Source organism: Tenuifilum sp. 4138str, from assembly GCF_041102575.1.
GTDB lineage: Bacteria > Bacteroidota > Bacteroidia > Bacteroidales > Tenuifilaceae > Tenuifilum > Tenuifilum osseticum.
The window spans coordinates 1-57671 of sequence record NZ_JBGCUE010000001.1 but is presented as its reverse complement, the minus strand read 5'-3'; the positions used below and the strand labels follow the sequence as shown (position 1 = coordinate 57671).

Below are 57671 nucleotides of genomic sequence, written 5' to 3'. Positions count from 1 at the left end.
TGTGCTGAACGCAAACGAGGTGCAAATTTGGACCGATATAGATGGGGTACACAACAACGACCCACGCTTTGTTACAAATACTTTCCCATTGCGACAGCTATCGTACGACGAGGCTGCCGAACTTGCCTACTTTGGCGCAAAAATACTTCACCCCCAAACCATTCAACCCTGCAAGGTAAAGAATATCCCTGTTGTGTTGAAGAACACTTTGAACCCTATAGACGAAGGAACGGTAATATCATCCATGAAGAACCGGAAAGGGATAAAGGCAGTGGCAGCAAAGGATGGTATTACAGCAATAAACATCAAGTCGTCGCGGATGCTTTTAGCCTACGGCTTCCTGCACAGGGTTTTTGAGGTTTTTGACACTTACAAAACCCCAGTCGATATGATTACTACATCGGAGGTATCCATATCGCTTACCATTGATAGCACTATTAACCTTGAAAAGATTGTAAATGTTTTAAGCCAATTTGCGCAGGTGGAAGTGGAACGGAACCAAACCATTGTTTGCGTAGTTGGCGATTTCCCAGCATCGCATAAGGGCTATGCAGCCATGGTTTTCGATTGCCTGCGCGAGATACCTATACGGATGATCTCCTACGGAGGAAGCGTAAACAATATCTCGTTTCTGATTGATTCGCACTACAAGGTTCAGGCCTTAAGGTTGCTACAGCAGCTTTTCCCGGCGGTGAGTGTAAGTGATTCAACCCACCAGAACATTGAAGCAAACCCCTTTTAGCCATGCAAACTCCATTCTACCAGTATGATTTAGCGCTACTGAACGATACACTGAACGCAGCAGTTGCGCAAGCAACAAGGTATGGGTACACTATTCATTACGCACTTAAAGCTAATGCCAACCCTGCCCTTTTGAAGATCATTTCGGGTGCGGGTTTTGGCGCCGATTGTGTTAGCGGAAACGAGATTAAAGTTGCCTTGAAAAATGGATTTAAGCCCCAAGGCATTGTGTTTGCCGGAGTTGGTAAAACCGATTGGGAAATAGAGTATGCCATTGAGCAGAATATTCAATGCATCCATTGCGAGTCGGTTCAGGAATTTCAGGTAATTGAACAGATTGCACAAAAGTTGAACAAAACTGCCAGTATAGCGCTTCGCATCAACCCTAATGTGGACGCCAACACCCACAAGTCAATTACCACCGGACTAAAAGAGAATAAGTTTGGAATGAGTGCGGAAGAGGCAAGTTTGATATTAAACTCTGCAAATAAGTATAAGAATATCAACCTGGTTGGACTACACTTTCATATTGGTTCACAGATAATGAACATGGAAGTGTTCAAGAACCTAGCCCTTGAGGTAAACCGTATTCAGGAAAGGTTACAAAGCAAAGCACTTCCTTACCTAAACCTGGGTGGAGGTTTGGGAATTGACTATATCAATCCCTCGATTAATAGGATAGCTGACTTTGAAGGGTATTTCAAAACCATCAACCAGTGGCTCAACCCCGGAAAGGAGCAAACTATCCATTTTGAGCTTGGCCGCTCATTGGTTGGCCAATGTGGCCAGCTATACACCCGAGTGCTGTATACCAAAACTACTAAATCGCGAAACTTTGCCATTGTAGATGCTGGAATGAATGCCCTAATCCGTCCGGCACTCTATGGCGCCATACACCGCATTGAGAACATAAGTAAAATTGAATACCCTACTATTGCCACCTACGATGTGGTTGGGCCAATTTGCGAAACAACCGATTGTTTTGGCGAGCAGGTAAACCTCCCCAATACAGAACGTGGCGATTTGCTTGTTGTCCATTCTTGTGGTGCCTATGCCGAATCCATGGCCTCGGATTACAACCTAAGGGAACGGCCAAAATCTGTTTTTAACCATTCAGGTTTAGCCTTATTGCCTAAACACTAGTAAGCTTAGGTGACGCACATTAACCCATTTTGAACATCAAAGGCTGCCACTGGCAGCCTTTGACTTTTACTTCAAGAGTGAATTCTACTCCTTGTAAAGGAATCGTTTAATTTTTTGTGTAGGGGTCTTTACAAAGGGTTCCTGTTGCTCAACAATATGATTCAAACGGGAAAACTTTGAAACCTTAGCATTTACGTAGTTCATTATTTCGTCTAACACCTTTCGGGTATGCTCCTCAGCATTGTGTTGCCAATCCTTGGCAGAGTGTTTAAGATTCTCGTAATATTTCTCAAGTGCTTCCTTGTTCAGGTGGACACGAGCCACAAGTTTTCCACGAAGTTCGTAAACCAGCGATTCAAGCACAAACTCATGCTTGTTGATTACGTCTTCAATCTCTTCGGGATAAATGTTTTCGCCGGAAGCGGTAAGGATCATATTCTTTGAGCGTCCACGAATTTCAACGTATCCATCGCTGTCAATATACCCTAAGTCGCCGGTACGGAGCCAACCGTCAATAAACATGGTTTGGGTAAGTTCAGGATCCTTGTAGTAGCCAACCATAACATTGGCACCCCTTACAATTATCTCGCCTTCCCCTGTATGTGGGTTAGGGTTTAGCAACTTAAGTTCCTGTCCGGGAATGGAAAAACCTGCTGTACGGAACCTAACCAGCTTTGGTGAACTTCCCGTTAAAAGTGGCGATGTTTCGGTCATACCGTAACCAATGGAATACGGGAAACGACCCTCGTTCAGAAAGCGTTCCGCCTCAAACGACAGCTTTGCACCACCAATGCCAAAAAAGTGAAGCTCCCCACCAAATGTTTTATGGAGTTTTTTTGCTGCAATCCGGTGAAGCAGCTTGCGGGTAGGGGTAAAGCTGTAAAGTTTTCGCTTGAGAGAGCTTGATGTAAGTTCAGGCTTGATCTTATTCTTGTAAATCTTTTCAATTACTAAGGGTACTGAAAGCAACATGGTAGGCTTAACAGCCTGCATGGCGGGAATAAGTACGGCTGGTGTAGGCGGCTTATCCAGATAGTAAACCGATGCCCCGGTTGCCATGGGTATTAAGAAGCCTATCGTACACTCGTAGGTATGCGAAAGCGGAAGGATGGATAACAACCTGTCGTTTTCGTTTACCTCCTGTATCATCAGGGTTGATAGTACGTTTGACACCAGGTTTTTATGGGTGAGCATTACACCCTTGGGGCGACCAGTAGTACCCGATGTGTAAATAATTGCTGCAAGGTCATCCTCATCGGGGCGAGGTAGTTCGCAATCGCAGTAATCAACATTCACAATAGCCTTTGGCGTTTCGTAAGGCATACCAGCCGTAGGCGTGGTAACGCTCTCGTCAAAGGGCTGCAGGTTATTGATTAGTATGTAAGCAATTACACCCGGAATGTTCTTTCTATCGAGTTGGCCATATAGCTTGGCTGAGACAAAAACAACCTTAGCTTCGCTATGGTTAATAATACTTTCCATCTCGTGCCCCGAAAAGTCAGGAAGAATTGGCACCACTACAGCACCCATTGATGTAATGGCAAGGTAGGCCATTCCCCAGTTGGGGCTATTCTCGCCAATTAGTGCCACCTTATCGCCTTTGCCTATACCAAGGGTGTTTAGCATGCCCGAAACATTTCGGACTATTACTGCCATATCGGCATAGGTTACAGGCTCCTGACCAACAAATGCTAATGATGGCCTGTTGTAATATGCCATTCGCGAACGGAACAGTATATCCCTGATTGTTAACTTCTTAAATGAAACCATAAATGTGTGTTACGTGAAACTCTAAAGGCAATGCATCGATATCCAAGATGCAAATATATACCTATTAACGACAATATCTAACTAAATGTTCGTTTTTTACATGTGATAAATGACAAAGCGATTGGAACAATCGTTTGAAATATGGGTTTTTCAATGGTTAATAATTGTTACCAGAAATTGGCAAGCTATAAAATTTACGACGACGGAGTATGAAAAAATCAACTAGAATTAATCCCCTGTAGCGGGTAGCCTGATTGAAAGGTTTAAGGAGTTTCCGTTTCTTATTTAAAGTAGAGATGTTGGCTAAATACTGTTTGTGAGCCTTAAACACAGCTTTAGTAAACGAAAGGCGACCATTAACAAGGTAAACAAAAGCCGAAAGAATATCAAGCACCATTCTTATAGGGATAACCACAAGGAGCGCCCTAAGTGAAAGGTTTTTATGCAACATGGAGAGGTTATTCCTGTAGTTCAGGAAAAGCTTGAAGGGGTTATTGTTAGGCAGTGTTCCCCCTCCAACATGGTAAACCACCGAGCTGGGAATGGAGTAAATTATGTAGCCCCTATTCTGCAAGCGCCAGCACAAATCAATTTCCTCCATGTGGGCAAAAAAATCGTCATCGAAACCTCCAGCCTCCCAGAAACATGATGAGCGAACCATCATGCAAGCTCCGCTTGCCCAGAATATTGGCATGGGATCGTCGTACTGGCCATTGTCGGCCTCAATCTCGGAAAGGATACGTCCCCGGCAGAATGGATAACCAAACAGATCGATAAAACCTCCTGCTGCCCCAGCGTACTCAAAGTATTCCTTGTGGTTAAAATCAATTAGCTTAGGAGCGCACGCGGCCACTTGGGGGTTTTTATCCATAAATGTAACCATGGGCTCCAACCATCCACTGGGTACTTCTATATCGGAGTTCAGGAGCACGTAATACTGAGCCTCTACCTGGCTAAGGGCACGGTTGTATCCACCGGTGTAACCAAAGTTTTTATCGAGCAGAATTGTCCGAACCGTTGGGTAATCATTAAGTATCAAAAGCGAGCCATCGGTTGAACCATTGTCGGCAACCACTATTTCAACCTGAGACCTTGGAGTGTTCTCAATAAGCGTAGGAAGGAACTTTTTCAGGAAATGTTCCCCATTCCAGTTCAGAATAACCACCGCAACTTTACTACTGCTCATTGGGAGTTTGAGTTAAGTTACGGGAGTGTTTCCAGCGTCGGTGCGACCAAAGCCAGTATTCAGGAGCCTCGTTAATCAATCGCTCTAATGCTCTTACGTGCATTTCGGTTATTTCGTAGGGCTTGGTTTCAGCAGGTTTATCGGTTAAGAGTTCAAGTTCAACCTCATAGAAACCCCTTTTAAGCTTTCGCATGTTGCAGAAGAAAACCGGCTGGTTGAGTTTCTTGGCAATCTTCTCGGTACCCAGGAAAACAGGTGTATCCTGGTTTAAAAAGGTTGTCCAGTACCTTATTTCGCCCTTAGCTGGGGTTTGATCGGCGATTAATCCCAGAAAGAATAGTTTCCCTTCCCTGGCAAATTGCATTGCGGTTCTGGGAGTGTCTCTCATGGGAACAGCCAGCGCACCAAATCGCTCTCGCGAAGCATTTACAAAACTCTCAAAGTACTTATTAGCTAATGGTTTATATGCACCAAAAACTTGATGCTTTAAAAAAAGCCCAAACAAACCATACAATTCCCAATTCCCATAATGTCCGCCAGCCACAACAATGCTTTTGTTTTCATTGTAATACCGGTCAAGTTGCTCTAAATTTTTAAAACTACATAACCGTTTGGCTTTTTTAGCATTGGCATGCAGAATGTAAAACTGCTCCACAAACAAATCGCAGAAGTGGCGGTAAAACTTCCTTTCAATTTCCAGCAACTCACTTTCTGTTTTTTGAGGGAAAGAATTTTTCAGGTTTTTTTTCACAACATCAACCCTATACCCTATAATTTTATAAATGATAAGGTACATGATATCCGATATCCCATAAAGCCAGCGCAAGGGCATGAATTTGAAAGGGAATGTTAGTATACTAAAAGTGTAGAACGATATGGCATGAATCACTTTTCTCATAGGCTAGCCAAACATAATACCGCGAATTACGGATGTAAACTCTTGATGAATGTTTAAATTAGTTGCAATTATTTCACCTCCAAAAATGTAACTATTTCCGCCCTTAAAATCGCACACCTTACCACCAGCCCTTTCAACAATAAAAGCACCAGCAGCAACATCCCAGGGGCTGAGGCCATACTCGTAAAACGCATCGAAACGGCCACAAGCAACGTAAACCAGGTCGGTAGCAGCTGAACCCAGACGGCGTAAGCCGTGCGAGTTGCGCATGAAGTAATCCATGGTTTGGAAAAAGGGGCTGATGCGGGAGTAATCGTAGTACGGGAAACCAGTTGCAATAAGCGAATCGTTTACCTTTTGTGTAGTTGTTACCTTAATGGGGTTTCCGTTAAGGTAAGCACCACCACTTTCGGTTGCCCAAAAGCATTCCCTTAGGCTTGCCTCATGCACTACACCAAGAACAACCCTATCATTGTCCATCAATGCAATGCTTACAGCAAAAGGCGATAGCCCATGAATGTAGTTTGTGGTGCCATCGAGCGGATCGATTATCCAGTTTAAACCGCTGGAATTTTTGCTACCGGTTCCCTCCTCGGCAATAAAACCGGCTTGCGGAAGCGCTTTGCCCAATGTTTCAACCAGCATGGCCTCGCAATGCTTATCGACATACGAAACAAAGTTGTGCTTTCCCTTCACCTCAACCATTTCGGCTGTAAACTTTTCCCTTTCGGACAAAGCCCACTCACCTGCCCTTTGGGCAGCATCAATTACCAGAGGAAGTACTAAATCAATATTCATTATCGAACCATTAAAAACCTAAAGTTGGCGCAATTGGTATTAAAGCGTTTAGGGAGAGCTGAACAAACTCATCCAGGCTAAGCCCAATCCTTTCGCACTCCATTATTGTATCGCGGTTTACAGAGGCTGCAAACTGTTTTTCCTTCATACGTTTTACCACTGACTTTGGCTTAACGCTTGCAATTTTTTTATCGGGATAAACTAAGGCCGTGGCAAATATTAGGCCGGTTATGGTTTCGCCGGCGGCCAGGGCATGCTGGAAACGAGTTGTACGAGGCATGCCTGTTGCCTCCTCGTTGTGCATTTTAATGGCATCAACAGCCTCGGCTGGCAATACATTTTGAAGCATTTCAGCAGCAACCAGCGCATGGCTTTTAGGATCGGCGTTGGTTATTTCAACATCCAAGTCGTGAAGCAAACCGGCTATACCCCAAACATCCTCATCCTCACCAAACTTCCGGGCCAGCTCGCGCAACACGGCTTCCGAAGCCAGGCAATGGGCTATCATTTTAGGATTTGAAACGTGCTTGTTTAGCAGCTCAACGTAAAATTCGCGCTGTTCCATATTTGCAATAAAAAATTAAGCAAAAGTAAAAAAATGATTGTAAAACTAAGATTTTTTTTAATGACCAGGGAGTTGCTTAACGTTTATTAAACCGAATCCTAAAAAACCAACCGTAAATAGCGTTTAATCTTTTATTTCGACCTAAAAGAGGAATTAGCACGCTAGTAAGTATGATTGTAATTAGGATGATAGAGTAAGTTAAGTCCTGGATGACCTGTCCTCCCGGAATCCCTTTTTGCAACGGTATTCCCGCCAGTACAGCAGCGGCTAACCCTTTTGGAATCATTACCGACATGGTAACCTTATCAGCAACCTGAATTCCATTATGGGCAGTAAGCCTTACCACCGGAATTCTGAGTATGTAAAGCGATATTGCAACCAACAAACCTAGCCCCAGAATCATCAGATTATCGAACCGAATTGATATGCCTATATATACGAAGAAGAAGGTTTTAAGCAGAAAAACTATCTCCGAGAAGAAGATCTTTTCGGTTTCGTTGAGCGAAACAGGATTTTGTGGCAAATACTTGTTTAGAAACGTGCCCCTAAGCTGCTCGGTATTAACAAGGGTTATTCCAAAAACCAACGATGATATAGCCCCGCTATATCCTAATATCTCAGCCAATCCGTAAACTATAAAAACAAAAGCCGGCGTAGTAAAAATGGAGTTTTTGATTGAGCGCATCCGGTTTAGCAGAACAGCCCAAACCACGGCTGAAGCAAAACCAACAAACGATGCAAGAACAAACGATGAAATTATTTTACCAACTATTAATCCTGGCTGAACCTCTCCACCACTAATTCCCTCGATAATAGCAAGTGCAAACACAATGCAAAGCACGTCGCTTAATGCCGACTCTAATACCAGATAGGTTCTGGATATCTCCTGCATCGATATCTGCCTTACCATGGGAATAACCACTGCCGATGAGGTTCCACCCAGAGTTGCACCAAGTGTTAGCGATTCTAATACGGAAAGATGAAACAGCATGTATGATAGAATTGATACAGCAATGGTAGTTACAACAAAGTTTATTGCCGTAAGCGTTAGCGAACCTCCCAACGATTTCCTTAACTCGCTTATATTCAAACCAATTCCACCCTCAAAAAGTATGATTACCAGCGTTAACGATGTGAACATGGGCCCGGCAATTCCAAAATCATCGTGTTTTACCAATTTTAGGATAGGGCCAAATAGGATACCCACAAGCATCAAAAGTAGTACATCGGGAATCCCTTTCCGGTCAAAAATCCCGGAAAACCAGTGGGCCAAAAAAATAATTATCCCTAAAAACAATATGGTTAACGATGAGTTCATTTAGAACACTTTGATAAACTAACTGTATCAGTAAAAGAACTTAAAAACTAATGGATTAAAAGTTAAACCACTTGGTTTGCGAATATATAACAAATCATTCTTTTCCCACATTTTCTCAATAATTGAATTTAGCGAACATTCCCTCGAACGTAAAAAACAGCTTACCTGAGATGACTATTCAATTATCTTATTTATTGATGAGTTAACAAACAACACATTCCCCAAATTATCATAGCCTTCAAATATTGATTTGCCTTGATTTTTAATACTCTCACGGTTAAAACCCACAATTACTAATCCTGCATCTACTGAGTATTGGTTGATAACATCCTTATTCGACTTATCTTGCTCTTCAACGATAATTTTAACATTTTGAGGAGTGATGGGTAGTCGTCCTTTATCTATCAGCTCCTTCATTTGTCTTCGGGTTTCAGCCACATCGCTTTTCTTGCATAAATCAAAGATTTTAATGTCGGCCCCATGCCAATCGGGGTGGCCAAGCAGAATAAATCCCAAAATTATCATTAAGTTAGCGTTATCAGCATCGGTTGTTTTTATCCAGATATGAATCCCATTCTTATAAATTATAGGTTTATTGCTGGAAGTTAAAATCGCTATATCAAAATTGCCTGCGTTAATCAAATTAAGATTTTCAATTATCTTATCCATCTCGTCAGCATCATCCTTCAGGCATTCAAGAATGACCATATTGTTTTCCATTCCTGAAATGCTTGGCATTTGAATGGAATTGGCAATAGCAGATGTGTACGATGGTGAGATTAGCGTATCAATGTAAACGTGGCTATTGTCGCCATAGTTATGGATGAGCCGTTTAAGCTCTTCCTGGGATTTTAGATATGAGGCTTTTGAGAAATAGTCATCTATAAGATGCAAGTATGTACCAAAACCATACTTGTATGATATCCAGTTAGTTAACAAAAATGCATTATTACGAACAAACGAATCCTTTGAAATGCAAATAACGCTTGGTCGCCAGTCAGATATGGAACGAACCAAATTGCTCTTCTGTAAATAAATCTGTAAGCGTCTATTTATCTGAAAAATGGTATTTGCAAAAATTGAAGAAAGCCCTTTACGATTCTTATGAACATTGTCAATATAAATGTACAGTAATACTATAATACCTAAGGCCAGAAGGGTGTACACCATGCTTATTTTTAACATTACCCAAACCGAGGTAACAAATCCAACAAGTGAAATATACCACTTTGACCTAAAGGAAGGACGATACGATGGAGATGAACCGAAATGATGCAAAAAGGAGATTAAGCATAAAGTGCCATAAGTTATTAAGAAAAACATCGAAATAATTTGGGCAACCATATTAACATCGCCAATTGCAACAAAAAACAATGCAATAATACAAGTGATTAAAGATGCATTGTATGGCTCATTATCTTCGTCGCGGGACTTACCTAACCAGGAGTTAACCTGCTTTACAGGAAAAGTTTTATCCAAAGCCAAGGCTTGCAAGGTTCTTGGAGCAACCATCACAGATCCCAAAGCCGACGAAAGCGTTGATGCAGCCAAACCTAATGGTATAAATAACCATCCCAACAGGGCAATATCGCTCATCACAAACTGATTACCAATCAATGCTTCGGGTGAAGCTGAGCTTGCCAGCTTATATGAAATGAAAAAGTAAACTATCATTCCCCCAATGGTAGCAGAAATGGTCCCTATTGGAATTGACTTTGCAGGGTTTCTAAGGTCGCCTGACAATCCAACTCCTGCAGTCATTCCTGTAAAGGCAGGAAATATGATTGCAAACACCACAAAAAATTGGTCAACATTCCTAAGCGGTTCATTAAAAATATTTAGATCAACTCCTGAAACGGTTTCACCTTTACCTAGAAAAAACAAGATAAGTGATAGGGTTAATATTCCTACTACAACGTATAGCGCTTTTACTCCAAGGTTTGCTCCTTTTTTAAGTATTACATAACTCAACAGCAACATTAACGGCAAACTTACTGCCTGTCTGGGTAGCGAAAAGCCATATGTTTTTTCGATAAAATCAAATAAAAACTGAAATGATTCAGTAAAAGCAATCACATAGAAGGCAACACTAATGGCCTGAGAGAGGTATAGCGCAATTCCAATGGTTGCACCTATATTTAAACCGAATGACCTTGATATAATGAAATATTCCCCTCCCCCTTCTACACGTTTGTTAGTGGCTAATTCCGATATGGCAAACGAGGTGGGAATAGTAACCATATGTCCAAGCAAAATGATTAAAATCACACCAAAAAAACCCAGTGTACCTACTGCAAAACCAAATCGCAAGAAAAGTATTGCGCCAAGAATAGTGGAAAAAGCAGTGAAGAACACTGGCGCTGTTCCAAACTTTTTAATATTTTCGCTCATATACTTAGGTTAATAAGCAAAATTAATTTTTTTTTCATTAGATTTAAAATGCCCTAAGTTTTTAACACAACACTTACCCTATAAAATAATTCAGGCACACCTCTGCCTTGGATTTACCCTCAAGGTATCCTCATAAACTTATGCGCCTGAAGCGAAACTCGCCACTTGGGATGGAGCATAATGTAGTCAACAATGGCCGGAATAATTTGATTGTAAACGCTCCACTCAGGCTGGAGAAAAAGCTGGCAGGTTGCTTTTACCTTGGCGGCATTCTCCTCAGCCCATTCAAAGTCGGCAGGAGTGGATACTATTACTTTTAGCTCATCGGCCATCATGTGAATGCCCTCAGTGGGTGGCTGCTGCCTTTTAGGCGATAGGCAAATCCAATCCCATTGGCCGGTAAGGGTATAGGCCCCGGAAGTTTCAATAAAGGTTTGAACACCCCGCTTCTTGAGTTCAGTGCATAGATAATCGAGCGGGTAAAGGGTTGGCTCACCTCCGGTAACCACAACTGCTTTTGCAGGAAAACTTGCTGCCCGCTCAACTATTTCATCAACCCTAACGGGAGGGAATACCTCCGGGTTCCACGACAGCTTGGAATCGCACCAGGAACAACCCACATCGCAACCACCAATGCGAATGAAGTATGCAGCCCTACCAGTCTGATAGCCCTCACCCTGTAGGGTATAAAACTCCTCCACAAGCGGGAGCATCCGGCCATCGTCAAACTGTTTAACGGTATCGTAAAAGTTCATGGGAATTAGTCGTTTGGCCTGTTACTGAAAAGAATTTTCTTGTCGCGCTCCATGGCTGCCTTTACCCAGGGTTCAGGAACAATAGTCCAGTAGTTATGGCACTGCGGGCTAATTTTGCCTTGACCCTCAATATACTTCATCATGTAAAGCCTTAAATCCTTGTCGGTTGATTTCGCAACACGCTGTTGAAGCTTATTGTGAGGTATGCCAGCGCCCTCAGTTAAATGGCCACCTCCACCATTCCCTCGGTACGAGTTTATGGCCACCCGGTAGGTTTTATTCTCATCAAAGGGCAAGCCATTGGCCATTCCAGTAATGGTAACCCTATCACCAGCAGGCTTACTAACGTCGATGGTGTAGTAGATACCCGCTGCAGAATCGAAGTTGTAGTAGTTGGCATATAGACGTTTCCTGCCATTCTCTTCCTTGAATCGTAGCAAATTGTCATCAGCACCTGTCATGGTATTAAACCAAAGCGATGCCGCGTGCTCCAGGAATCCATCAATCTCCTTACCGGTTAGCTCCATGGTGTAAAGGAAATTCTCAAAACGGTACAGCTTAAACATATCGCTAACGGTAATTGTACCCGAGTCGACTTTTGAAACGAATGAGAGTGGTGCGGCAAACGATATATCGGCACCGGAAATGTTGAGCTGAACATCGTGAATCAAGTCCATGAATGCGGTTGGCCCAAAATAGGCATTTGCGCTCGATATAGTCTCTGTAATTGTTCCAATGGGCCTGCTCACAAAGTCGTTCACCCGCTTGTAAAAATCTGAGAACTGGTTCATAAAATCAGGGTCGGGTTCATAGTTTTTCATCTCAACCAACCTACCGGTAACGGATTTTGACTCAACCCTACCCCGCTTATTCAGGTTCAGGGTAATGGTAGCCTCAGAGAGTAAGCGTGCCGAGGCGCCGGGGTCAAGTATAAGCACCGAGTCGCCATTTGCGTTAATAACCTTACGGGCAACCCGGTCGTGATCGTGCCCAATGAGCACCATGTCAAATCCGGGTACCTGCTGCGCAACTAGCTGCGATGAGTTCTCGTTATGGCTCTCGGCTGCATCGGCTCCACCATACGAAGTGTCGTGCCCGGAATGGAACAAGCCAATGATTACCTGTGGCTTCTCCTTTTTCTGAATGTATTTCACCCAATACCTGGCCGACTCAACCATATCGTTGAACTGCATGTTGGGCCAAAGAATTTTTGGGAGCCACTTGGGGATGCCCGGCGTTATGAGGCCAAGCACTGCAATCCTAATACCATTGCGTTCCAACACCACGTATGGCTTAAAGGTGGGCTTGCCGGTGGTTGTGCTAACCGCATTGGCCGCCAGCCAAGGGAAATTCGATTCCCGTTCCACCTTTCGGTAAACCCCAGGGCCAGTCTCAATATCGTGGTTTCCAACCGTAGCGGCATCGTAACCCATGTAGTTCAACATCTGCGAAACAATATTCGGATTTGTACTATCGATAAAGTTGGAGTAGTAAACAGTGGGTTGACCCTGAAGAATATCGCCATTATCGAGCAGAATTACCTGCTGGTTGGGATTGTTGCGCTCCTGCTTCACGTATGTGTAAACACGCGCCAAACTACCATCGGTTGGAGTATTTCTAATGAAATCGTATGGGAAAAGAGTACCATGCACATCGCTGGTTTGAAGCACTTTAATTGTTACCTGCCGCTGTGCGAAAGCCGTAAATGCTGCAACAAGCAGTAAAATGCTGATAAATAAACGGTTAAACCACTTCATGCTATAAAATTTTTATTTTCAAAGATAGCCCTAACGGTTAAGGTTTGCAACTGTGGGTTTAAGCAATATTGTATTGGTATCTAACCAAACCTATAAATATTGAACAAAATTGAGAACATTACGTTCAAAAAATAATTCTATGTTAGTATGAATATAATCCTGCAATCAACCATCACATGCCCGTATTGTGGATATAGCAAGGTTGAAACCATGCCTACCGACACCTGCCAGTACTTTTACGAATGCACCAACTGCGGGAAGCTGCTAAAACCCAAGCCTGGCGACTGCTGTGTATTCTGCTCATACGGCAGCGTAAAATGCCCACCCTTACAGGAGCAGGAGAGTAAGGGGCAAAAGGGTTGCAGCTGTTGCGGGTAATGGAAATATAGTGTGCAGTGTACAGTGTGCAGTGTGCAGTGTGCAGGGGAGATTGAGTTTAGTGTTTGGTGTTTGGTTAATTTATCCTGTGTAAATCAATTAAATCAGCGAAATCTGCGTTCTACAAAACTCACTATCAATCATAAAAGAACAACCTCAATTGTTAGTGAAAATGGAATGCAAAGGATTTAAAAGTCCGCGTGATTATTTGTGAAAAATTTTTTATATTTGTTCTAACAATAAAACGCTATTTTATAGCGCCTATACATCCAAAAATGGAAATAAGGCGCAACAAAGTAGCGCATATAAACTAGTTGGCTACAATGTTAACAAGACAATTACTACACAAATTATGATTAACGTAGACGAGATATTTGATTTACTAATAAGCGAAGATGATTCTATAGTTATTAATTGTTTGAATCGTTTAAATGAATCAGTGATTAATAAACCCATACTATCATACATATTGAATTTGGCTAATTTTCATCGAGATTCTAAAATAAGGAAATTAGCCCAGAATCTTTTTGAAAAATCTGCACCAACTGACTTGATATTAAAAGTCAAGGAAAATTGGAAATCGAGTTATCTTAAAAATCAAGAATATTATCGAAAAGAGCTATTTGAACATTCTTCTATTGACTTAGGTGAATATTTGGTTTTTGCACAAGTGATACGGAAAAATTATTACTTAGTTAAGCCTAAAGTTGGTATGATTTCATATGCTTTTATGAGATATGGAGATGAAATTGAGAACATATTTGATTGCTATCAAGTTAAAATAGAAAAATTACCAAGAAAAATAGTTAAGCTTCAACATTTAAGTGTAGTGAACTTTAGACAACAAGACAAATTGGATTTAGAAGATACAATAGAATTGTTATCACAGCTGAAAAATCTAAGGTTTTTACAAATTGGACAATCTAAATTATCAACATTACCAATAAGTTTATCAAAACTTGAAAGATTAGAGCAGTTGATTATTGACGTAAATCCAATAAATTCAATAGATAACAAAATTGTTTTGCCACATTTGAAAAAGCTTGATATTAAATCTACACAAATAAAACAGCTTGATTTATCTCAGTTTCCAGCATTGGAAGAACTTTGGATAGACGATGAAAAGACGTTAAATTCGTTTCATTTTAAAAACGTCAAAAAGCCATTCATAGCGACGAGTGGACAATATTTTAAACGAACGATAGAATAAACACTGTAGCCAACACACAATATAGCCAATAAGGGTTTCAGTGGTATGCGAAGGTTTGTAGCCCGATTCAACTTTACGTGTACCGTGATAGGGAATCGCCCGCAATCCCTTACTGGCCATATTGTCAAACGTTGGCAACAATTTAAGAACAATACTGAAAAATAGATGATTACAAGAAAAACATTGAAGGATATACGATTCTGGATATTTGTATTATTCATCATCAGACTGATTGGTATCACAAATCCACCCTTGGAGGTTGGACATAATTGGCGACAGACTACCGTTATTATGGTTGCAAGAAACTTCCTGGAAGTTGACAACAATATTTTTTATCCAAGAATTGATATTGCGGGGGAAAAATCAGGTATTACTGGAATGGAATTTCCATTGCTAAATTATTTGATTTACATAATAGCTAAGATTTTTGGTTATCAACATTGGTATGGACGTTTAATAAATTTGATTATTTCTAGTATAGGACTTTTTTACTTTTACAAACTCATAAGGAAATATTTTTCCGAGCAAGTTGCCTTCCCTTCTACGATAGTATTAGCTGTTTCTATATGGTTTCAATTTTCGAGAAAAATAATGCCGGATACTTTTTCCATGTCATTAATAACTGCAAGTATTTTTTTTGGGAGTAATTATTTGGAAAATACTTTAAGTAAGAATAATTCTTTGAATTTAATTTGTTATGGAGTATTAATGCCTTTGGGAGTATTATCAAAACTGCCCTCAGGTTTCTTACTTGTTATTTTTGTTTTTTTTCTTTTCGATAGGAGTATTCCGATAAAAAGAAAAGTAATTTTTTCTACTGTCTCGTTAATTGGGGTTTTACCTGTAATTGTCTGGTACTACTATTGGGTACCTTATCTTGTTGATAAATACGGATTTTGGCATTTCTTCATGGGAAAGGGGATTAGTCAAGGTTTTAATGAAATTTTACTGAACATAAACGAAACGTTGAGTAAATTTTATGATACTGCATTGAAATTTATAGGTTTTGGTGTTTTTTTGTTTGGATTAGGTTATTCATTTATAAAAAGTGATTCGAAGATTTTATATTTGTTTATACTGACTTTTATAAGTTTCTCCATAATTATACTCAAAGCTGGATTTACATTTTCACATCACAACTATTATATAATTCCATTCGTTCCAGTAATGGCTCTGGTTGCAGGCTATGGCTTATCCAAAATTAAGTATTCAAAATTAGCCATAATTTTATTGATTGCAATATCAGTAGAAGGCATTGCTAATCAACAACATGATTTTAGAATTAAAGAAAAAGACATGCATTTGTTAAATCTAGAAAAAGACCTTGATAGCATGTCGTTTCGGAATGATTTAATAATAATTAATAGTGGTAGTTATCCAACACCAATGTATTTTGCACATAGAAAGGGTTGGGTTAATACTAATGATAAAATAAGGGATGAAGAATATATTATGTCATTGAAAGGCAAGGGACTTAAATATATTGTAATTTTAAAAAGAAGCTTTGGAACTGCAACTTCACTAAATCGCTATAGAAAGGTTTTAGAAAATGAAGATTATAGCATTTATGAACTATAGATAATTGCCAACACATAATTTAGCCATTGGGATTAATAAAGAGGTATACAAAGATTTTTATCTGTAACAAAGTTAAATATTCCTTGACTGTAAATAGCCCACAATCCCCTGTGTTAGAGCGCGTCTGCGGACTCGTTTAATAAAGAGGTTGAGCAGAGTACATGCCAAACGCAGCGCTTCAGCCGGACATAAAAAGTTTTTTTCACTTGCCTGAACATGAGGATTTTTTACCACATTTACTGAAAGTAACCCGGCGGAGTGGCGTATGTCGCATGCGTTTACAAACGTGCGTGAACAATGTTTTTTTTCCTTTGCGATGCAACGTTTCAGTATTGAACTTTGGAATGTCATTGTGTGCATCGCTGCTCGTGAGGGAGTGGCCATGGAGATACAAATATTACGCCCCTACGGGGCTGAAAGCGTTCTTCGTTGTTCGAGAATGCCACGCCATACGCTCTGTGTAACACCGTGTTACGCTGTGTAACTCTGTGATACCAGTTTAGTTGATAGTTGATGGTTGATGGTTGTTAGCAGAAGAGAATTTAGCCCTGATGTCATGCTGAGCTAGCCGAAGCATCACTTTGTACCTTCATTCACTTTTTAATGAGATTTCTCGATACTGCCTATCCCGTATATCAGGACTAGACAAATAAGATGAAAAATGATGATAGAGGAATAAGCCAACAAACCTTTTTTTTGTAATTTTATAGTCTAAAATTGCTATTATGAAAAACTTATTAAAAAAAATAGCAACGTTGCTTATGCTCACATTCAGCATTGCATCTTATGGGCAAACTGATGTTTTAGTTCAAGGTAAAGACTCCCTGAATAATATCGTATTGCATGAGTTAAACCAAAAACTTGCCGAAGTTGAGCAACAGCGAATTGCTGATTCGATTAAAAAGGCTGAATTGGAATCTCAACTACTTAAATTGAAAACAACTGACAACCTTCAAAAAGAAGAATTGCTGCAACAGCTAAAATCAATTGAAGAAAAGGAGAAAAAAAGAATAGAAGATAAAAAAGCATATATTGAATCGTTACGTAAAACCGCCAAAGGTTATCCTGTGATAGGGCCAATGAATGACACTCTTTTTCTTATCTACTCAAAAATTGGAGCATCAACCCCGAAAGAGAGAGCAATAAACATAAGTAGAAAAATAGAAAAACTTTACGAAGATGATTTTTTAAAAGTTGATTCTATTCTGGTCATGAAATCGGAAAACACCCTCGATATTGTTTATGGCGATATTATAATAATGAGTATTTCAGAGAACGATGCAATATGGCATGGTAAAAGCATGCCCGAATTAGCCCAATCATTAAAAGAAACCATAAAAAAATCCATAGTTGAAGCTAAAAATCAGAATAGCTGGTTAAAACTTATTGCAAGGATTGGTCTGGTACTACTCGTAATTGGGATTGCTTGGTTAATGATTTGGCTGGTTGGCAAAGGTTATTCAAAACTTTTATTATTTATCAACTCTAAAAAAGATAAATGGCTTAAGAACTTGGCCTACAAGGATTATACATTTTTAACAGCTGAACAGGAATTGCAAGTTGTTTTATTTTTATTAAAGATATTCCGTTGGTTCGTTTATGCGGTTTTACTTTATATCACCTTACCCATTATTTTCAGCATCTTCCCATTCTCGCGCACATGGGCAGATGCACTTTTTCATCTTATCTGGTCTCCATTCAAAGGGGTTTTAGTAGCTGTTTGGGAATACTTGCCCAACCTGTTCAGCATCCTCGTTATTTACTTTGTAATGAAGTATGTAATACGCTTTGTAAAGTATATTTTTCATGAAATTGAATCTGAAAAGCTAAAAATATCGGGCTTTCATGCCGATTGGGCAATGCCGACCTACAGTATTGTAAAATTCCTGCTCTATGCATTTATGTTTGTTTTAATATTTCCTTATTTGCCTGGTTCTGATTCAAATATTTTCAAAGGAGTCTCTGTATTTATTGGAGTTCTGTTTTCTTTGGGTTCATCATCCGCCATTGCAAATATGGTTGCCGGATTGGTAATAACTTACATGCGACCTTTTAAAATAGGCGACCGAATAAAGATTGGTGATGTTACAGGTGATGTGGTTGAAAAAACGCTATTAGTTACAAGGGTTAGGACTATTAAGAATGAAGTTATTACAATCCCAAATTCATCAGTTCTTAACGGCAACACAACAAATTATAGCAGCGAAGCAAGGGAAAAGGGATTAATCATTCACACGACTGTAACCATTGGATACGATGTACCCTGGAAAAATGTGCATAAGGCTTTGATTGATGCAGCATTGAGAACAGATTTGATACTTGATGAGCCAAAACCTTTTGTTCTACAAACCAGCCTAGATGATTTCTATGTTTCGTACCAAATAAACGCATATATAAGAGAAGTTGGAAAGCAGGCATTAATATATTCAAACTTGCACCAAAATATTCAGGATGTATTTAATGAAAGAGGTATTGAAATCCTTTCACCACACTATCGTGCAGTGAGGGACGGAAATATGACAACTATTCCTGCTGACTATTTGCCAAATGACTATAAAGCACCTAATTTTAATGTAAAGTTGGATGACAAGGATGGTAAATAAATATCGTCTTTACCAAATCGTTTTTGAGAGCGACACAAAAGCTGGCAAGCGTTTTGACATTTTGTTGCTTTGGTGTATTTTACTTAGCATTCTCATTGCAGTATTAGACAGTGTTCCATACTTAAACCTGATCTATAAAAATGAATTTTACACTATAGAATGGGTCTTTACTGTTATATTTAGCATTGAATATTTTATGCGAATATACATAAGTCCCAAGCCAATTCGCTATATTTTTAGTTATTGGGGTATAATTGATTTGCTTGCAATTCTTCCAACCTATGTAAGTTTGTTCTTTTACGGTTATCATTATCTGCTTGTAGTACGAATATTGCGTTTGCTTAGGGTTTTCAGAATTCTAAAGCTTGTTCGTTTCAATCGCGAAGCTATATTTTTATTGAGAGCATTAAGAGCAAGTTCCTACAAAATCGGGATATTCTTTTCGGCAGTGCTTACTATAGTCATTCTTTTAGGCACAATTATGTATGTTGTTGAGAATGGCGAAAACGGTTTTACCAGCATCCCTCAAAGTATTTATTGGGCAATAATTACTGTTACAACCGTGGGCTATGGCGATATTGTTCCTCATACAATTTTAGGAAAATTCATTTCATCTCTTGCCATGATAATTGGTTATGCAATAATAGCTGTTCCAACAGGGATTATTACCGTAGAAATGTCAAAATCGTCAGAAAAGAATAAAATATGTCCTCAATGTAATACTAATAATATTGAAACTTCAAATTATTGTACAAACTGCGGTTCAATGTTAAAAAAGAATTAGTCATGAAAGAGTTTTTACAAACAAATATTATCGAATTAGGTGATTACACCCTGAAACTCCAGAATGTCTTAAGTTTAATTGTTTTTCTTGGCTTTGTGATTTTTATTTACTTTATAATCAAACGTGTAATTTATAAATCAAGCACCTTAGATTTAGCCAAAAAGTTTTCAATATCTAAACTTTTCAAATATTTATCCATTGTAATTACATTTGTTATAAGTCTTCACTTACTTGGTTTTAATGTATCAGTTTTGCTTGCAGGTTCAGCCGCTTTACTTGTTGGGTTAGGGTTTGGGTTACAAAACCTTTTCAACGACTTTATTTCAGGAATTATTCTATTACTTGACAGAACATTAAAAGTTGGCGATATTATTGAAGTAAATTCAATGATTTATAAAGTGCTGGAAATAAATTTCCGCACCACAACCGTACTCGGTAGAGATGGGAATTACATAATACTGCCCAATTCAACACTTACTAGCAATAGTGTTATAAACTGGACGCATAGTGAAATATCATCAAGGTTTAAAGTTACCGTTGGTGTTGACTATTCTACTGATATACAAGTTTTAATGCCAGTTTTAAAAGAAGTAGCAAAAGCACATGAGCAGGTGTTAAACTCACCCGAACCATTCGTAAGATTTGAAGATTATGCAGACTCTGCCTTAATCTTTTCAGTATATTTTTACACTAATGAAGTTTTTCGGGTTGAAAATATTAAAAGCGAACTTCGCGTTGAAATATTTAAAGCCCTTAAGGACAACAATATCAGCATACCATTTCCACAAAGAGTCATTCATATAGCAAATAACAATTAATCCGATAAAGATGAATATTAATCAAGTCGAAATTAAAAACCTAACACTAGATAATTTTCCGGAACTCATTGAGTCAATGAAAAAAGCGTATCCAAATTGGGCCGGCAATTTATGGAGTGAAAAATCCATTACTGCCTTACTTCAAAAATTTCCGGAAGGTCAATTTGTAGCCGTTGTTGATAACAAGGTTGTGGGCTGTGCTTTGTCAATAATTGTCGATTATTCGAAATTTGAAAAAGGACATACTTACTTAGAAATTGTAGACAATTACAAATTTTCTACCCATACTAATGATGGAGAAACTTTGTATGGAATAGAAATTTTTATTCATCCAGATTATAGAGGATTAAGATTAGGGAGAAGATTGTATGATGCCAGGAAAGAATTATGTGAAAAGTTAAATCTAAAACGAATAGTTTTCGGAGGAAGAATACCTAGCTATCAAAAGTATTATTCCGAACTAACCCCAAAAGAGTATATACAAAAAGTAAAACAAAAAGAAATATATGATCCTGTACTTAGTTTTCAACTTAGTAACGATTTTCATGTAGTTAAGTTGTTACAAAACTATATGCCGGAAGATACACAAAGCAAGGAATATGCAACGCTATTGGAGTGGGTCAATGTTTACTATGAACCAAAGTCTGATAAACAATCATCTAAAACTGTTGTACGTATAGGGCTTGTGCAATGGCAAATGCGATTGTTTAAAAATATTGAGGAGTTTTATTCTCAAGCCAAATTTTTTGTAGATGCAGTTTCTGCATATCATTCAGATTTTGTGGTATTTCCAGAATTTTTTAATGCGCCACTCATGTATGAATTTGATAAAATGTCTGAAGCTAATGCTATGAGGGCCATTTCACAATACACGCATGAAATTAAAAATGAATTCTCTAACATGGCCATTAAATATAATATTAACATCATAACCGGCAGTATGCCGATGTATGAAAACGGCAAACTAAAGAATGTTGGGTTTTTATGCCATCGAAACGGTAAGATTGATAAGTACGAAAAAATTCATATTACACCTGACGAAACTAAATACTGGGGTATGGAAGGAGGCGATTTTATAAAGGTGTATAATACGGATTCAGGAAAAATTGGAATATTGATATGCTATGATGTAGAGTTTCCTGAACTATCCAGAATATTAGCGGAACAAGGAATGCAAATACTATTTGTACCCTTCCTGACAGATACACAAAATGCATATATGAGAGTGCGTACCTGTGCACAAGCAAGAGCGGTAGAAAACGAATGTTATGTAGCCATTACAGGAAGCACGGGTAATTTGCCCCAAGTAAACAATTTAGATGTAAACTATTCACAATCTGTCGTTTTTACCCCTTGCGATTTTGCTTTTCCGTCTAATGGAATAAAAAGTGAAGCTACGCCTAATGTAGAAATGGTTTTAATATCCGATGTTGATTTAAAATTACTAGATGAGTTGCATAATTATGGAAGCGTAAAAAATCTAAAAAATCGGAGAAAGGATTTTTACTCTCTTACCTATTTAGGAGGCAATGATGAAGAAAGTAACAACAATGTAACGACAATAAACGCGTAAATGGAAGAACAAATCAATAAATGGCTCTTCAATCCGATAGTAGAAAAAATAGCTACAATTTTTATTGGCATTGCTTTTATTTGGATAATTGTTAAAATTATTCAGAAAAATCTTTTTTCAAAGATTAAAGACAATGACCATCGTTACCGAGCCAAGAAATTTGGAAGTTTTATAGGATACTTTCTAACTATACTTTTTGTAACAATAGTTTTCAGTGATAAACTAGGTGGGTTGACTGTTGCTTTTGGTGTTGCAGGTGCAGGTATTGCTTTTGCTTTACAAGAAGTTATCGCCTCTTTTGCGGGTTGGCTGGCCATAATGTTTGGCGGTTTTTACAAAAGTGGTGACAGGGTTCAATTAGGCGGTATTAAAGGAGATGTAATGGACATTGGTATCCTAAGGACGACTATTATGGAAACTGGGCAATGGGTTGATGGTGACTTATATAACGGAAGAATTGTATTGGTTGCAAACAGTTTTGTATTTAAAGAACCTGTTTATAATTACTCTGGCGATTTCCCTTTTCTTTGGGACGAAATAAAAATACCGATTCAATACGGAAGCAACTACGAAAAAACTGGTGAAATTTTACTTAAAATTGGAAAAGAGGTTTCTGGAGATTTATCTGAAAAATCAAAACAAAAATGGGATTTTCTTCAAAATAAATAGCGTCTTGAAAATGCACAAACCGAACCTATGGTGTCATTGATTGCTAATGATAATTGGGTTGAATATACACTTCGTTACGTTGTCGATTACAAACGGAGAAGAATTACTAAAACCGAGTTATTTACAAAGATTTTAAATACAATTGAAGCAACAAATGGAGAGATAAAGTTTGCATCAGCTACCTTTCATTTGGTTGAAGCTCCCGAATTTAAAGTAAAAATTAATTCCTGACCCAATTGCAGGCACATTGCCAAAGCCCCACAAACCAACGCTATAGCCAAAGCTTTGTCAAAGAGCCTACAATCCAACCCAATGAAAAAGTAATTTAAAAAATGCCCCACCGCACAGAATAAAAATTAAAAGAAAAAAATTGACAGAGAGGAAAACAAAGCACGAAACGCTAACAACGTGTATAAAACATTTAGCAGTCAGTGGTTTATTGAGAGTTTCAGCTCGTATCAAAAGTAGTTGTAACTTGATAGGAAATCGCTTCGAAATGCCAAACGTTTCATACACGCAACCGTCAGCAGGACATAAAAAAGTTTTTTCACTTGCCTGAAAGAAGGGATTTTTACTACATTTACTGATAGTTACCGTGCGGAGTAGCGTATGTCGTATGCGTTTTCAAACGCGTGCGTGAACAATGTTTTTTTCCTTTGCGATGCAATGTTTCAGTATTGAACTTTGGAATGTCATTGTGTGCATCGCTGCTCGTGAGGGAGTGGCCATGGAGATACAAATATTAAGCCCCTAGGGGCTGGAAGCGTTGTTCGTTGTTCGTTGTTCGAGAATGCCACGTCATACGCTCTGTGCAACACCGTGTTACGCTGTGTAACTCTGTGACACCAGTTTAGTTGATAGTTGATGGTTGATGGTTGTTAGCAGAAGAGAATTTAGCCCTGATGTCATGCTGAGCCTAGCCGAAGCATCACTTTGTACCTTCATTCACTTTTTAATGAGATTTCTCAATACTGCCTATCCCGTATATCAGGACTAGACACCGCTTAACGGTTAACGGCTCACGGTTCACGTTTAACGGACTAAAAAATTCCTCTAACTTCCTCTAACTTCTTCTAACTTCCTCTAAGTTCTTCTAACTTACTCTAACTTTTTTCTAACTTCTTCTAAGTTCTTCTAACTTCCTCTAACTTCTTAATATTCTGTTATTCCGACTCATTCCGCTCCATTACAAACGGTAAAATGCGTAGCATATAATATTTTTACAAAACTTACCCTTACCAAACTACCGCCACCAGTGTAAAAGATAACACATAGCGTCATTTTGACATTTCAAACCCATTAAATTCGGTCATATTGGCGCATTTTAATCAACGGCAAACCTTTTGATGCTCTCCTTTTGATTAAAGAAAAGCGAAAAGAAAGGAGTTAGGTATGAATTTAAATAATTTTACAATTAAATCGCAGGAGGTAATACAAAAAGCCGTTGAAATTGCGCAGGGTTACAGCCATCAGGCTGTGGAGCCAGCCCATCTGCTCCGCGCAATACTTGATGAGGGCGAAAACATTACCGGATTCCTGCTCCGTAAGCTGGGGGTAAACCCGGGCACTTTTGATGCGGTGCTGAACCGCATGCTCGATTCCATGCCCAAGGTATCGGGCGGTGAGCAGTATCTCAGCAACGCAGCCAACAGGGTTTTACAGAAAGCCCTTGAGTACAGCAAGGCCATGGGCGACCAGTTTGTATCGGTTGAGCATATCCTTTTGGGACTTGTTGCAGCCGGCGAACAGGTTGGCCAGCTAATGAAAGATGCAGGCATTACCGAGAAGGAGCTGAAGCAAGCCATTGCTGAGCTACGCAAGGGTGCTAAGGTGGACTCGCAAACCGCCGAGGATACCTACAATGCGCTTAACCGCTTTGCCATTAACCTAAACGAAATGGCACGGACAGGCAAGCTCGACCCCGTAATTGGCCGCGACGAGGAAATACGACGCGTGCTTCAAATCCTATCGCGCCGAACCAAGAACAACCCCATACTTATTGGGGAGCCCGGCGTGGGTAAAACCGCCATTGCGGAGGGCATTGCCCACCGAATTGTCAATGGCGATGTGCCCGAAAATCTGAAAACCAAACAGATTTTCTCGCTCGATATGGGCGCACTCATTGCCGGAGCCAAGTATAAGGGCGAGTTTGAAGAGCGATTGAAGTCGGTGGTTAAGGAGGTAATTGCATCGGAGGGTGAGGTTATCCTATTCATCGACGAAATACATACCCTTGTGGGTGCAGGAAAGAGCGAGGGAGCCATGGACGCCGCCAACATCCTGAAACCAGCGCTGGCGCGAGGCGAACTGCGTGCCATTGGCGCAACCACCTTCAACGAGTACCAGAAATACTTTGAGAAGGATAAGGCGCTTGAGCGCCGTTTCCAGAGCGTTGTGGTTGATGAGCCCCAACCCGCCGATGCCATTTCCATACTGCGCGGGCTAAAGGAGCGTTACGAGAACCACCACAAGGTGCGCATTAAGGACGAAGCCATTATTGCGGCTGTGGAGCTCTCGCACAGGTATATCACCAACCGTTTCCTGCCCGATAAAGCTATTGACCTTATTGATGAGGCCGCATCGAAGCTAAGGCTTGAGATGAACTCGGTTCCCGAAGAGATTGACGAGCTTGAGCGCAAAATCAAGCAGCTTGAAATTGAGCGCGAGGCCATTAAGCGCGAGGGCGATAAACCTAAGCTCGAGGAACTATCCAGAACACTGGCTGAGCTAAACGAGGAACGTACCCGTTTGCGCGCTAAGTGGGAAAGCGAAAAGAACGTTATTGACCGAATTCAGCAGCTCAAGCAAAGTATTGAACAGATGAAGTATGAAGCTGAGGATGCTGAACGCAATGGCGATTACGGCAAGGTTGCCGAAATACGTTACGGGCGAATCAAACAGGCCGAGGCCGAGATTGAACACCTAAAGGGGGAACTCAAGAAGGTTCAGGCCGACTTTGCCCTAATCAAGGAGGAGGTTGATGCTGAGGACATAGCCGAAGTAGTATCGCGCTGGACTGGTATTCCGGTTAGCCGCATGCTCCAGAGCGAAAGGGAAAAGCTACTTCACCTTGAAGAGGAGTTGCACAAGCGCGTGGTTGGGCAGGACGAAGCCATTGCCGCTGTTGCCGATGCCGTTCGACGTAGCCGCGCCGGCTTACAGGATGCCAAACGCCCAATAGGGTCATTCATATTTCTTGGCACTACTGGTGTTGGTAAAACCGAACTTGCCAAGGCTTTGGCCGAGTTCCTTTTCAACGATGAGAACCTGATGACCCGTATCGATATGAGCGAGTATCAGGAGCGCCACTCGGTATCGCGTCTGGTTGGCGCACCTCCAGGGTATGTTGGCTACGATGAGGGAGGCCAGCTCACTGAAGCGGTAAGGCACAAACCCTACTCGGTGGTTCTGCTCGATGAAATTGAGAAAGCCCACCCCGATGTGTTCAACATCCTGCTTCAGGTACTCGACGATGGTAGGCTTACCGATAACAAGGGCCGCACGGTCGACTTCAGGAACACTATCATCATTATGACATCGAACATTGGTTCGCATATTATCCAGGAGAACTACGCTCAGCTTAGCAAGAGCAATGCTGAACAAGTATTTGAGCGAACCCGCAACCAGGTATTTGAGCTGCTCAAGCAGAGCATCAGGCCCGAATTCCTTAACCGTGTGGACGAGATAATAATGTTCACTCCGCTTAACCGTGAGGAAATAAAGCAGATTGTTCTGTTGCAGTTTGAACGAATCAAGCAGATGCTTGCTCAAAATGGCGTAGGCATTGAAATTAGTGAGAGCGCAGTGGAATGGATAACCGATATAGGATTCGACCCAGTTTACGGAGCACGCCCCATTAAGCGGGTAATGCAAAAGAAAATCCTTAACGAACTCTCCAAACAGTTGCTGGCTGGAACTATAAACAAGGAACAAACCATAACCGTTGACTACTTTGGCGACGACATATTGGTTTTCCGATAATTTCCGAGTATTTTTCTGACAAGCCGCCTACTTTTGGGCGGCTTTTTTTATATTTGAAAAGGATTAGAAAAAGTGAATAGCTAAAAGAGATTCGTTAACCATTACACTAAGGAACAAAGAACATGAGGAAGTTAGAGGATATTAAAAAACTGATTAATGAATAATTTTCTGTAACTCCTAAATCTAAACTCCAAATTCAATTTTCTTTTCACATATGGCAGGTTTATTGGTTTATAAAGCATCGGCGGGTTCGGGTAAAACATATCGACTTGTAGCCGAATACATCAAAATGCTCATTGAAAATCCGCAGGCTTACCGCGAAATACTTGCGGTTACATTCACCAACAAGGCCACTGCCGAAATGAAAGGTCGAATTATTGAAAAACTTTACAAGCTGAAAAAGAGTGAAGAACCAGATTTGCTGCAAACCCTTAAAGCCGAAACAGACTTCAACGAGGATAAAATAAGAAGTCGCGCGGAGGTAGCGCTTTCCAACATTCTACACGATTACTCAATGTTCAGCATAAGCACCATCGATAGTTTTGTGCAACGCATAATCCAAAACCTGCTCTGGGAACTAGGCCAACACGGAAACAATGAACTGGTTCTGGAACACAAGCCCTATATTGAGAAGGCTTCCGATACGCTGCTCGATGAGCTTACCAAACACCCCGAACTATTTAACCATGTGAAAAGGTTGATTGAGGAGAGGCTTGACGAGAACAAATCGCCCAACATTCAAAACGACCTCATCAACCTGGGCAACATGCTATTCCATGAGCGCTACAAGCTACTCAGCTCCGAGGAACGGGAACTAATGCACAACAAGGAAACGCTCAATGCGCTTAAAGCAGAGGTAAACCGAATTATCTCCGAAATATACCATGGTATTAAAACACCTGCAGGAAAATTGCTTGAACAAATCTACAGCTCTGGCATAGATGGTATTAACCAAGACAACTACAGCGATTTTTTCAAGAAAAAAGGCGGAATTATACCAGTGATAGCAAAGCTTGCGGAGCTAAAACGACTTACACCTATTGAACTTAAAAGCATTGCGGAAGATGCGCTTTCCGATATATCGGTTTGGCTGACCAAGGAAAAAATAAGTATGCTTAAGGGCTTTGTTGAGCAACAGCTGATGCCCCAATACCGTGAGCTCTATAGCTACCTTAACTACAACTACAGGTTATACAATACCGCCCTGGCAATAAATGAAAACATTTCAACGCTTTACATCATCAACGAGCTTTACAAAAAGCTCAGGGAAAAGCTTAACGACGATGGCGTAATGCTCCTATCGGACAGTAGTGCGTTGCTCAAGGAGTTTGTTTCGCAAACGGACACCCCTTTCATCTACGAAAAGATTGGAACTAAATACACCAGCTACATGCTCGATGAGTTTCAGGACACATCGCAGCTGCAGTGGCGCAACTTTGAACCACTCATTGCCGACAGCTTAGGGAGCAGCGGACTTAGCATGGTGGTAGGCGATGTTAAACAATCAATTTACCGTTGGCGCAACAGCGATTGGCGTATTATGGCCGGAATTGAGGCCGAGCGACAGTTTTACCCACAGGTTAAGCAGCTAACAGTTAACTACCGGAGCGCAAGAACGATTGTTGAATTCAACAACCATTTCTTTCAAAAAGCCATCGAAATCAACGAATGGGAAAATACTATCAATCCACAAAACCCAGCCTTCAACCTAAAAAACCTCTATTCCGACGTTAAGCAGGAGGTAAAGAAACTTGAGCCGGAAGGCTATGTAGAGGTAGCTTTTATGCCACCAAAGACCGATGAAGCCAACGATTACTTTACAAATCACATTAGAAATATACTTGTTGATTTGAAAGACAGGGGATACAGGGCAGGCGATATTGCCTTTTTGGTGCGCAAAAACGAGCAAGGAAGACAGCTAGCCGAACTCCTGCTTCAGCTAAGCAAGAGTGACACCCAGCTATCGGGGTTTATCAAAATAGTTTCGCAGGATGCGCTAATACTGAACTCATCGGCTGCAGTAAGGCTGTGCGTTGCTGCACTTAAAATCGCCCTAAACCCAAAGGACACCCTTGCCGTGGCTCAGTTCCGCAAGGAATTTGCATTGCTTAAAAATCAACACGCAACCATCCACTGGCCAAGTATCTTCCTTCCCGATAGTGACGATACCTTTGATTGGCTGAGCTCTATCCGATTCTACCCTTTGGGTTATATGGTTGAAGCAATAATTCAAAAGTACTTCCATGACCAAGATATCGATATTAATGACCACCTACCCTACCTATCGCTACTGCATGAGTATGCTATTGACTTTTCGTACAGGGGCACTTCTTCGCTAAGTCGGTTTATTGAGTGGTACGAGCAGGACGGAAAAGGTAAACGTCTTTTTATGGCCGAAACCGAAAATACCATCAACATCCTATCCATCCATAAATCAAAGGGATTAGAGTTCCCTATAATCATATTCCCCTTTGCCGACCTGCAGAACCAACAGAAACAACAAGACAGCATAATGTGGTTCAAGCTTCCGGCCGATACACCTAACGAAATCCTTAAAAATTACCCGCTTTTACCAATAAAACCAAAAAAGGCATTGGCTCAAACATACTTTGAAGCCGATTACTACGATGAACAATTCTGCAAAGAGATAGACGATATAAACCTGCAATACGTGGCTTTTACCCGTGCTAAGCATGAGCTATACATTTTGGTTACCGACAAAAAGCTTGCTGAAGTTGAAGCAAGTAAAGCACAAGAAATTGTAGACCAAAACAGCTTTCTGAAGTTTTTGCCAAACAGCTCAAGCATAAGTCCGCAAAAGGTAGTTGATGGGAAAAAGGTAGCTTTCACATATGGTCAAAAGTCTACAAACAAAGCAGGCTCAACCGAAGGTAAAGGCGAAGAAACAAAACTTATTAAACATTACCCAATCAACCCCATGCGTGGGAAAATTGCCCGGCAGTTCAAAGTGGATTCGGGCGAAATAGACCAAAAGGGCGATTTGCAGCACGGTATTGCCATGCATGCCATTCTATCGAAAATTATCACCCTTGACGATTTGGATGAAGCCATGGATTGGGCTGTTCAGAATGGGTACATTACTGCAAACCAAAGGCAAAATGTCCACAACAGCTTAATATCGATGATAAACAGTGAACCCTACAAACAGTGGTTCAGCAGCACCTGGGAAGTGAAAAACGAGGCATCGATAGTAAACACCGATGGCAATATTTACCGCCCCGACCGAGTTCTTATTGGCGATAACCAAGCTGTAATTATCGATTTTAAATTTGGATTAGCAACCCCAAAACACCGCAAACAGGTTGAGCAGTACAAAGAACTACTACTAAGCATGGGCTACGAAAGGGTGAAGGGATATTTATGGTATTTCCAATTAAACCGACACGAGGAGGTATAAGTCAAAAATCCGGTAATTATGAATAACTTTACCAATCAATTAGCTAAATACTAACCAAAACCAGTTTAACAATGCGAAAGTATTTAATCTATTTAACCATACCCGCTATGGTTGCATGTGGCTCAAAGGAGCCAAAACCGACCACACTTGCTGGTCGATACACAAATGGTACCGACAACAAGGTAATTGTTATTAGCCCCGATGCTATTGATACCATATCCCTAAATGAAAATGGGCTTTTTGTTCATAAGGTAAACCTGGCCAATCCTGCGATGCTCAAAGTTAGATCGGGCCGAATACAAACAACCCTTTACCTTGAACCCGGCGATAGCAGTTACTTTGAGGTTGACGCCAACAATGCCGATGGCATTAGCTTCAGTGGAAGCAACAGCGAACTGAACCAAAACCTACGCTCACGCAGCAAGGAACTTCAAAATATTTTCCGCGGTTGGCGCGACCTTTTCTCGCTAAACCTCAACGAATTTGGATTAAAGATTGATTCCATAAGCAAGGAATTATTCCAGAAAACCGATTCGTTAAAGGCCAAAAGCAAAAACTTTGCTGAGATGGAGGCCAACCGGGTTCGCTACTTCATGCTACGCTTACGTAGCCAATACCCCGAATACTCGGCCTACCTATCGGGCGAAGAATTTAACCCCGACAGCGCCGATTACTCATTCTTTGACAATGTGGACATGAACAACGGCGAACACCTGAGTTACGACGAGTACGCTTCGCTTGTTGAAACATACGCACAGCTCAGAATTCAAAAGGCTCAGAACTTCAAGGAACTATCGTCGAAACCTGCACAAGAACGTCTTCCTGCTATTTTCAGCATGATCGACAGCATTTTCACAAATCCTAAAATCAGGGATTACGTTAAGAAACAGTACCTAATGGAAGAGATTCAGTTTGGTGAATTCTGGAAGCTGAACGATATTTGCAACAACTACCTTGCTGCCTGTACCACACCTGTTTACAAACAGGAGGTTCAATCGGTTTACAACGAAAAGCTAAAGATTGCCCCGGGTAACAGCGCCCCCACTTTTACCTACAACGATATAAACGGCAAGTCAGTGTCACTTTCCGACTTCAATGGCAAACTGGTTTACATTGACTTTTGGGCAACCTGGTGCGGCCCATGCCGCGGCGAGATTCCTCACCTGGACAAACTGGAAAAAGACTACAAGGGGAAAAAGATTGTTTTTGTGAAGATATCGCTCGACGACGACATGGATGCCTGGCGTAAAATGGTAACCGAAAAGAAATTGGGTGGCGTTCAGCTACATGCCGATGGTGCCTGGAGTTCCGATGCCGCCAAGAATTACCAGATTAAAGGAATCCCAACCTTTGTGTTAATTGGTGCCGATGGTAAAATTATCAACCCCAATGCACCCCGTCCATCGTCGGAGGAAATCCGTACCCTGCTCGACCAGGAGCTTGCAAAGATTTAATGATTACGCCAAATACCTGAAGGCCGGCAATGCCGGCCTTTTTTTTGTTTGGCAAGGTTTTTCTATCTTTATCAGGTTATTTGCTATAAACATGACTAAAGTTTACCCCTGGGGCGACACACGCCGATACAATAGTTACTCGGGCTACTTTAAGAGGGAGTTTGGGGGCAGGGTTCAAAAGTTAACCATTGATGCAGGCTTCACCTGCCCAAACCGCGATGGCACTGTTGGCCTGGGAGGCTGCACCTACTGCAACAACGATGCCTTTAACCCCAGCTACTGCACACCACAAAAATCGATTACCCAGCAAATTGAGGAGGGGATTGAGTTCCATGCAGTGCGTTACAGGAGGGCCGACCGATACCTGGCATACTTCCAGGCCTACTCAAATACCTATGCCCCATTGGAGAAGTTAAGGGCGCTTTACAGCGAAGCCCTTTCGCACCCTAAGATTATTGGGTTAGTGATTGGAACTCGCCCCGACTGTGTGGATGAAGCTAAACTTGACTACTTTCAGCAGCTCAACAGCAAATACTACATTGCCCTTGAATACGGAGTGGAAAGCTGCTACAACAGGACCTTGCAACTTATTAATCGCGGGCATACCTTTGAACAATCGGTTTGGGCTATTAACGAAACAAGTAAACGCGGAATACGCGTAGGAGCCCACTTCATCTTTGGCCTACCCGGCGAAACCCAGGAGCAAATGCTTGCCGAAGCCGATATTATTTCAAAGTTACCCTTACACACCGTAAAATTTCATCAGCTGCAAATAATCAAGGGAACAATTATGGAGCAGCAGTACACAACCAATCCTGAATGGTTCATGCTGTTCAGCATGGACGAATACTTTAACTTTCTTGCCGATTTTATTGAGCGGTTAAACCCTAACTTTGTAATTGAACGTTTTACTGGCGAAGCGCCACCCCGCTACCTGGCAGTTCCACCCTGGGGCAACCTGAGAACCGACCAGCTGATGATTGCATTTGAAAATGTGCTCGAAAAACGCGACACCTGGCAGGGGCGATTGTTTGAAAACAAAGTTTAGAATAAAAAAATAAGAAACTATTTTAGTGTCAAGTAATTATTTTAACACCAGTTACTAAATCGGATAAGAACTTAAACAAACAAAATATGAAACGTGTAAGCATTTTAATTGCCATAACCCTTTCAGCCTTTACGGCAGCAATTGCTCAGCCCAAGGCGTTAAAAAACTTCGATGAGCTTATGGCAGCCCTGAATACAGGCTACAATGTAAGGGTTGTAATACATTACGCCAAGTGCACCCTGGTTGCTGATAATGAATTACAGGACAAATCGCCCGATGCCATTGGAGGTATGACCATTGACACCTACGAGTACTTTGCCCCTAAAGCCGTACGTGGAAACGAGCACGCCTTTGTTGTTTTCTCAGAAAACAAGCTGATTCAAAACCCAAAGGGAAAAGGATTTGTTTACAACTACGCTAAGTTTAAGGTCGAAGATACCGGAAAGGTTAAGGTTACAGTTATGTACCTTGACCCCAACACCCAAGAGGAGTTGATGAGCGAAAACTTTTTTACACAATTTGGCGACAGCACTAAAGAGCAAGCAATTTACTTTTACCGACTATAACAAAAAAAATGAAACCATTTCTTGAGACTGTTGCAGAGCATTTATACTCAACACACGGAAATGATATTTCAAAATTAACCCTGGTTTTTCCAAACCGAAGGGCATCGCTTTTCTTCAGCAGATACCTTAGCAAGCAAATTGCTAAACCTATTTGGTTGCCTGAAACAACAACCATTAGCGACCTGATGTTCAGCTATTCTGGTGTAAAACCAGCCGACCCGCTAATGCTCAACTATAAGCTTTACAAAGTTTATTGCCAGGCCACCCACAGCCTTGAACCTTACGATGAGTTTTACTTCTGGGGAAATGTAATGCTTTCCGATTTCGACCAGATTGACAAATACCTGGTTGACCCTAAAAAGCTATTCACCAATATCAACGACCTTAAGGAAATTGAGCAGCAATTCAACGAGTTTGATAAGGAAACTATTGAACTAATTGAAAAATTCCTAAACCTTGTTTCATCCGAGGGCGAATCGCTAATTCGTTCACGCTACTCAAAAATTTGGGCAAACCTTTACGGAATTTACAATGCCTTTACCAACAGCTTAATATCGGAAGGAATAGCCTACGAGGGATTAGCTTACCGGCTAGCCGTAAAGGAATTGGAGGGCGGCACATCAGCCATACCAAATCAAAAATTTGTTTTTATTGGGTTTAACGCACTAAGCAAGTCGGAACAACGATTGCTTTTGCTTCTAAAAAGTGGAGAAAGAGCGCTTTTCTATTGGGACTACGACAATTACTACATAAACTCCCCAACAGGTGTCGATCACGAGGCAGGACTATTCATGCGCCAGAATCTTAAACTGTTTCCGAATGCTCTTAGCAACACAACCTTTGATTTCATTGGGAATAAAGGCTCTAGCAAAAAGGTAACACTTATTTCATCGCCATCGGAAGTAACACAAACCAAAATTGTTCCCGATATTCTTGATGAGCTAAACATTAACAACACTAATGAGCTAACCACGGCAGTGGTTTTACCCGACGAGAAACTTTTGCTTCCGCTGCTCACGGCATTACCCGAGAAGTACAGTAATGCCAATATTACCATGGAGTATCCGCTGCGCGAAACTTCGGCCTACTCTTTTATTGATGCCCTGCTAACTCTCCAAAAATCGAGCGATAAACAAACCAAGTTCTACTACCGCGATGTTCTGCTAATACTATCGCATCCCTACATTCAACTTGCGTGCCCCGACGAGGCCAATAGGATAAGGGATATAATCATCGATAGGCAATTACTAAACATCCCCCCCGACACCTTTAGTGGAAGCGACATCCTGGAGCAAATTTTCAAGCCTGTAACCAAGGGTTCAGAGCTGGCAAACTACCTTGCCACGTGCATTAACTCAATTGTTAGCCGATTAACCCATGAAATGGATGCTAACGACGATAAGCTTAAGCTTGAAGTTGAATACCTGCTTACCATTAATCGAGCCTTAAAACGGTTAAGCCTAGTGATATCGGAGATAAATGAAGAATACTCCAACAAAACGTTCCGCTCATACCTAACCAAAGCTTTAGCTGAGCAAAGAGTATCGTTTATAGGCGAGCCTCTTTCGGGTATACAGATAATGGGTTTCCTGGAAACCCGTAACCTCGACTTTAAAAACCTTGTAATTCTCTCGGTAAACGACAATCTTTTACCGGGAAGCCACTTTAGCCCATCGTTCATAGTGCCTACCCTACGGCAAGCATACGGATTGCCCGACTACAAGCACCAAAATGCGGTATACGCCTACTACTTTTACCGCTTAATGCAACGCGCCGAAAATATCTACCTTGTATACACAAACATAACCGAGGGATTAAAATCGGGTGAACTAAGTCGCTTTGTTAAGCAGCTTCAAATGGAGTCAAACCTAAACATAAAAGAAGTAACCGTTAACTTTGATCTTGGCGTAAATAGCGAAAGACCTATTGAGGTGACTAAAAATGAGGCCATTGCTAAAAGATTAAGCAAGTATTTTGAAACAACTGAGGGCAGTAGGTACCTCTCCCCATCGGCTCTATCGGAGTTTAAGAACTGCTCCTTAAGTTTCTTTTTTAACAGAGTGTTGGGCATATCAGCCCCCGATGAGCTCGATGAAGAGCTCGATGCCATGGGCATTGGCAGCGTATTCCATAAAGCAATGGAACAAATCTATAGCGGTTTTGTTGGTAAAGAAGTGACAAAAGACCAGATCCAGAACAGACTTAACCAGCTTGGATTAGTTGAAGAAACTGTTTTTAGGGCTTTTAAAGAAATTAGTAAGTTTAACGGAAATATCGATGAGCTGAACGGGCGGAATAGGTTGCTGCTGGAAAGGGTGAACTGGATGGTAAGGAATGCCCTAAGTTCCGACCCTAACAGGACACCATACAAGCTGTTGGCAATAGAGGAAGAAGTTGAAACGGTAATACCAATTGAACTTAACGGCAAAGCCTTAAACGTCCGACTTGGCGGAAAAATCGACCGTTTGGAACTCAAAAATGGGAAACTGACCATTGTAGATTTTAAAACCGGTAAGCACGAACCAGCCAAAACTAAAATTAGCAACATCAGCGATTTTGATGGGAAAATCGATAAGGATGGACTGTTCCAGCAACTTGTTTACAAGTTCATTTATACCCAAGAAAATAGTTTAGGCAATGGTGATGTTGACATTCTGCTTTGGTATGTTCGCAGCACCGACGGAATACCAAGCACCGAAGTTCCGGATACCGATGAGTTTTGGGAAGAATTTATTAGCTACCTAAAATCATTGATATACAGAATAGTTGATGATAGCCCATTTTCACAGACATCAAACATCAAGCTATGCGAAAACTGTAGTTTCAATTCCATATGTAATAGGCATTAAAAAGGTGATAAATATCACCAAAATTTCAAATATTGAAACTAAACCTTTTCATGTTATTGAACGTACGTTTAAGATAACACAAAAAAATCAACCACATGAAAAGGATAATAATTGGTTTGGCAATTATTCTGACTGGTTCAGTTTCAATTGCGCAAGAAACATCAAGTTCCAATTCAAATGTTTCAGTTGATTACAGCATTAACATTGTAAGCAGGTATATTTGGAGGGGTTTGCTATATAACTCCAGCCCAAACTTTCAACCTGATCTGTCGCTATCAGTAGGTAATTTTAGCATCGGAAGTTGGGCTTCATACAGTTTTAACCAGAACTACGCTGAAGTAGATCTGTATATTACATACGCTATTGGAGGTTTTTCCGCAACCCTATTTGACTACTACAATGAAAACGAAGCGGACATGGCCTCAATTAAATACTTTAAGTGGGACAGAAAGATAACCGGCCATGCCCTTGAAGTCACACTTGCCTGGAATGGGACTGAGAGTTTTCCGCTTAGGGCGCTAGCCGCCACGTTCTTTTACGGAAACGATCGCGATGCCGATGGCAATCAGTATTACTCCACCTATTTCGAGGTGGGTTATCCGTTTAACCTTAATGACTATTCAATAGATGTATTTCTAGGTGGAACGCCAGCAAAGGGGCTCTACCACACAGGCGCCAACATAGTCAATTTGGGATTTACAGTTTCTAAAGATGTAAAGGTAACTGACCATTTTTCCTTACCTCTATCAGCCTCATTCATATTAAACCCTGCCAAGGAGGATGTGTATTTTGTTGTAGGACTAACCTTAAAGTAAGAGGGTATGAAACTAAGATCAAAGTCGATTCTGGTAAAACTTTCATTACTGGTTGGCGGAAGCATCTTTTTAATAATCTCAGCCCAGGTAATGTTTAGTGCAATGAATGCCAGAAGGGTTGCAATTGACGATGCCAAGGCCGAAGCTGTTGCAGTTTCAAAAAATTACGCCGATCTTATAAAGCATAAAATGAATAAGGCCATGCTCTCAGCAAGAGCTATAGCCGATGCCTTAAGCTATGTTACAATTTCAGGAACAGGCAATGCGATTAGCCGGGAGCAAGCACAACGAATGGCCGGCCAGGTTCTACTCAGCGACCCCGATTACCTCGGGTTCACTCTTTGCTTTGAACCTAACGCCTTCGATGGAAAAGACAACCAATTTATCAACAAACCCGGGCATGATGAAACTGGACGATTTATATCCTATTTAACAAAATCAGAAAATGGTTCATATGTAATTGAGCCATTAATAGATTATACCGACCCCAGTAAGGCACCCTGGTATTTTAGACCCAAAGAGCTAAAAACTGACTTTGTAACAGAACCTGTTTACTATCCGGTTCAGGGGAAGATGGTTTACATGGTGTCGTTTATGGCTCCAATCATTGGCAACGACAGGTTTATTGGGGTAACAGGTATTGACTATACTATTGACTTCATTCAGGAAATGGTGTCAAAATCTTACTTGCTTGAGCGAGGAGCAAATATTTCAATTCTCAGTAATGAGGGAGTTATTGTGGCTTCAACCATTAATGCAGACCAGATTGGAAAATCGCTCAAGGAATTAGACCCTACCGATTATGCCCGTCAAATAAAGCTACTTAAGGATGGTCAGGAAGTTAAAGAAGAAGAAAATGATTGGCTTAATGTTAAAGTCCCAATTTATGTAGGCAACAGCCAATTACCCTGGCAGGTTAGGCTTTCGATTCCAATGAGCTATATAACAGCCAATGCTCGGGCGATGATGTGGTATCAAATAAGCATTGGATTAGTAATGCTGGCAATTGGAATAACTCTTTTAGTACTGGCACTGCGCCGAATACTTAGCCCATTAAATAAGCTGGTAGTGGTTACCAATAGAGTTGCCAATGGCGACTTATCAATACAAATGAACGACAATATCCCTGCCGATGAGATTGGCCAGGTTTACCTTGCTATGAAAAACATGGTTAATAACCTTAAAGAGATGATTTCTGGTATTAGAGATGCTGCGGAAAGCTTCACCCAAGCAGCCTCACAAATGAGCCAAGGTAGCCAACAGCTATCGGAACGAACCAATGAACAAGCATCGTCAGTAGAAGAAATCAGCAGTTCAATGGAACAAATGGTTTCAAGCATTCAGCAAAACACCAACAATGCAAAGGAAACCGAAAAAATTTCAAAATCGGCAGCTGAAGGTGGAAAAAAAGGGAAAGAGTCAGTAACATCAGCAATAAAGTCCATGATGCTGATCAATGAAAAAATAAATATTATAACCGACATTGCATTTCAAACAAATATACTTGCACTGAATGCAGCCGTAGAGGCTGCCCGTGCCGGAGAGCATGGTAAAGGTTTTGCGGTTGTTGCCGCTGAGGTTCGTAAGTTGGCTGAACGTAGTAGGACGGCTGCCGATGAAATTGGACAGTTTTCAAACTCAAGTGTTAGTACTGCGGAATCGGCTGGTAAACAATTTGAATCAATTGTACCTCAAATTGAGAAAACTGCTGAATTAGTTCAAGAAATTGCTGCTGCAAGCGTGGAACAAAACGCAGGGGCTAACCAAGTAAACGACTCTATCCAACAGCTAAATCAACTCACTCAGCATAACGCATCGCTGGCTGAGGAAATTGCATCAAGTGCTGAAGAGCTAAATAGCCAAGCGCAACAACTTATACATATGGTCGAAAGCTTTATGCTTTAATCCCTAAAGTGATTTTAAAAGTAAACCCGGATCAATAATATAAATGGTCCGGGTTTTATAATTTTAAAGAATTCTTAAGATCTTTTCAAGCTCCAGCCTAATCCGTGGCGACAGTTCTCTTTGTTTATTCTGAGGGTTAAGATTTTCGATGCTTCCGGGTTTTCCTAAAGCAATTACCGCTCCAATTTGGTAGCCATCATCAAGTTTAATAGCACTCCTAATGCTTATATGGTCAAAGCCGCCCATCATATGTGTAACATAACCCATGGATTGAGCCTGAACTAAAAACATGGCTGTAGCCATTCCCAAATCGTGCAGGGCATAGTAGTTGGACTCACCTGTTCTGGTGTAGTTTTTACGGGCTGCTGTAACCACTAATGCACCTGCACTCTTAGCCCACTCCTGGTTGGCAGGGGCTAAGGTATTAAGCACACTTTCAAAGGCTGAGGTATTTCCCCTGTTTGCAACAAAAAACAACCAGGGCTGTTCGTTATATGCCGATGGAGCTAGTATGGCAGCCCTAAAAAGCTGAATTAAATGCTCATTTGGAATTGGCTCAGGGCTAAAGGCCATAGCGCTTCGGCGCTGTTGAATTGATTGTAATATTTCGTTCATTCTATTTTTGAATTATTTGTTGCATTAACAAGATAACCCCAACAAAGTTTAAAAAAGCTATTACAACGTAGAGATTTTTTACCCTGAATTCAATCGCTAAATTCATTACGAATTGTTAGGAATATCATTGTTTTCAAAGGTTTTCCGACTTATGTTTCTTAACATATTTTGTAAATCTAAACAACTCTTTGAAAATTGGTTAACAATACTTAACCTTGCAAAACGACAAATAACTGATTAGAAGTAACATAATCATCTAAATATCAACATATAACAAAAAAACAAAAACTATGAGCAAGATGACACCAAAGGATTACATGGAGCGCGAAAGCAAGTATGGCGCTCATAACTATCACCCACTGCCTGTTGTGCTGGAAAGGGGTCAAGGCGTTTACTTATGGGATGTTGAAGGGAAGCGTTACTACGACTTTCTATCGGCATACTCAGCAGTTAACCAGGGGCACTGCCACCCAAAAATCATTAACGCCATGTGTGAGCAAGCACAAAAGTTAACCCTAACATCACGCGCGTTTTATAACAACGTACTTGGCGAATTTGAGGAGTATGTAACCAAATACTTTGGTTACGACAAGGTTTTACCCATGAACACCGGAGCCGAAGCCGATGAAACTGCACTAAAGCTTTGCCGCCGCTGGGCATATAACGTTAAGGGAATTAAGGATGGCGAGGCCAAGATTATTGTTTGCGAGAACAATTTCCATGGCCGTACAATCACCGTAATTTCCATGTCAACCGACCCAGATTCCTATGGCGGGTTCGGTCCATACACTCCTGGTTTTATCAAGATTCCTTACAACGATATTCCAGCCCTTGAAAAAGCATTGCAGGACCCTAATGTTGCTGGTTTCCTTGTTGAACCAATCCAGGGCGAAGCAGGTGTATTTGTTCCCGATGAAGGTTACCTGAAAAAAGCTTATGACCTCTGCAAGAAGCACAACGTGCTTTTCATTGCCGACGAGGTTCAAACCGGTATTGCCCGCACAGGTAAAATGCTAGCTTGCGATCACGAAGGAGTTCGTCCCGATATCCTAATTCTGGGTAAAGCTATTTCAGGCGGCGCAATGCCTGTTTCGTGCGTGCTTGCCGACGATGAGATTATGCTTACCATTAAGCCAGGCGAGCATGGCTCAACCTTTGGCGGGAACCCACTTGCCGGAAAGGTTGCCATTGCAGCCCTTGAGGTAGTTAAGGAAGAGAAACTTGCTGAAAACGCTGAACGCCTTGGCAAAATCTTCCGCGATGAGATGAAGAACATCAAGAGCGAAATGATTGAGCTTGTTCGTGGTAAGGGATTGCTTAACGCAGTGGTTATCCGTAATAAGCCCGGTAAAACAGCTTGGGACGTTTGCTTGGCCATGGCCGAAAAAGGTGTTCTGGCAAAGCCAACTCACGGAAATATTATCCGTTTCGCCCCACCCCTTGTTATTACTGAGGAGCAACTACGTGAGGCTATTGGCCTTATCAAGGAAGCTTTTAAACAATTTGAATAGTAAAAAGTTACACACCAAAAAGGTGACACTTACGTGTCACCTTTTTTATTTTCTACCTTAAGTAACCTGTTCCCCTTTCCTTAACCACTCTGATAAAATTTTCAATGGACCTATCGTATCCACGCTCAATATCGGCTGGAAAATAGCAGGCAGGCAGTTCGCCATTCTTACGGTGATAGGCTAAACAATCGCAACACACACCATGCTTACCGCATGGGTAGGAGCAGTTGCAAAACTTGGAGTTATTCTCTTTTTTACAATCCATAGCTAATTCACTTTTAAACATCAGCAAAAATAATTCTATAGTAAAAAACTTGATAAACTTTCAGAATGAATTGCAATCTAACCTATGAATTTGCATTTTTGTAACTACATTGTTAAACTCAAACCAACTCACCATGAGAAAAATATTTACACTACTAACTATTGCAACCGCATTGCTTATGGCACAGTGCAATCAACCTGAACAAAAGGTGGACGTATCGCCCATTAGCGATGCCACAGTGAAAAAAGTAACTGCTGAACTGGTTAAACAGCACGGCGATTCCCAAAAGGAAAGAATTGAACGCGGAGTTGCTCAAGTGGCCATGCTTTGGAGGATTACCGATGGCACCGAGACCGATTTTGAGCAGTTCTGCACCACACAATTTGTATCGGACGATGCAGCGCTGGAGCAGCTATTCAACAAGCTATCCTATGGTTTTGAAATGCTAAATGGCTACTTCATCCTGTTGAGTAAGGAACTCATGAAACCCCTCCACCTGGACTGGGGGCCAGTAACCCCCATTGATGAACTCTTTGGCTCATACAACGCGGCAGCACATTTAAACGACGACCTCTATGCCAACAAGATTGCATTTATTACTGCCCTAAACTTCCCATACTACACCCTGAAGGAAAAAACCGAAATGGGTGAAAACTGGAGCCGCAAGCAATGGGCTTACGCTCGCATGGGCGATATGTTCACAAGTCGAGTTCCGGCCCAGCTCATCCAGAACTTTTCAACAGTAAACACCAATGCCGATACCTACATCAGCGAGTATAACATTTACATGGGCAACCTTGTGGATGACAAGGGTCAAACCATGTTCCCTGCCGATATGAAGTTGATATCGCACTGGGGATTGCGCGATGAGCTAAAGTCGCACTATGCCAACAAGGAGGATGGACTTGCTCACCAGCAGATGATTTACCAGGTGATGAAGCGAATCATAGACCAATCCATACCCCAGCAGGTTATCAACAGCAACGAGTATAAGTGGAATCCATATACCAATACTTTAACCAAGGAAGGTAATGAGGTTCAAGCTACACCCGAGCCTAATACTCGCTACCAGCATGTAATAAACCAATTCAAGGCACTAAAAGCTATTGACGAGTACACCCTTAAAATGCCAAACTACATACAACGCAAGTTTGAGGGTGAGTTTGAACTTCCGGTCGATGAGGTTGAACAGCTGTTTATTGATTTGGTATCGTCAAAGGAGGTTCGCGAAGCTGGGAAACTAATCAGCCAGCGCTTAGGTCGCCCGTTACAGCCATTCGATATCTGGTACGATGGATTTAAAGCCCGCAGCGGCATCCCTGCTGAAAAACTTGATGGCATTACCACCAAGCGTTTTCGCGATGCCAAAGCCTTTGAGGCTGAGCTTCCAAATATCCTTACCTCGCTCGGATGGAGCAAGGAAAAAGCTAAATTCATTGCCGACCGGGTAAAAGTTGAGGCCTCGCGTGGCGCAGGGCATGCATGGGGTGCCGAGATGCACAACGATGTGGCACTGCTCCGCACCCGTGTTCCTGCTTCGGGCATGAACTACAAGGGATTTAACATTGCCATGCATGAGTTTGGCCACAACGTGGAGCAAACCATTACCCTGCACGATGTTGATTACTACATAATGCACGGTGTGCCTAACACAGCCTTTACTGAGGCATTGGCATTCGTGTTCCAGAAACGCGACCTTGATGTGCTGGGCATGAAGGAGGTTAACCCCGATAAGGAATACCTTGAAACCCTCGATAACCTTTGGTCGTGCTACGAAATTATGGGCGTATCGCTGGTTGATATTAACCTCTGGAAGTGGTTGTACAACAACCCCAATGCTACCGCCGATGAGGTTCGTAATGCTACCCTTACCATTGCGCGCGACATTTGGAATAAATACTACGCCGATGTGTTTGGCAGCACCGACGAGCCCATACTTGCCATTTACTCACATATGATTGACAATCCGCTTTACCTATCGGCTTACCCAATAGGTCATCTTATCGATTTTCAGCTGGAAAAGCAGTTCCGTGGTCGCTCTTTTGCTGCAGAGGTTGAACGGATTTACTCACAGGGTCGTTTAATCCCTCAACTCTGGCTTAAGAAAGGTGTTGGTGAGCCTCTTTCGGTTACTCCTATTCTTGAGGCTTCGGCAGTTGCCGTACAAAAACTCTCCGAGAAAAAGTAATTCAACCCAACAATACTTGAAAGCCGTCCGCATTAGGACGGCTTTTTATTTATACCAGAACAGGGTTAGTGGCTGTTTTCAAATCTTTTTACGGTCTGAGCGATAGTTCCATAATTCCTGCCGAACAAAACCACCGCTAACAGGCAAAGCAATCCTGATATTGTAAGGGTTAGCTGTACACCAAATGTAGGGCTAATTGAACCAAGCAAAAGGCTTCCAAGAGGTGTAATACCCATAAACGATAAACCGTAGAGTGCAACCACCCTTCCCCGCTTATCCTCATCAACAATGTGCTGCAGAAGAGTGTTAGTTGCTGCAAACAGAACAATCATACCAAATCCAGTAATAAATATTACTCCAAGCGATACAGCTATATTTGATGATAGCGAGAAAACAAACAATCCAATCCCAAAGAGAATGGAAGAAACAAGAATAATCTTTGGTAAACTTCTAATGCTTTTCCTCGAAGCCAAATAGAAAGCACCCACCAATGCACCAGCACCAAGCGAGCCAGTGAGAAATCCAAGCAACTGTGAGTTACCATGAAGGATATCGCGGGCAAAAACGGGCATAAACACCTGAAACGGCAAGCCAATAAACCCAATTGACGAAATTAGTAAAAGCAGATACCTAATTGTTTTATTCCGGTATGAATAGGCTAAACCCTCAGCCAGTTCCTGGAAGATGGAACCATGGTGATGATGAGTATTCATGGGCTTTACCCTCATCGACATTAACGATGCTATAACCGCCATGAAACTTAACCCATTGATTATAAAGCACCACCCTTCGCCCAACAACGCAATAATAAAACCGCCTATGGTAGGCCCAATAAAACGGGCCGAGTTAATCAGTGTTGAGTTCAACGCTATGGCATTCTGAAGCAAGTCCCTGTCGCCAACCATCTCCAGCAGAAAAGCGTGACGGAATGGGGTATCGAAAGCAAGCGAAACTCCATTTATAACAGCAATCAGTATGATATGCCAAATTTGAAGCACTCCAGTAAGGTAAAGCGCTGCTAGGGTAAAGGCCATCACCATTGATAAAGCCTGCGAACCAATAAGCACATACCTTCGGTTTACCCTGTCGGCGTAAACGCCGGCTATTGGCGTTAGAAAAAGTGATGGGATTTGACCTGCAAAACCTACTAACCCAAGCAGAAAAGGGGAATCGGTTAACCGATATATAAGCCAACCTAACGCCAAGTTCTGAATGTAGGTGCCCATGAGCGAAACAATCTGCCCATAAAAGAACATCCTGAAGTTAGGGCTTTTCAATGCCCTAAAAGCAAAACCAACCCGGTTAAAGTATGAACGTATATCGATGTACCTGAACATGCATTAAAATTGAATGCCCGCTGCTAAACCCACCATTCCATTTCCATTAAAGTAGGGAACAATTACAGCATGCGTTTGACCCCTACTCCGTTGTTTTAGTTTAAATCGTTCGTAAGTATAGTACGATATTTTAGTACTTAGCATTCCAATTCCTGCACCTGCAAAAACATCGGTTATCCAATGCTTGTTATTTATAACCCTTGCAAAACCAATTGTACCAGCAATGGCATAACCAGCCACACCAATCCATACTGTATGGTCCTTGTACTCCTGCCACAAAAACTCAGCTCCTGTAAAGGCCATAGCAGTATGTCCCGATGGGAATGAGGTTGCAGAACTACTATCGGGCCGCATAACACCGGTTGTATGCTTAAGAACTCGCACCGCTGCCAATTGCAAAACAAACGAGCCAGAAAGTATAGCAGTTCTGTCCCAAAACGAATGCTTCGCCTTTAGTCCCGCATCGTCGAGTATGTAAACCGCTAGGCCAGGAACATACTGAAAGTAATCGTCGGCTCTGTACTTTGTGTTTATGTGCTCTAACACCTCGCTGCGGATTCCAGTGTTCCAGCGTTTCAGTTTCGGATTATTAAGACCAATCACACCATAGGTGATTAGCGATACTGGAATAATTGTATTCTTAACCGTGAGCCTATACTCCGGCTTTGGCCGTTGACTTAGGCTATCAATCCGGGTTAGCTGTTGTGAAAAACCATTTAGATAAAAAAGTATCCCAAAAATCAAAATAATTCTTGTTTTCAAAACCTCTTTTTTTTTTGCAAAGATAAACATCTAAATATGACTATTAAGCCATTTGTAAATGTAATTTAACCTAACGCTCCGCCCTGAAAGGGCAAATCACATTAGCCCTGGGTTTTAACCCAGGGTATTGAGGTGTTCAAATTATTTTGCGATGCACGCAATACATTTTCCAAAGAACAATCCTGAAGCGTTGCATCGCAACGGAAAAGCATGGCAAAGAGCGATTTTCACGTTCTTTCTTGTCTTGATACAAGAAAGAACCAAAGAAAATCAAGGCTGAAAAGCCCGACCCGATGGGTACCCCGCGGGTGGAACTGCCACGCGATACAATTCGCCACGCCTGAAGCGTGCCTCATGTGGTATCGCTTACTAAGCCCACCGCCACGTTCCACCCCCGACCCATTGCCGGGTCAGGCTTTTATGCCTTTGCCTGCTTCTTCCGCTCCATTCCCTCTCAGGGAAAAGGACTGGGGTGAGGTTTTTTTCCACATTCAACCTAGATGACCCCTCTAAATCTCCCCTGAGAGGGGAGACTTTAGTCCTGCAATAAGGTTTCCTAATTGCTTCTCCCCTCTCCTGACAGGAGAGGGGCGGGGGTGAGGTCAATTTCACGTACAACGAACAACGTGCAACTTACACAAATAACTTCATTTGTCATCCTGAGCATAGCGAAGGATCTCTAATCGACCCCATGAGATGTTTCGCTTGCGCTCAACATGACAATAGTTTCACGAACAACGCTTTCAGCCCCGTAAGGACGTAATATCTGTAACCCCACCTGTTAGTGCTCGTCTCCCGACGCGTGCATCATTCTCCCTGAAAGGGCAAATCACATTAGCCCTGGGTTTTAACCCGGGGTATTGAGGTGTTCAAATTATTTTGCGATGCACGCAATACATTTTCCAAAGAGCAATCCTGAAACGTTGCATCGCAACAGAAAAGCAAGGCAAAGAGCGGGTTACAAAAAAACAACAAGGATTAAAGGTAAAGAGATGCTTCGGCTAGCTCAGCATGACAAGGGAGCAGAAAGGAAGATAGGGGTTTTTGTCATCCCGAGCAAAGGCGAGGGATCTCTTCAAAGGATTGAAGAGAAAAGAGCAATGAGATGCTACGGCGATGTCTATCCCTATAAATCGGGACTCAGTACGACAGTGTGATGTTTCGTTTGCGCGCAACATGACAAATACCCTTGACTAAACGACATTTAATCCAAATTCGTCAATTGAACTTTTCAATTGACGAATCGACTAACAAAATCTAATCATTACGAGATCTCGGAATGAAAGATTTTAATAAGTCGGGATTACCTCGATAATTTAATAGAAACAAGTTGTTTAAATGTTTTATTGTGTTTCTATTGACTAATCTTCTCTAAAAATGTTTCTGTATCCACATTTTTATTAGGCCGGTTGTATTTGTTAATTCATGGTCGCTTGGTTGTGCCGTTCACTTTTTTACTATTCCTCTAACTTCCTCTAATTTCCTCTAACACGATCATATTCTGCTTATTCCGACTCATTCCGACTCATTCCCGCCTCAAACATTGCGTTTAACGGCTCACGGTTCACGTTTAACGGACTAACTCCATCATATTCTCCTTATTCCGACTCATTCCGATTTATTCCGACTCATTCCTCTAAAATTAGCCCTGTTGAATTTTTTAATTCATGGTCGTTTGGTTGTGCCGTTCACTTTTTTACTATTCCTCTAACTTCCTCTAATTTCCTCTTACTCCATCATATTCTGTCTATTCCGATTCATTCCGATTCATTCCGATTCATTCACCTAAAATTAGCCCGGTTAAATTTGTTAATTCATGGTACTTTGGTTTAATAATACAAATCGATATGAAAAAAAATACTTTTCGGTAACAACTTTTTTGTTCATATTTGCAAAACAATGAATCAGAGGTATGATATCGTTAGATAAGGCGATAAGGATTGTAGAACAAAGCGTTACCGCTTTGAATAGCGAAGAGCGTGTTTCATTATCGGAAAGTCTCAACCGAGTGTTGAGGCATGATGTGGTTTCCGATATAAATATGCCGCCATTCCGCAAAACGGCGGTTGATGGTTATGCCTGTAGGGCTGCAGATTTGGATAATCCCCTTACAGTAATTGAGGTAATTGCAGCAGGGACTACACCCCAAAAAACTATAGCCCAGGGCACATGCTCGAAGATAATGACTGGCGCACCCATACCCAATGGAGCTGATTGTGTTATACCTGTTGAGGATACCGAGTTATTGTCCGATGGAACTATTCGCTTTAAAGGCAGTAAACCAAAATCTAACATCTGTGAACTTGGCGAGGACATCAAAATTGGTGAGTCGCCGTTAAGCAAAGGAACCCTTATTAAGCCACAGCATATAGCCATAATGGCTGCACTCGGATGTCATTCCCCAATCGTTTCGGTAAGGCCTAGAGTGTCAATTTTGCCAACCGGCGATGAGCTTGTTGAGCCAACTGAAATACCACAGGGTAGTAAGATTAGGAATAGCAATGGACATCAACTAATTGCACAGGTAATTTCAGCAGGTGCAATTCCAATGTACCATGGTATAGTTGGCGATACCGAGGAGGTTACCGAAAAAGCCATTGCTAGGGCTTTGGCTGAAAGCGATGTGGTAGTGCTTACAGGTGGCGTTTCCATGGGCGATTTTGATTATGTCCCAAGAATTATGGAGCGTTTGGGTGTTAAAATCCTATTCGATTCCATTGCAGTTCAACCCGGAAAACCAACCACATTTGGAGTTGCTGGCAATAAATTAATATTTGGATTGCCCGGTAATCCTGTATCATCGTTTGTACAGTTTGAGTTGCTGGTAAAACCTGCACTCCTGATGATGATGCAATGCAATGAGCCTTATGCTAGGACATACAAGTTGCCCTTAGCAATTGATTATTCCCGAAAACGAGCTGAACGTTTAGGGCTTTTCCCTGTTATTGTTAACGATAAAGGGGAGGTTGAACCTCTTGAGTTCCATGGTTCAGCCCATATATTTTCGTTGGCAAAGGCTACAGGCATTGCAGCTATTCCGCTTGGAGTAAAAGAGCTCAAAAAAGGAGAACTTTTGGATGTTCGACCAATTTAACAGGCGCATTAATTACCTCAGGATATCGGTTACCGATAGGTGTAACCTGCGGTGTACCTACTGCATGCCCGAGGAGGGTATTGTCCAAATACCCCATAACCAGGTCTTAACCTTTGAGGAAATTGTAGAAATAGCTCGGATTGCGGTTCAGCATGGTTTTGAAAAGGTTCGCATTACTGGTGGCGAACCGCTAGTCCGCAAAGGAATTGTGGACTTGGTAAGGATGCTTAAAACTGTTGAGGGTATTACCGATTTAGGTTTGACTACCAACGGAACGCTTTTGAAACAATTTGCTCAACCCCTTTACGATGCCGGATTAAAACGCATAAATGTTAGTCTCGATACGTTAGATCCCCAAAAGTATAAGGCTATAACAAGGGTTGGCTCGCTATCCGATGTGCTGGAGGGGCTTGAGGAAGCCAAAAAGGTGGGTTTTAACCCCATAAAATTGAATTGCGTGGTAGAAAACAATTCTAACGAACCCGATGCGCAAGCCGTTAAAGCATTTGCTAACTCTAATGGCTTTATTGCCCGTTTTATCCCAAAGATGAACCTCGATGATGGTGTCTTTGGCGTTGTTGAGGGTGGCGAGGGTGGAGATTGTAGCACCTGTAACAGGTTGCGCTTAACCGCCGATGGAATTCTTAAACCATGCCTTTTTAGCGACAAGGGATATAACGTAAGGGAGTTAGGCATACAGCAAGCAATTGAAATGGCTATAAAAAATAAACCTGCTTGCGGTGTTGCAAACCGTAGCGGTGAGTTTTACAACATTGGAGGCTGATATGGAACTATCGCACACCGATAAAAATGGCAAGGCCAATATGGTTGATGTTGGTCATAAACCCAATCAGATACGCGAGGCTAGCGCAACTGGCTTTATTCGTTTACTACCCCAAACGGTAAAGTTGATCCGTGATAACCAAATGAAAAAGGGTGATGTTTTAACCATTGCGGAGATTGCTGGCATACAGGCTGCTAAGCGAACCCCTGAACTAATTCCGCTTTGCCATACACTCATGCTTACTAAAGTTGATGTTAAAGCTACCCTTTGCGAAAATGGGGTTGAGGTTAAAAGTTACGCCAAGTGCATTGGGCAAACCGGTGTGGAGATGGAGGCACTAACAGCAGCAACCGTGGCGCTCCTTACCATTTACGACATGAGCAAGGCTGTTGACAAGCAAATGGTTATTGAACGCGTTGAACTAATTGAGAAAACCAAAAAGGATATTGATTAGCTATGGAGCAAACTAATCCCATTACTGTAAAGGTTGTATCGGTAAATATCTCCGAAAAAAAAGGAACAACTAAGCATGCAGTTGATAGTATTGAGCTAAACTCGCTTGGTGTTAAAGGCGATGCACATGCTGGTGCCTGGCATCGTCAGGTGAGCATGCTCGGCGTTGAGAGTATCGATAAGTTTACAAAGGCTAGCGGTCTGCCTGTAAAGTATGGCGATTTTGCCGAAAATATCACCACTCATGGCCTTGAACTTTACAGGACAAAGCCAGGCGACCGTTTTGTGGGTGCTGGTGTTGAACTTGAGGTGACACAAATTGGCAAATCGTGCCATGGCGATGGGTGCGCCATCTACCGTCAGGTGGGTAACTGTGTGATGCCTAAGGAGGGGATATTTGTTCGGGTACTGAAAGGAGGTTCCTTAAAAGCAGGCGATGAGCTTTGCTTTTACCCAAAGGTTTACAGGGTAAAAGTAATTACTTTAAGCGACAGGGCAAGTAGGGGCGAGTATGAGGACCTTAGCGGTCCTGAGGTTGCTAAACTTGTTTCCGATTTCTTTAACTCCATATCCTGGCAGTTAGAGGTGGAAACTGAAATTATTCCCGACGACCGAGATTTGCTAGAGAACAGACTGATTGAAGCACGAAACTCTAAATACGACATGGTTTTAACAACTGGCGGAACTGGAATTGGCCCGCGCGATATTACTCCCGATGTTGTAAAACCATTGCTCGATAAAGAAATTCCCGGGATTATGGAGCACATCCGCTTAAAGTATGGGGCCGAAAAACCAAACGCTTTGCTTAGTAGAGGCGTTGCTGGGTTAATGGGAACTACATTTGTGTACACATTACCCGGAAGCGTTAAGGCTGTAAGGGAATACATGGGTGAGATTTCAAAGATGCAAAAGCATTTGTTTTTGATGCTGATGGGGATTGATAGTCATTAAAGGATAAAGGATAAAGGATAAAAGTCCCGCCTCTCGCCTTACAGGGGAAAAGAGCCAGTCCCGCGAAGCGGAATTCAAAGTTTAGGGTTAAGGTTTTAAGGCCATGCTTTCTGGTATCTAACGCAAAATCAACCAGAATAAAAAAAAGGAGCCATTGGCTCCTTTTCATTTATTACAAATAGGTTCAATTACTCAACACCTAAAACATCCTTGAATGCCTTTTTAAAGGTGTCCTTGGGTAAAGCACCCATAGCCATTTGAGGCTGATCATTTAGCGGAATAAAGAGTAACGAAGGAATGCTTCGAATTCCAAAAACCGCAGCAAGTTCCTGCTCTTCCTCGGTATCTACCTTGTAAATATTGAGCTTGCCCTCATATTCCTTGGCAAGTTCTTCCAGAATAGGTGCTACCATTTTGCAGGGACCACACCAATCGGCATAGAAATCGATGATGGCAGGCTTGTCGCCCTCAAACTTCCACTCGTTATTCTTTTCGTAATCAAATACTTTCTGCTTGAATGTTTCTGCTGTTAAGTGCTCAATCATAGTGTTACTGGTTTATTTATTAATAAATCAAATTATTTACATATTTCGATGCAAAAGTAATACCAAAACATTTATTGGCATAATTTTGTTGAATATTTTAAGCTGATATATGTCATTTTATCATTGCGATGTTTTAAACAATGCATTTTTACTATTAAACAAAAATTTAGGCTAAAAGTTTGATAAGTTGTAATTTTGTCAGGCATAACATAACAATATGAAGGAATACCTAAAAAGCAACATATTTAGAGTAATATCGGATGTGGCAGAGATTGAGGGGGTTGATGCTTACGTTATTGGAGGTTTTGTGAGGGACATTTTACTGAACCGACCATCGAAGGATATCGATATAGTTGTTGTAGGCAGCGGGGTAGATTTTGCACGCAAGGTGGCTCAAAGGCTTAGGGCACGGAAGGTAACCTATTTCAAAAACTTTGGAACAGCACAGCTAAAGCACAACGAGTGGGATATTGAGTTTGTAGGTGCCCGAAAGGAATCGTACAGGCTCGACTCCCGAAAGCCAATAGTTGAAAACGGTTCGCTTGAGGACGATCAGAAAAGGCGCGATTTTACCATAAATGCCCTTGCAATAGGGCTGAACAAACGAAACTTTGGTGAGCTAATTGATCCGTTCAACGGTTTGCAGGATTTAAAAAGTAAGACAATACGCACACCGCTCGACCCCGCCACCACCTTTTCCGACGACCCTTTGCGTATGCTCAGGGCAATCAGGTTTGCAACACAGCTAAACTTTGATATTGAGCTCAAAACCCTGGATGCTATCCGTGAAATGAGCTCACGCATTACTATTGTTTCCATTGAGCGGGTTGTGGACGAAATAAATAAGATGATGGCTTCGCCACGGCCATCGGTAGGGTGGTTACTTCTTGAACAAACAGGGCTATTGCAACATATTTTCCCGGAACTGGCGGCAATGAAGGGAGTGGAATCGCGCAATGGAGTATCGCATAAGGATAACTTTTACCATACGCTTGAGGTGTTAGATAACCTGTCGCAGAAAACCGACAACCTTTGGTTGCGGTGGGCTGCATTGCTTCACGACATTGGCAAGCCAAAAACAAAACGCTTTGTGGCGGGTCAAGGGTGGACTTTTCATGGACACGAATTTTTGGGTGCAAAAATGATCCCTGAAATATTTCGTAAGCTCAAGCTGCCCCTTAACGATAAGATGAAATATGTTCAAAAAATGGTTCTGCTTCATCTTAGACCAATCGTTTTATCGCAGGAGGTTGTTACCGATTCGGCTGTTCGCCGTCTGCTATTTGATGCAGGCGACGATATTGATGACCTGATGATGCTTTGCGAAGCCGATATAACCTCAAAGAACGATAGCACTGTTCGGAAACATCTGGCAAACTTTAGGATTGTAAGGAAGAAGCTAAAGGAGGTGGAGGAAAAAGATTCCATTAGGAATTTTCAGCCACCGGTTACAGGCGAAATGATTATGGAAGCCTTTAACCTGAAACCCTGCAGGGAGGTGGGGATAATTAAAAATAGGATTAAGGATGCTATCCTGGATGGGGAAATCCGTAACGATTTTTTTGAGGCCTATACCCTTATGCTCAATGCTGGTAAGGAACTGGGTTTGAGCGTGGTAAATATTGACCCTCAATACATTTCAATGACAAATAAATGTTAGTACTTTTATAAAAAAATTGATATGGCTACGAACCCAAAAAGCAGAATAAAACACATTATCGCATTTGTATTATTTGTGGTGTCGTACCTCATTGTGGTTACAATAATGCCGCGTGAAGGTCGATTTAGCTATGAATTCCAGAAAGGACGACCATGGATGCATGAGGATCTTTATGCCCCTTTCGACTTTCCGGTATATAAGACAGAGCAAGAGCTCTTTGCCGAAAAAAGCAAGTTACTAAAGGAGTTCAAATCGTTTTACCGGTACGATTCTACCATTAACACGCAGCAGCTGGAGAGATTTCGTGCCAATTTCGACTTGGCATTTGACAAGTTCATTACAAGTCAGAATGTATCAAAAACTTCTAAAGCAAATTACCTGAAAGTAAAACCGAAGCTAGAAAAGTTTGTTGCCGATAACCTAAATCAGATATACCTAAATGGTATTATCAATCAGGATGAGAGCGCCATTTCAAATAGCATGCTCAAGCAGGGTTTGGCTGTTGTTATCAATAATGTGGCATATGATAAGTGGTTCGATGAGGTTTATACGGTTCAAAAGGCTGTTAAGCTTTTAAATTCAAAGGCAAGCGACTTCACTAAAAGCTTAAGTCCTGGACTGGTAGGTTTGTGGGAAATGATTAACCTTAAGGAATACATTCAACCAAACCTGTTTTATGATGAGGTTGCAACGCAAAAGTTCAGTAATGAGCTAATATCAAATATTTCAATTACTAAGGGGTTGATACAATCCGGTGAGAAAATTGTAGTGAAGGGCGAGGTGGTTAACTCAGAGATTTACCAGATTCTTGAATCGCTCAAAAAAGAGTATGATAAACGCTTGGGAGCAAAAAATTTATTTGTCATTCTCTTTGGGAATATGATACTTATTGCATCGCTCTACATTGTTCTTTTCCTTTTCCTATTGAATTTCCGAAACGAGGTATTGAATGATAATAGGAAGCTGTTATTTATTTTAATGTTAATAACCGTATCGGCCGCAATTTCAGCTCTGGTAATCAAAACCAATACATTCAGTATTTTTGTTGTTCCACTAGCCATTGTTCCTATTTTTGTTAAAGCCTTTTTCGATTCCCGGCTTGCCCTTTTTGTTCATCTTATTACCATTTTTCTTGTAGCATTTTTAGTCCCCAACAGCTTTGAGTTTGTATTCACCAACTTTATTGCTGGCATAGTGGCAATAATTGGATTGTCCCAATTATACAACCGTGGTCAACTATTTAAAACTGTGGGGCTTGTTTACTTTTCCTACTTGACGTTAACATTAAGCCTATATCTTGTTGGCGATGGCTCACTCAAAGGAGTAAACTGGTTCGTCGCATTATGGTATGGTATAAACGCTTTGTTGCTTCTTGCTTCGTACCAATTAGTTTACATTATTGAGAAGTTTTTTGGGTTTTTGTCCGATATCACGCTTATTGAACTTTCCGATACCAACCTCGATTTGCTCCGAAAGCTAGCCGAGGTTGCTCCTGGAACCTTCCAGCACTCCTTACAGGTGGCCAATTTAGCCGAAAGCGCTGTTCAGCGTGTTGGCGGTAATCCTTTACTGGTTAGGGCTGGAGCCCTATACCACGATATTGGGAAAATGGCTAACCCTATGTTCTTTATTGAGAATCAGCAGGGCGGATTCAATCCTCATGAGAATGTTGATAATGTTAAAAGTGCGGAGATTATCATAAATCATGTGCATGAAGGGGTGAAAATTGCCGCTAAGGTAGGATTACCGAGTCAAATAGTTGACTTTATAAAGATGCATCATGGTACAAGCAAGGTTAAGTACTTCTACAATAAGGAATTGCAGGCTGAGAATGCAAATATCGACGAGGGTAAGTTCTCATACCCAGGGCCAGAACCGCAAACCAAGGAAACAGCTATCGTGATGATGGCCGATGCCGTTGAGGCAGCCTCGCGTAGCCTTAAGGAGTATACCGTACAAAGTATCGATCAGTTGGTCGAGAGGATTATCGATGATCAGCTTAACTCAGGGCAGTACGGCTTTGCCGATGTTACGCTTAGGGATATTTCGCTGATAAAGACAATTTTTAAGAAGAAGTTACAGAATATTTACCATGTTCGGCTTGAGTACCCCGATTTGAGTATCAGGTAGCATCATGCTAACCGAAGTCCCATCACGCAGATGTCATCAAGTTGGTCAGCACCATGTAAATGGTTCTCCATCATTTGGATTAGCAAGTCGCGTTGTGCAGCCATGGGTTTGCTATGCGATTGATAGATAAGTTCAGTAAAACGTTGTAAGCCAAATTTCTTTTTATCAATACTGAATTGATCGGAGTAGCCATCGGAGAATAGGTAGATGTTTGTTGGCGAAAGGAGATCAAAGCAAACATCCTCAAAAGGTTTGGTGTTTGCCGGTTGAAAACCGCCAGTGGAGCGGATGCTGCCTTTTACCAGTTGCATCTCGCCGTTTTGGATGATTAGCATGGGTCGTGCTGCGCCTGAGAAGTAGATTTTCCTTTCATGCTTATCGATGGTTACAAAGGCAATATCAATACCTGCCAAAACAATATTACCTACCTCTTTTTGTTTCAGGGCTTCGCGCAGCTGCTCGTTAAGCGCCTCAAGAACCTTTGATGGTTGGTTAACACCCCACTCAATCACAATCATGTTAAGCAAGGTGTTTCCAATCATCGACATGAAAGCGCCAGGCACACCATGCCCTGTACAGTCCATAACTGCAGCATAGGAGTATCGCTCATCGCTGCTAATCCAGTAAAAGTCGCCGCTCACAATGTCCTTGGGTTGGTATATAACAAAGTAGTCCGAAAACAATTCCGAAAATTTTTCAGGTTTTGGTAGCAACGCGTTTTGGATTGTTCTGGCATACTCTATACTGCTAATCATCCTTTCGTTCTTATCGGCTATTATCTGTTGCGATTGTTCAAGGATTACGTTTTTTCGCTCAATCTCGTCGCGTTGGGCCAAAATTTCTTCCTGTTGCTGCTGGAGCTCCTCGTTTTTTTCAAGGATTTCCTTTTGGTGGAACTTGAGCTCCTCGTTTTTTAATTTGATTTTATTTAGATAGAATAGAATGAACCCAATTAGAATAGTACCAAGGCTTATTATTGTGATAAGTGAAATTTTGACCACTTTTTCGCGCCTTAAACGTTCAGCGTATTCCGCTTCTTTTTTGGCTTCGGCAATTCTGTGTTCTTCCTGTTGGCGCTCAAACTTGTAAAAGAATTCAGCTTGAATGGATTTTCGGGTGTTATCCTCGTTAAATAGGCTATCGCGGGTTTCAATATACTTCTTGAAGTGGGAGTATGCCAATACGGTGTTGCCTTGCTTGTCGAACAGTGTACTTAGCTGACAATGGGCATTGCTTTGAATTTCAAGTAGTTTGTTTTTATCGGCAAGTTCAAGGGCTTGGCTGTAATGCTTTATGGCCTGATTGATGTTGCCTATAGCCTGGTAGTATTTCCCAAAGTTTATTAGACACTCTGCAAGTCGTTGTGGGCTATTTGTACTTAAAAATGTATTATAAGCTAACTTTAAGTACTTCAAAACATCGTCAGTGGAGCCGTTTTCGATGTTAATGCCTGCCAGCTCATTGTAAATGGTTCCAATACCATCAAGGTCATTTGTACGGTTAGCGTAAACTAAAGCTCTGAGGTAGTAATCGACGGCCTTTTGCAAATCGCCTTTTTTTCGGTAAACTTCGCCAATGTTTAGGTACGAAGTACCAATCCCTTCATCGCTCTTTAGGGTTTCCTCAATGGATAACGATTTGTTGTAGTATTCTAAAGCCTTATCGTAGATTTTTTGGTACAAATGAACAACTCCAATATTGTTGAGGACCGAGGAAATGCCAGGCAGGTAGTTAATTTTCTGGTAATTGGCCAAAGCCTTAAAGTAGTAGTCAAGCGCTGTGGGATAATCGCCTCTTAGCCGGTAAATTGCACCAATATGGTTTAGCGTGGAGGCTTCGCCCTTTGTATTCCCGGTTCGTTGGTAATACTCCAGCACATCGCCAAAATCGGCCATGGCGTTACTAAACTTACCATTAATTCTGTAAATTGATCCCCTACGGGTTAAGGCATCAATTTTATACCTGGTTAAGCCTAACTTATCGAAAAAGATTATTGCCTTGTCAATTATCAGCATACAGCTATCGTACTGTCCGGCATAGAATAAGCTATCAATTTGGTTGGAAAGCTGCGAGGCAAACAAGGAATCGCGCTGAAAGGTTAAGCGATCGTACTGAGTGTTTTGGGAATAAGTAGAACCGCTGATTAGCAATATAATCAGTAGTGACAAAATGTTGAAAGTTTTAGCTTTAGGGTACGGCATTACACTTTCACGACTATTAATCAAATTTAGCCATTTATTTACTTTTTTCTCTTATTGCAACTAATAATTGGTGTCAATTTTTGATTAAATTGCACTATGCGTTAACATAGTGTTGGTTTGAGGTGATAACTAAACCACTATGGATTGAAAATCCATAGGTTTTATTAAACGGGAAAGAATGAAATTCTTTAATCTTTTTCTAAA

General features: G+C 41.4%; 40 protein-coding genes and 1 pseudogene (1 of these 41 running past the window's edge). 26 read left to right on the top strand and 15 right to left on the bottom strand.

Annotated elements, in window-relative coordinates:
* Both AB6811_RS00205 and lysA read left to right on the top strand, forming a co-directional pair.
* Window positions 1-742 carry the 3' portion of an aspartate kinase gene (locus tag AB6811_RS00205; RefSeq protein ID WP_369488184.1) on the top strand. The gene continues 620 nt to the left of window position 1, outside the view, so only the last 742 of its 1362 coding nucleotides appear in the window; its start codon lies beyond the left edge, outside the window; it ends in the stop codon at window positions 740-742.
* A 2-nt stretch (window positions 743-744) separates the two neighbouring features.
* A complete protein-coding gene (lysA, locus tag AB6811_RS00200) occupies window positions 745-1884 on the top strand; it encodes a diaminopimelate decarboxylase (RefSeq protein ID WP_369488183.1) in 1140 nt (379 codons plus the stop codon).
* Between the two features lie 84 nt (window positions 1885-1968).
* On the opposite strand, the gene AB6811_RS00195 is transcribed toward lysA, so the two are convergent.
* The 9 genes from AB6811_RS00195 to AB6811_RS00155 all read right to left on the bottom strand — a co-directional run bounded on the left by AB6811_RS00195 (window position 1969) and on the right by AB6811_RS00155 (window position 13322).
* Complete coding sequence (locus AB6811_RS00195) at window positions 1969-3654, bottom strand: AMP-binding protein (protein ID WP_369488182.1); 1686 nt, start codon at window positions 3652-3654, stop codon at window positions 1969-1971.
* Between the two features lie 157 nt (window positions 3655-3811).
* Entirely contained in the window at window positions 3812-4840 is a 1029-nt protein-coding gene (locus AB6811_RS00190; protein ID WP_369488181.1) for a glycosyltransferase family 2 protein, read from the bottom strand.
* Window positions 4830-5738, bottom strand: coding sequence for a lysophospholipid acyltransferase family protein (locus tag AB6811_RS00185; RefSeq protein ID WP_369488180.1), 909 nt, complete (start codon window positions 5736-5738; stop codon window positions 4830-4832). Before AB6811_RS00185 ends, AB6811_RS00190 begins: the two co-directional genes overlap by 11 nt.
* A 3-nt stretch (window positions 5739-5741) precedes the next feature.
* Window positions 5742-6536 carry an inositol monophosphatase family protein gene (locus AB6811_RS00180; protein ID WP_369488179.1) on the bottom strand — a complete coding sequence of 265 codons (795 nt, stop codon included), beginning with the start codon at window positions 6534-6536 and terminating at the stop codon, window positions 5742-5744.
* Between the two features lie 10 nt (window positions 6537-6546).
* A complete protein-coding gene (locus AB6811_RS00175; RefSeq protein WP_369488178.1) occupies window positions 6547-7101 on the bottom strand; it encodes an HDIG domain-containing metalloprotein in 555 nt (184 codons plus the stop codon).
* 76 nt (window positions 7102-7177) lie between these two features.
* Complete coding sequence (locus AB6811_RS00170) at window positions 7178-8419, bottom strand: cation:proton antiporter (protein WP_369488177.1); 1242 nt, start codon at window positions 8417-8419, stop codon at window positions 7178-7180.
* Between the two features lie 174 nt (window positions 8420-8593).
* Window positions 8594-10810, bottom strand: coding sequence for an amino acid permease (locus tag AB6811_RS00165; protein ID WP_369488176.1), 2217 nt, complete (start codon window positions 10808-10810; stop codon window positions 8594-8596).
* Window positions 10811-10929: 119 nt separating this feature from the next.
* Complete coding sequence (locus tag AB6811_RS00160) at window positions 10930-11565, bottom strand: 7-carboxy-7-deazaguanine synthase QueE (RefSeq protein WP_369488175.1); 636 nt, start codon at window positions 11563-11565, stop codon at window positions 10930-10932.
* Between the two features lie 5 nt (window positions 11566-11570).
* Window positions 11571-13322, bottom strand: a complete 1752-nt coding sequence (locus AB6811_RS00155; RefSeq protein WP_369488174.1) for a bifunctional metallophosphatase/5'-nucleotidase — start codon at window positions 13320-13322, stop codon at window positions 11571-11573.
* Window positions 13323-13469: 147 nt separating this feature from the next.
* Between AB6811_RS00155 and AB6811_RS00150 the strand changes: the two genes are divergently transcribed.
* From AB6811_RS00150 to AB6811_RS00075, 16 genes are all read left to right on the top strand, one after another.
* Complete coding sequence (locus AB6811_RS00150; protein ID WP_369488173.1) at window positions 13470-13700, top strand: GDCCVxC domain-containing (seleno)protein; 231 nt, start codon at window positions 13470-13472, stop codon at window positions 13698-13700.
* A gap of 352 nt (window positions 13701-14052) precedes the next feature.
* Complete coding sequence (locus AB6811_RS00145) at window positions 14053-14910, top strand: leucine-rich repeat domain-containing protein (RefSeq protein WP_369488172.1); 858 nt, start codon at window positions 14053-14055, stop codon at window positions 14908-14910.
* Window positions 14911-15075: 165 nt separating this feature from the next.
* A complete protein-coding gene (locus tag AB6811_RS00140) occupies window positions 15076-16488 on the top strand; it encodes an ArnT family glycosyltransferase (RefSeq protein ID WP_369488171.1) in 1413 nt (470 codons plus the stop codon).
* A gap of 725 nt (window positions 16489-17213) precedes the next feature.
* Window positions 17214-19091 carry a mechanosensitive ion channel family protein gene (locus tag AB6811_RS00135; RefSeq protein ID WP_369488170.1) on the top strand — a complete coding sequence of 626 codons (1878 nt, stop codon included), beginning with the start codon at window positions 17214-17216 and terminating at the stop codon, window positions 19089-19091.
* Window positions 19072-19875, top strand: a complete 804-nt coding sequence (locus AB6811_RS00130; RefSeq protein ID WP_369488169.1) for an ion transporter — start codon at window positions 19072-19074, stop codon at window positions 19873-19875. Before AB6811_RS00135 ends, AB6811_RS00130 begins: the two co-directional genes overlap by 20 nt.
* Window positions 19876-19877: 2 nt before the next feature.
* Entirely contained in the window at window positions 19878-20693 is an 816-nt protein-coding gene (locus AB6811_RS00125; RefSeq protein ID WP_369488168.1) for a mechanosensitive ion channel family protein, read from the top strand.
* A 10-nt stretch (window positions 20694-20703) separates the two neighbouring features.
* Window positions 20704-22266: a GNAT family N-acetyltransferase gene (locus tag AB6811_RS00120; RefSeq protein ID WP_369488167.1), complete on the top strand. Its 1563-nt coding sequence runs from the start codon at window positions 20704-20706 to the stop codon at window positions 22264-22266.
* A complete protein-coding gene (locus AB6811_RS00115; protein WP_369488166.1) occupies window positions 22267-22935 on the top strand; it encodes a mechanosensitive ion channel family protein in 669 nt (222 codons plus the stop codon).
* Window positions 22936-24327: 1392 nt separating this feature from the next.
* The gene (gene clpB, locus AB6811_RS00110) at window positions 24328-26916 is read left to right on the top strand and encodes an ATP-dependent chaperone ClpB (protein WP_369488165.1); all 2589 of its coding nucleotides are present in this window, start codon (window positions 24328-24330) and stop codon (window positions 26914-26916) included.
* Window positions 26917-27130: 214 nt separating this feature from the next.
* On the top strand, window positions 27131-30334 hold the full coding sequence (locus AB6811_RS00105; protein ID WP_369488164.1) for a UvrD-helicase domain-containing protein: 3204 nt from the start codon (window positions 27131-27133) through the stop codon (window positions 30332-30334).
* A gap of 71 nt (window positions 30335-30405) precedes the next feature.
* Window positions 30406-31788, top strand: a complete 1383-nt coding sequence (locus AB6811_RS00100; RefSeq protein WP_369488163.1) for a redoxin family protein — start codon at window positions 30406-30408, stop codon at window positions 31786-31788.
* 91 nt (window positions 31789-31879) lie between these two features.
* Window positions 31880-32836: a tRNA modification radical SAM protein MnmL/YtqA gene (gene mnmL / locus AB6811_RS00095; protein WP_369488162.1), complete on the top strand. Its 957-nt coding sequence runs from the start codon at window positions 31880-31882 to the stop codon at window positions 32834-32836.
* Window positions 32837-32922: 86 nt separating this feature from the next.
* On the top strand, window positions 32923-33402 hold the full coding sequence (locus AB6811_RS00090) for a VirK family protein (RefSeq protein WP_369488161.1): 480 nt from the start codon (window positions 32923-32925) through the stop codon (window positions 33400-33402).
* An 8-nt stretch (window positions 33403-33410) separates the two neighbouring features.
* Window positions 33411-36251: a PD-(D/E)XK nuclease family protein gene (locus AB6811_RS00085; protein WP_369488160.1), complete on the top strand. Its 2841-nt coding sequence runs from the start codon at window positions 33411-33413 to the stop codon at window positions 36249-36251.
* A 95-nt stretch (window positions 36252-36346) separates the two neighbouring features.
* Complete coding sequence (locus AB6811_RS00080; protein ID WP_369488159.1) at window positions 36347-37066, top strand: TorF family putative porin; 720 nt, start codon at window positions 36347-36349, stop codon at window positions 37064-37066.
* A gap of 6 nt (window positions 37067-37072) precedes the next feature.
* A complete protein-coding gene (locus AB6811_RS00075; RefSeq protein WP_369488158.1) occupies window positions 37073-38971 on the top strand; it encodes a methyl-accepting chemotaxis protein in 1899 nt (632 codons plus the stop codon).
* 63 nt (window positions 38972-39034) lie between these two features.
* Here the strand turns inward: AB6811_RS00075 and AB6811_RS00070 are convergent, their stop codons facing one another.
* A complete protein-coding gene (locus AB6811_RS00070; protein WP_369488157.1) occupies window positions 39035-39586 on the bottom strand; it encodes a nitroreductase family protein in 552 nt (183 codons plus the stop codon).
* A gap of 299 nt (window positions 39587-39885) precedes the next feature.
* On the opposite strand from AB6811_RS00070, the gene rocD reads away from it, so the two are divergent.
* A complete protein-coding gene (gene rocD, locus AB6811_RS00065) occupies window positions 39886-41097 on the top strand; it encodes an ornithine--oxo-acid transaminase (RefSeq protein WP_369488502.1) in 1212 nt (403 codons plus the stop codon).
* Window positions 41098-41149: 52 nt separating this feature from the next.
* Here rocD and AB6811_RS00060 read toward each other — a convergent pair whose 3' ends face one another.
* On the bottom strand, window positions 41150-41362 hold the full coding sequence (locus AB6811_RS00060; protein WP_369488156.1) for a DUF6485 family protein: 213 nt from the start codon (window positions 41360-41362) through the stop codon (window positions 41150-41152).
* Window positions 41363-41495: 133 nt separating this feature from the next.
* Between AB6811_RS00060 and AB6811_RS00055 the strand changes: the two genes are divergently transcribed.
* Entirely contained in the window at window positions 41496-43550 is a 2055-nt protein-coding gene (locus AB6811_RS00055) for a hypothetical protein (RefSeq protein WP_369488155.1), read from the top strand.
* A gap of 65 nt (window positions 43551-43615) precedes the next feature.
* On the opposite strand, the gene AB6811_RS00050 is transcribed toward AB6811_RS00055, so the two are convergent.
* Complete coding sequence (locus tag AB6811_RS00050; protein ID WP_369488154.1) at window positions 43616-44887, bottom strand: MFS transporter; 1272 nt, start codon at window positions 44885-44887, stop codon at window positions 43616-43618.
* A 3-nt stretch (window positions 44888-44890) separates the two neighbouring features.
* On the bottom strand, window positions 44891-45649 hold the full coding sequence (locus tag AB6811_RS00045; protein WP_369488153.1) for a phosphatase PAP2 family protein: 759 nt from the start codon (window positions 45647-45649) through the stop codon (window positions 44891-44893).
* Window positions 45650-47561: 1912 nt separating this feature from the next.
* Here AB6811_RS00045 and AB6811_RS00040 point away from each other — a divergent pair.
* Genes AB6811_RS00040 through AB6811_RS00025 form a run of 4 tightly spaced genes read left to right on the top strand, consistent with a single transcriptional unit; the run spans window position 47562 to window position 50931 of the window.
* Window positions 47562-48743 (top strand): molybdopterin molybdotransferase MoeA, encoded by a 1182-nt coding sequence (locus AB6811_RS00040; protein ID WP_369488152.1) that lies wholly within the window; start codon window positions 47562-47564, stop codon window positions 48741-48743.
* The gene (locus tag AB6811_RS00035) at window positions 48727-49527 is read left to right on the top strand and encodes a GTP 3',8-cyclase MoaA (protein ID WP_369488151.1); all 801 of its coding nucleotides are present in this window, start codon (window positions 48727-48729) and stop codon (window positions 49525-49527) included. Before AB6811_RS00040 ends, AB6811_RS00035 begins: the two co-directional genes overlap by 17 nt.
* A gap of 1 nt (window position 49528) precedes the next feature.
* The gene (gene moaC, locus AB6811_RS00030) at window positions 49529-49981 is read left to right on the top strand and encodes a cyclic pyranopterin monophosphate synthase MoaC (protein WP_369488150.1); all 453 of its coding nucleotides are present in this window, start codon (window positions 49529-49531) and stop codon (window positions 49979-49981) included.
* Window positions 49982-49983: 2 nt separating this feature from the next.
* Window positions 49984-50931: a molybdenum cofactor synthesis domain-containing protein gene (locus AB6811_RS00025; protein WP_369488149.1), complete on the top strand. Its 948-nt coding sequence runs from the start codon at window positions 49984-49986 to the stop codon at window positions 50929-50931.
* A gap of 188 nt (window positions 50932-51119) precedes the next feature.
* On the opposite strand, the pseudogene trxA reads toward AB6811_RS00025, so the two are convergent.
* Window positions 51120-51482 (bottom strand): annotated as a pseudogene (gene trxA, locus AB6811_RS00020) (thioredoxin); the annotation flags it as partial.
* Between the two features lie 211 nt (window positions 51483-51693).
* Here trxA and AB6811_RS00015 point away from each other — a divergent pair.
* Window positions 51694-53136 (top strand): CCA tRNA nucleotidyltransferase, encoded by a 1443-nt coding sequence (locus tag AB6811_RS00015; RefSeq protein ID WP_369488147.1) that lies wholly within the window; start codon window positions 51694-51696, stop codon window positions 53134-53136.
* 21 nt (window positions 53137-53157) lie between these two features.
* On the top strand, window positions 53158-55266 hold the full coding sequence (locus AB6811_RS00010) for an HD family phosphohydrolase (RefSeq protein ID WP_369488146.1): 2109 nt from the start codon (window positions 53158-53160) through the stop codon (window positions 55264-55266).
* Between the two features lie 2 nt (window positions 55267-55268).
* On the opposite strand, the gene AB6811_RS00005 is transcribed toward AB6811_RS00010, so the two are convergent.
* The gene (locus AB6811_RS00005; RefSeq protein WP_369488145.1) at window positions 55269-57434 is read right to left on the bottom strand and encodes a tetratricopeptide repeat protein; all 2166 of its coding nucleotides are present in this window, start codon (window positions 57432-57434) and stop codon (window positions 55269-55271) included.
* Window positions 57435-57671 lie beyond the last annotated feature (237 nt).

Coding starts and splice junctions, on each gene's coding strand:
- lysA (WP_369488183.1), top strand. CDS start 745: ATGCAAACTCCATTCTACCAGTATGATTTAGCGCTACTGAACGATACA.
- AB6811_RS00195 (WP_369488182.1), bottom strand. CDS start 3,654: ATGGTTTCATTTAAGAAGTTAACAATCAGGGATATACTGTTCCGTTCG.
- AB6811_RS00190 (WP_369488181.1), bottom strand. CDS start 4,840: ATGAGCAGTAGTAAAGTTGCGGTGGTTATTCTGAACTGGAATGGGGAA.
- AB6811_RS00185 (WP_369488180.1), bottom strand. CDS start 5,738: ATGAGAAAAGTGATTCATGCCATATCGTTCTACACTTTTAGTATACTA.
- AB6811_RS00180 (WP_369488179.1), bottom strand. CDS start 6,536: ATGAATATTGATTTAGTACTTCCTCTGGTAATTGATGCTGCCCAAAGG.
- AB6811_RS00175 (WP_369488178.1), bottom strand. CDS start 7,101: ATGGAACAGCGCGAATTTTACGTTGAGCTGCTAAACAAGCACGTTTCA.
- AB6811_RS00170 (WP_369488177.1), bottom strand. CDS start 8,419: ATGAACTCATCGTTAACCATATTGTTTTTAGGGATAATTATTTTTTTG.
- AB6811_RS00165 (WP_369488176.1), bottom strand. CDS start 10,810: ATGAGCGAAAATATTAAAAAGTTTGGAACAGCGCCAGTGTTCTTCACT.
- AB6811_RS00160 (WP_369488175.1), bottom strand. CDS start 11,565: ATGAACTTTTACGATACCGTTAAACAGTTTGACGATGGCCGGATGCTC.
- AB6811_RS00155 (WP_369488174.1), bottom strand. CDS start 13,322: ATGAAGTGGTTTAACCGTTTATTTATCAGCATTTTACTGCTTGTTGCA.
- AB6811_RS00150 (WP_369488173.1), top strand. CDS start 13,470: ATGAATATAATCCTGCAATCAACCATCACATGCCCGTATTGTGGATAT.
- AB6811_RS00145 (WP_369488172.1), top strand. CDS start 14,053: ATGATTAACGTAGACGAGATATTTGATTTACTAATAAGCGAAGATGAT.
- AB6811_RS00140 (WP_369488171.1), top strand. CDS start 15,076: ATGATTACAAGAAAAACATTGAAGGATATACGATTCTGGATATTTGTA.
- AB6811_RS00135 (WP_369488170.1), top strand. CDS start 17,214: ATGAAAAACTTATTAAAAAAAATAGCAACGTTGCTTATGCTCACATTC.
- AB6811_RS00130 (WP_369488169.1), top strand. CDS start 19,072: ATGACAAGGATGGTAAATAAATATCGTCTTTACCAAATCGTTTTTGAG.
- AB6811_RS00125 (WP_369488168.1), top strand. CDS start 19,878: ATGAAAGAGTTTTTACAAACAAATATTATCGAATTAGGTGATTACACC.
- AB6811_RS00120 (WP_369488167.1), top strand. CDS start 20,704: ATGAATATTAATCAAGTCGAAATTAAAAACCTAACACTAGATAATTTT.
- AB6811_RS00115 (WP_369488166.1), top strand. CDS start 22,267: ATGGAAGAACAAATCAATAAATGGCTCTTCAATCCGATAGTAGAAAAA.
- clpB (WP_369488165.1), top strand. CDS start 24,328: ATGAATTTAAATAATTTTACAATTAAATCGCAGGAGGTAATACAAAAA.
- AB6811_RS00105 (WP_369488164.1), top strand. CDS start 27,131: ATGGCAGGTTTATTGGTTTATAAAGCATCGGCGGGTTCGGGTAAAACA.
- AB6811_RS00100 (WP_369488163.1), top strand. CDS start 30,406: ATGCGAAAGTATTTAATCTATTTAACCATACCCGCTATGGTTGCATGT.
- mnmL (WP_369488162.1), top strand. CDS start 31,880: ATGACTAAAGTTTACCCCTGGGGCGACACACGCCGATACAATAGTTAC.
- AB6811_RS00090 (WP_369488161.1), top strand. CDS start 32,923: ATGAAACGTGTAAGCATTTTAATTGCCATAACCCTTTCAGCCTTTACG.
- AB6811_RS00085 (WP_369488160.1), top strand. CDS start 33,411: ATGAAACCATTTCTTGAGACTGTTGCAGAGCATTTATACTCAACACAC.
- AB6811_RS00080 (WP_369488159.1), top strand. CDS start 36,347: ATGAAAAGGATAATAATTGGTTTGGCAATTATTCTGACTGGTTCAGTT.
- AB6811_RS00075 (WP_369488158.1), top strand. CDS start 37,073: ATGAAACTAAGATCAAAGTCGATTCTGGTAAAACTTTCATTACTGGTT.
- AB6811_RS00070 (WP_369488157.1), bottom strand. CDS start 39,586: ATGAACGAAATATTACAATCAATTCAACAGCGCCGAAGCGCTATGGCC.
- rocD (WP_369488502.1), top strand. CDS start 39,886: ATGACACCAAAGGATTACATGGAGCGCGAAAGCAAGTATGGCGCTCAT.
- AB6811_RS00060 (WP_369488156.1), bottom strand. CDS start 41,362: ATGGATTGTAAAAAAGAGAATAACTCCAAGTTTTGCAACTGCTCCTAC.
- AB6811_RS00055 (WP_369488155.1), top strand. CDS start 41,496: ATGAGAAAAATATTTACACTACTAACTATTGCAACCGCATTGCTTATG.
- AB6811_RS00050 (WP_369488154.1), bottom strand. CDS start 44,887: ATGTTCAGGTACATCGATATACGTTCATACTTTAACCGGGTTGGTTTT.
- AB6811_RS00040 (WP_369488152.1), top strand. CDS start 47,562: ATGATATCGTTAGATAAGGCGATAAGGATTGTAGAACAAAGCGTTACC.
- AB6811_RS00035 (WP_369488151.1), top strand. CDS start 48,727: ATGTTCGACCAATTTAACAGGCGCATTAATTACCTCAGGATATCGGTT.
- moaC (WP_369488150.1), top strand. CDS start 49,529: ATGGAACTATCGCACACCGATAAAAATGGCAAGGCCAATATGGTTGAT.
- AB6811_RS00025 (WP_369488149.1), top strand. CDS start 49,984: ATGGAGCAAACTAATCCCATTACTGTAAAGGTTGTATCGGTAAATATC.
- AB6811_RS00015 (WP_369488147.1), top strand. CDS start 51,694: ATGAAGGAATACCTAAAAAGCAACATATTTAGAGTAATATCGGATGTG.
- AB6811_RS00010 (WP_369488146.1), top strand. CDS start 53,158: ATGGCTACGAACCCAAAAAGCAGAATAAAACACATTATCGCATTTGTA.